Below are 57,671 nucleotides of genomic sequence, written 5' to 3'. Positions count from 1 at the left end.
TGCGCGAGGTGACGTCGGAGCTCAGGTGGGTGGCGATGTACTCGTTGAGGTCGCGCTTGAACTCGTTGGTGCTGCCGCTGCCCTCGCGCAGCACGGTGTTCAAAGCGTCGGAGGTGGGCACCTCCACGACCTCGGCACCGAGCTGTTCGAACTGCGCCTTGGTCTCGGCCCAGAGGCGCGCCGTGGTCGGGTCGGTCGGGATCATCGACGCGACGTACCCGATGCGGGCGCCATCGAGCGCGTTGGTGGCGAGCAGCTGCGTGTACGAGGCCGGCACGAGTCCCTGCTGCCGCGAGGTGGCGGCATCCGCTTCGTCGATGCCGACGACCGCGTCCAGCGCCACCGCCGCGTCGAGGACGCTGCGGGTCATGGGGCCGCCGGTGTCCTGGCTGAGCGCGAGCGGAACGATGCCGTCGCGGCTGGCCAGCCCCACCGTCGGACGCACGCCGACGAGCTGGTTGTATGAGGAGGGCACGCGGATCGATCCGCCGGTGTCGGTGCCGAAGCCGATGCCGGCCAGGTTCGCCGAGATCGCGGCGCCCGTGCCGCCGCTGGAACCGCCCGCAGTGCGCGTCGTGGCGTAGGGGCTTGCCACGTAGGTGCGCTCGCCGGCCGGCTGGAACGACGAGAACTGCGATTCGAAACCGAACGCGAACTCGTCGAGGCTTGCCTTGGCCAGGATGACGGCGCCAGCGTCGCGGAGACCCGCGACCATGAATGCGTCGGTGGCGGTCTGGTTGTCGTCCCAGCATCCGCAGCCGGCGGTGGTGACCATGTCGACCGTGTTGTAGTTGTCCTTCACCGCGACCGGCACACCCAGCAGCATGCTCGTCATGCCGTCGGCGGCGCGCACCGCGTCGGCCGCGGCCGCAGCCTCGAGCGCCGTGGCTTCGCCGACCGTGATGATCGAGTTGAGTGGGCGTCCGTCGGCGGCGGGGTCGATCTTGACGTCGTCATATGCCGCGATGCGGTCGATATAGGTCTGGGTGATCTCGACCGAGGTCGTGACCCCGGCGTTCATGGCAGCCTGCATGTCGAGCACCGAGGCCTCGACGAGCTCGAACGGGCCGTCGTCGTAGATCATCCGCTGCGCGAGGTCGGCGAGGTCCGCGACCGTGATGGTGCCGTCGGCGTTCGTATCGATGACGGCGACCTCAGCCCAGCCCTCCGCGCCGCTCGTGAGTCCGAGGGCGGATGCCGCGACGTCGAGGTCGGCGGTGGTCACCTGGCTGTCGTCGGTGAGGTCGAGCTCCGTGAAGTACGGCGCCAGCAGCGGCGCCGTACTCGGGGCGACGGCGGATGCCGGCAGGCTCACGCCCATGGCGCCGACGGTGCCCAGCACGGCGGCGGTGGCGAGCACTCCGCGTGTGCGCTTGGTGTTCATGTTTCCCTTCCGATGGTTGACCCCCCGGTCGTTGGCTTTCCGGTCGTCGAGCGAGGGCGCTGTGCGCCCGAGACGAAACGCCACACCCGCAGTCACAGCGCGACCTCCCCACGGCGACGCCGCACCATCAGCACCACGCCGAGCGCGAGCAGGGCGATGCCCGCGGCGCCCGCGACGATCCACATCACGATGTCGCCACCGGTGCCCGCCAGCGACCCTGCCGCGCTGTCGGCGGGGTCGGATGCCGCGCCATCGGCTGCGCCCGCGCCCGCGGCCGGCATCCCGGCGCTCGGGGTGCCTGGAGAGCCCGGAGTGCCCGGAGCGCCCGGAGCGGGGGTGGGAGTGGGCGTCACCGGTGCCGCGGCGATCTCGACCGTCGCGGTCACGGGCTGCGGCAGCGACTGCGCCGCGCTCGCCGAGTCGAGGAAAGTGGCGGCGTCGAGGCTGATCGTCGCCGCGCCCGAGGTGAGGGCGGTGAACGAGAAGGTGACGAGGTCGTGCGGTCCGGTCAGCCCGGGCGAGGTGCCGAGGCGTGTGCTCGTGAACGTGACGGTGCCGGGCGATTCGGTGGCCGCGCCGTATCCGCCGGTGGGATAGGTTTCGCTGCCCGGGGCGAAGGCCAGCAGGGCGGGGTCGTACCCGAGCGTGAGGTCGTAGGCGAAGAGGTCGGCACCGGCGTCGGCGGCGACCGTCACGGTGACGGTGTCGCCCGCGGTGGCCGCCCCGGGGGTGGTGACGGTGACGCCGGTGGCCGCGTGGGCGGCGGGAGCCACGGCGAGCGAGCCGCCGAAGACCGCGAGGGCCGCGGTCAGTAGCGCGAGCGCTCGGGTTCGTGCGCGACGTGGTCGCGCGGGGAGGGTGGTTTCAGGCATGCGAAAGCAGGTCCTTCCTCGGTGGAGGACTGCCGACGCACGCACGCGGCGCTTGTCGCGCCGGCGCGTCCCTAGGGGGTTGTCAGGACTCTTTCAGTGCCAGATTTCGCGGTCGTTTCCGCGTGTTTCGCCGGGTTGTCGTCCCGCGGTCGTTGAGCGAGCGAAGCGTGACGAAACGCCCGTCCCTACGGCCGACCCATGCCGCGGTACTCCCACCCGGCGGCGCGCCAGGCGGTGGCGTCGAGGCAGTTGCGGCCGTCGATGATCACGCGGCCGGTGACGAGCGATGCGGCGTGCTCGGGAGACAGCTGGCGACGGTATTCGTCCCATTCGGTGACGACGATGACAGCGTCGGCGCCACGGAGGGCTTCGTCGCGGTCTTCGACGTAGTTCAGCTGCGGGTGCCGGTTGCGGGCGTTGTCGATGGCTTCGGGGTCGGTGACGGTGACCCAGGCGCCCAGACCGTGCAGGCGCACGGCGACGTCGAGGGCGGGGGAGTCGCGGATGTCGTCGGAGTGGGGTTTGAACGCCGCCCCCAGCACGGTGACGTTCTTCTTGAACACCGACCCGCCGAGGGATTGCACGACGAGGTCGACGGCGCGGTCGCGGCGGCGCATGTTGATCGCGTCCATCTCACGCAGGAACGTGACGGATTCGCCGCGGCCGAGTTCTTCGGCGCGGGCGGCGAACGCGCGGATGTCTTTGGGGAGGCACCCGCCGCCGAATCCGATGCCGGCGCCGAGGAAGCGGCGGCCGATGCGGGCGTCGTGGCCGATGGCGTCGGCGAGGGTGGTGACGTCGGCGCCGGTGACTTCGGCGATCTCGGCCATCGCGTTGATGAAGCTGATCTTGGTGGCCAGGAACGCGTTGGCGGCGACCTTGACGAGCTCGGCGGTGGCGTAGTCGGTGACGATGAACGGGGTGCCCTTGGTCACCGACGGGTGGTACACCTCCCGCAGCAGATCCGCGGCGCGTTCCCCGTCGGGACCTGCGGGGACGCCGGCGACGAGCCGGTCGGGGTCGATGGTGTCCTTCACCGCGAACCCTTCGCGCAGGAACTCCGGGTTCCACACCAGCGTCGCCCCCGTCGGCGTGACACGCTCCGCGAGGGTCGCGGCGGTGCCCACCGGGACGGTGGACTTGCCGGCGACGATGTCGCCGGGGGAGAGGTGGGGGATCAGGGCGTCGACGGCGGCGTTGACGTAGGTGAGGTCGGCGGCGTATCCGTCCTTCTGCTGCGGGGTGCCGACACCGATGAAGTGCACGGTCGCGCCGTGGGCCTGGGCCATGTCGGTGGTGAACCGCAACCGCCCCGACACGATCCCCTCGGTCAGCAGCGCCTGCAGCTCCGGCTCGAAGAACGGCGCCTCGCCGGCAGACAGCGATTCGATCTTGCGCGCGTCGACATCGACCCCGACCACCTCATGGCCGATCGACACCATCGCCGCGGCGTGGACCGCACCGAGGTAACCGCAGCCGATGACAGACAGACGCATGGGGCTCCTCAGTACGGGTGCGGTGGTAGCGAGGGGGTGCCGGATGCTGCCCTCTCGACACTCCTTTCCTACCAGAGTGGCGCTCAACTGACCGACCAGACGAAACCCGAGACTGTGATTCCACCACCAAGTCGAGTGACGGCGCTGGAGGGCGTCGATCGGAGTTGGGGTTCGTCGTCATATTGACTCGTTGAACCGCGGAGCGTTACGCCGAAAAGGCAAGCGAGCGGCTAAGCGGAATCTTTCTGCTCGCCGAAATGCTCGATGGAACGATAATCTGACTCGCTCCAATATGCTTGCTGATCATGGCGACCACGGACCCCGCACCCGGGCTAACTGACTGGGGTGACGTGGTCCCGCGCACACGTCGGTCCTCGATCTTCGGCCGCGGGTGCGGCGAGGCAAAGTCCGCGCATGGCGCATTGGCAGCGCGTGCTGGGTCGAGGCGATCGTGATCAACCGGCACTCGTTGTGGACCGGCGCGGCTGCCGTGGTATTGGTGTTCGGCGTGGTCATGCTCTCGTTAGAGAACATGCTGTTCGGTCTGCTAATTGTTGGCGTCGTCTGGCTCATCATCCCGGCGCGACCCGAGGCGACTCCTAAGTGGATCACGATCTTGCTCGCGGCGATCATCTTCGGCAGCCTCCTGCCGACATCCGTTTCCGTGCTGTTCCAGGGGCTTGCTCTGCTGGTCGGATACCTGGCCTGGCTAGCTGCCCCCGCGGCTGAGCGCCGCGCGCCCGGCGTCGTCCTCTGGGCCACGCTCGCCGTGGGGTATTGGGCGCTCTTGATTTTCCACGCGAATGTGCCATCGCTTGACACAGGGCTCCTCGGCTTCCGGAAGACCGTGTTCTGTCTCGCTGGTTTGGTGCTCGGTGTCGCCGTGGCGCGCCAGTACATCCGGTCCGTGGAGCGCACCCTTATCGGCCTTCTCTGCGTGGCCGTGGCGGTATCTATCGCACTGTTCCTATACTTCCCGGGGCTGGAGAGCTCGCTGGTTGAGCGCAACGCGGATGGATACACCGCCCTGCTCGGCGGGGTCAGTCGCTTGCAGGGCATCTTCGCAGGGCCGTTCCACGCGGCAGTCGCGGGGCTCGTACTCGTGGTTTGGGGAATCGCACGCTTCAGCTCGCAACGCGCCTTTGCCGCCATTACGATCGCCGTTGGCGGCGCCGCCGTGTACCTCTCCCTTGTTCGCACCGCGTACGTCGCGCTCGCCGTCGCGGTGGGGCTCATGGTCCTGGCATCGCCCACCGCGGGCAAGGCAGTGCGGCGCGCTACCGGCATCGGACTCGCTGCGATTATTGGTGTCGTCGCTTTGTCGTCTGTAAGCCGCGAAGCCCTGGCGATCGTGGGGTCGATCGCGGAGTTTGGTTCCGATACCCGCTTCCTCGGGCGTTTCCCCGGCTACGCAGAAGGCCTGGCACTGTTCGCCCAGTCGCCCATTTTTGGATGGGGCGCAGGTTCAGCAGGCGACACTCTCGGGCCAGCGTTCATAACCGGCGAGCACGTGACCTCACACAACGTGATCCTGAAGATCGCAGTCGAGGGAGGGCTGATCGGCCTGGTGCTTTGGGTGACCCTGATCATCGCCATTGTCCGTCGGCTGCCGCGCGGGAGTCAGTACACTCCCGCCGCTATCGGCATGCTGGGGGTTTCCCTGGGGATGGGGCTCACGGGATCTTCGATTGAGACCCTGCCGCCGAGCCTCCTAATCTTCATGTACGTGGGGCTAGCGCTAGATCCGCGGCGCGGAGCCGCGGGATCTGAGAAGCTGAAGAGCGTAACGAGAGGTGCAGCAGCGCAACAGATCTGACGAGTCTGCCTGCTACGGTTACTCTCCGTGACCGGAACGCAAAACCTGAACACCGAGACCGAAAAAGCGTCGCATCGGGGAAATGGTCGAATCACGTTTCTCGATGCGATCCGTGGACTTGCGTCATTCATCGTCGTAATTGGTCACTCGATCGAGGCGGCCCACTTTTCCGATGGCGGTGGGCAACTGGTGGTGAACCTTGGCCGCATCGGCATCATCGCCTTCTTCCTCGTAAGCGGTTACGTTGTCGCATTTAGTCTTTCGCGTCAAACCATTACAGTTTTCTGGACTCGGCGTTTCTTTCGCCTCTTCCCGGTCTACTGGGTCTGCGTGATCGGCTACATGCTCGTCAATTTCCCCATATGGGACGAGCGTTACACGATTACCTTCGTCAACGTTATTTTCAATTTGTTGATGATCCAGGGATTCGTTGGCGTGGCCTCATTCTTGTGGCCGACCTGGACGCTGGGAAACGAGCTTGTGTTTTACGGACAGCAGTCGCTTACGAAAGCCTGGATCAAGCCCAAGCTTTCGGTGCACCTGGGCTGGCTATGGCTGGTGTTGTTCGCAGTCCTCGCTATTATGACCCGGCTGACTCCGTACGATTTCTCGGCAATCGCTCCGCTGGTGATCTTCACCGCTTCGGTTGGGATGGCTGTCTACCTCAGGGATACGACGGGTAGCAGAGCGTGGATCCCGTACACAGTTGCTTTCATCGTCGTAGTCCCGGCTCTCGGCTGGGTCTTGCAGGGCGATCCCGAAGCGTTCCCCTCGAGCGTCTGGACCGCGGGGAACTTCAATATCTCGTACTTGCTCGGCGGGGCGTTGTTCCTAGCTTTTTATCTGATGCGTAATCTTCGGATGCCGAAGTTGCTCCTTTGGCTGGGGGACATCAGTTATGAGTTGTACCTGGCGCATGCCATCGTGCTCCTCGCCCTCGCCCGGTTGGGGGTTTCGGGATGGGGCATCGTGCTCCTCGGAGTCCCCCTTTCCATCGCAGCCGGTTACCTCGTTCACCGGTTCGTTGGAAAGCCTGCGCAGAACCTAGGCATTAGGATCACGAAGCGACGGCGCGCTAACGCGTCGTCCCGATCGGTCAGTACGCATTAGTGGCGATCTGGTCGCCTGGCCGCAAGCGTGACAACATCACCCAGGCTGAATAGTCGTTGGTGTGCCGGTCGGCGTCAAAGCACGCGAGAGGCCGCACTCAGGGCGGGTGAATGGCTAGCTACCGCAATCCGTCCGCGTCGGCTCGTGCGGTGATGTGGCGACGCCGCGCTTTGATACACGCCGCGACTGGCGCGCTGTGCTGTGTCGGTGGCTAACGAGTTGGAGCGGCTGCGTGGCTGATCGCATCTCGCGCGGTGGCGGACTCTCGTTGCTACTGCCGCCATGTGCATGGAAGGCAGACGCTTTCGTGGTGCGATTGGAAAGGCGGGGGAGTAATCGGGCGCAGGGATAGCCGGTCATGTGCTTGCGTCTCAGTGTGCGCGCTTTGTTTCACGGAGATACCCAATCAGCTGCGCCGCCAGTACTACCAGCTCCGCGGTGAGAATCGCGATGAAGCCGCCGAGAGCTCCACCCCATACGCCCAACACCGCCACCAAAGGCACGCCGACCACTAGCCCCACGACGGAACTGGACAGCAGTGTTCTCTGTGCTCCGACAGTAACGAGGCCGATTCCGCCTACCGCGCGCGAGGTTACGACTATGGCGATCAGCGAGCCGAGGAGTGCCGCCTCTGTGGGGTTCACCGTGGCTGTCCCGCTGAAGACGAAACCTGTCGCGGCGGGCAGCACGGCCCCGGAACCGATGCCGACGGTCACGCCGACGCCGATGTTCACGAAGATTGCGCGGTTAGCACGTTTGAGTCGCTCGTCACGGGTCGCAGCTTTCCCGACCCATCCCTGAAACCCGTTCGGGATCGCTGCCAGCCCGGAGAGGATCATGCGGGACACTCGATCTCCCGCCGCGAATACGCCGAGCTGGTACACGCCAGTGACCGAAGCGAGGATGAGGACGGGTAGGGACATGTAGCCCGCGCTCAGCCCACGTGCAAGAGCCGCGCGGAACTGCGCGCCAATCGCTGCGCTTATTCGTCTGCTCGAGAACCCCATCAGGTGGCTGATCCGTACGCGCTCTGTAAGTAGACCAGCGATCACCGACACGATAGAGGGCGTCACGAAAGCGACGACGCCATACGTCCACAGCGGCGATCCCGCCAGGAGGAGTAGCGCCGCCGCACAGACCAGCGCCACTCGCGGAACACCGTCGAGCAGGACCGCGCGCCAAGGTCGCCCGGTGCCGATGAAGTACCAGACTTGAGACATCCCGATCATCGAGCTACCCAGTGCGACCGTAGCAGCGGACCAGGGGTCAGCAGGCGATAGAAGGAACGCGACAGCACCGGCAACCGGGCCGATCACCGCCAGGGATCGCAAACGTGTTAATAGTGCGAGGGACAGGATCCGCAGGCGAGCATTGCCACGCGCCCGTGCCACGCGCATTGGACCGTTCCAAGCCCAACCCAGTTCGATGAAGGCCGCCCCGATCATTCCCGTGGCCTGACCGACGGCAACGGATGACCATCCCTCAGAGCCGTAGACCGATGTCAGGGCGGGCAATCCTATGAGGGGCGTAACCGCGGCGAACGCGGGTATGGCCACAAAACCCAGAAATCTGAGAAGGCGCATCGCTGGGTTACTCTCTCGGCTGGCCAGCGCGCGGTATTACCCGTCTCGCGGTGGGGCGGCGCGGGTTTTCGCCCCTCCCGGTTCGCTCGAAGACGTCTTCTAGGTACGTCGCGACGGCAGTCCGCACAACATCGGTCGTGAATGTCTCTTCGGCGAGGGACCGCATGGCCGTTGCGTGTTGTTGAAGTATCCCGCTCGCGGTCGCGGCTCGGAGCGTGTCGCCAAGGGTCGCCCAGTCCTCGAGCCATATCGCGCGATGATCGAAGTATTCCCGCATGACCGGGGTCGGCGTCCCGACAATGGTCTTTCCGAACATGGCGGCGTCGATGGCTTTTGCTGGCAGCTGCGCGCACGCGCCGCGACTCGCTGGGTCCATCGGGACCAGGGCAACGGAGATCATGCTGTAGGCAGTGCCCAACGGTGTAGCTGGGTCAAGTTCGCGCCAACGCTCGGCGAGATCGGGGGGCACAGTGAGGCCTGGTTGACGGAAGGTCACAAACCGCAGTGTCGGGTCCGCGCGGAGGGCACGAAGGATCTCGGGGAGCCCCTTGTGTGACCGCATTGTCCCGAGGAACCCCACTGTAATCGTGTCGCCAGCGACAATGCGGTCTGGCAGTACGTTGGCCTGCGGCAGTTCGCGGGCGTGAGGAACGCGGAGATACCGGTCGGAAAAACCGAATCGGCTCGCCAACAGGTCGCTCGAGAATGTGTGGCCCCCCGCGGAATTGAGGAGTGCCCGTTGGGATCGCCGAAGCCTGCCTGGCGATCCCTCGCGGCCCGGATGCAGTTTCGCCCGGTTCATAAGCGATTGCTGCCTAAACTCTTCCGCCAGGGACACATCGTCGTCATCAAAATCGGCGATGACGCGCACCGAAGCGGGGAGATTGCGCACTAGAGAAGCTGCCCAAGGGAACCCTTTGGAGACCCAAAAAGCAATCTTCTCGCCGCGGTCGGCCCGCTGCGCAAGTTCTCGGGTAGCAGTCCTGACTTGAGCGCGGGACTTTCCATGTACCGTGACCCCATTGATCGGGACTGTCCACGGTCGGCGCGTCTTCGGGCCCCACACTTCCACCGCATCGGCAGGCGCAATAGTGGCCAGGGTGGTGGCTCGTCCTAGCGCGTTTGATCGCAGAGAGGCCGCGAGGACGACGATGAGGTCTGCTGGGCTCTCACGCCGCATTGGCTGGCACTCGCAGGGCGCGGAGAATGGTGTCTGCCTTATGGCTCCACGTCATTTCGTCAGGTAAGTTCTCTGCGACCCTCGGCAGTCGGTCGGCACCCGCACCGGCTGCGCGAAGCCAAGACTCGTGCTCCGATGCCGGGATGACAGCGACGTTCGTGAGTCCTCTATCCGCTACTCCGCCGATGGGAGTTGTCAGCACGGGCAGGCCAGCGGCACGGTACTCGTACGTCTTGATGACATCGCCGCCGACTTCTCCTGCGCCGAGGCGATGAGGCACCCAGCCCAGATCAAACGTCTCCAGCAGTCCCGGAACAGCGTCATAGTGCACGTCGCCTAATAGATCCACATTGGGGAGGGCCTCGAGTGGCGCCTTGTATTCACGATCAAGTACCGGACCTGCGAACACGAAGCGCCAACGAGGGAAAGCAGTGGCCACTTGCACGACCAACTCTAGGTCCAGACGCTTGCCGATTTTGCCCACGTAGCCAACGGTCAGTGGGCCCTGCGCGTGGCTACGGGTCGTAAACCGTTCCGGGTCGGTTCCGTTCAGCAGCAATGTCGCGTCCGAGCGCCCGTACCGATGAGCGAGATCGAGGGTACCCTCCGAGTTCGCAAACACAAGGTCGACACGATCGAAGGCCGCTCGGTAGGCCATGTCGACCTCACGCCGCACCTTCGCGAAGGCAAAGTGGATAGTCCAATCATCGAGAAGATCCAGGGCGGTTCTGCGGTTACTCGGCGGGGCTGGCAGTTGCCGCTGAACGAAGAAAGGATTCCAGGTGATTACGGGGGCATCGCCGAAAGCCTTGATGGGGGGATAGGAACGCGCAGATCGTGCCCACCACTGGCGACGATTGACCGGATTGGGTATACGCCACGAGCGAGAGTCGACCGGCCGTGTGTTCTCCGCGATCCGCGAGCCGTCATATCTGGGTGTGAAACCCACCGGCTCGGGGCGTGACACAACTGCCACCGGGCCGTGGCCCTGGAGCAACTTTCCGAACCACTCGATTAGGTGGCCGTCGCGGGTTCGATAACCTTCGTTGACCAGTTTTGCCTGACCGTGCATCGGCGCGGCTACTAGCGAGTATATGGAATTATCCCTCATGACTGGCTCGCGGTCTGGCGCGCGCGGGTGTTGAGCAGAGCCCACAGGGCGCTCTCGTACCCCGCGCAGATGTCCGCCCACGAATATTGGTTGCGAGCGCGAGCAACGTTCCGATCAGCCGCTGCTTCTTGGCGCTCGGAGTCTCGTAGCATGGCTTCGATGGCCAGCTCGATGGACCTCGCTTGCGGTTCGCAAAGCTGCGTGGGATCGTTCAACACTTCTCGGTTGTATACGGTATCCCGCGCAACGATCGGTGCGCCGGACGCCATGGCCTGCACGAGGGCGGGGTTGGTTCCACCTACCGAATGACCGTGGAAATACACGCCGGCGTTCTGCCAGAGCGCCTCAAGCAGTGCGTCGTCGCGGACGTGCCCGAGCCACCTCACGCCAGCGTACTCGTCGCCCAATGCCCGGGCGCGATCATCGAACTCTCCGCCGTAGCCGCTAGAACCGACTATGACGACTGGTGCGAACCGTTGGATCTGCGGCACGGCCTCGAAGAACTGGGCAATCGTGTTCTCCGGTACAAATCGTGCAACCACGAGAACGTAACTTCTTCGCTTGAGGCCCATCGGAGATGGGCGAGGTGCACTTGTGTCACCGCCGTAGGGGAGAAATACGCCATCTCGCCCGAACTCCGCGCGCCACCGTGCCCCAATCGCCTCGGCGTCAAACACAAGCTTGTCCGCGTGCTTAGCAGTCAGGTGTGCGCCCAGCTTGAACGCTCGTTTCGCCAGAACGTTCCATTTTTCGCGGTCCCATTCGATCCCATCGACGTTTACGAGCGTGGGAATGCCTGCTCGGTCGAGCCGCTTCAGCCAATACCCGTTCGCAACATTCATGACGAGGGCTACATCGACTGCCCGGCGCACTGCATCGCGGGTCGCAGTGTATCCATAGCTCAGTGTGGACAGGGACTTCGACTCGATGCCGCGCGTTTGTACCGAAGTCACCCTGGGGTCGCGGTTAGCGTCTTCGGGTGACGTCGCGCCGGGTCGACCGTAGACGACTACGTCCCAGCCGGACTCGGCGAGATGGGGCGCGAGCCGCCGGACGGCCGTTTCGAACCCTCCGTAGTAACTCGGGTACCCCCGTGTTCCGATTATCGCAACTGAAGGCATCGGGTGCTCCGTTTTCTTGAGAATGGGTGGGCGCGGGAAACCCCGTGGACCGGACGCCAAGGCGGCTGATCTGTGCTCGCGGCTATTACCGATTCCGGGGTCGGGAAGTTGGCGCTGAGCGCGAACTTTCGGCGCGGCGATCGGTTTGCGGGAGGTATGCGAATCATAAAGATGGGAGCCAGCCGCACTCGGCACGAGTGCGAATATTGTGGGCGCCACGCGCGTCGGCGATGCTGCTCTGCAATGTTCTCCATGCCTCAGTGGGCAGTGTGGCCGGGCGCGAAGACCGCACGGACGGTCCTGAGTAGTATTACGACGTCTGCGAAGACATTCCAATTCTCCACGTACGACAGGTCCAACCGCACGGAATCTTCCCAGGAGAGTGTTGAGCGGCCGCTGACTTGCCAGGCGCCTGTGATTCCGGGCTTTGCGAGGAAACGCCGGTGGACGTGCTCCGCGTATTTCTCCACCTCGCTCGGAAGCGGTGGGCGAGGGCCGACGAGCGACATCGAGCCGGCGACTACATTCAGCAACTGAGGTAGTTCGTCGAGACTGAAGCGCCGCATGGTACGACCCGCGCGGGTGACCCTCGGATCGTTCGTCATCTTGAAGAGCACCTCGTTGCCAACATCGCGTGATTGCACAGCAAGACTCGGCAGCAATTCCTCGGCGTTCGCGACCATCGTCCGGAACTTCAACATGGTGAACTCGCGCCCCCCAAGTCCGACGCGGGTCTGACGGAAGAGAATGGAACCTGGTGAGGACGTTTTGACCACGACCGCGAGGGCCAGCAGCAAGGGGCTCAGCATGATCAGGCCGCCGATGCTGAGGGTCAGATCCATCATCCGCTTGGCGAAGAGCTGACCGCGGCTGAAACGGGGCGTCTCGACGTGGATGAGCGGGAGGCCGGCGACAGGTCGCGTGTGGAGCCGGGGGCCAGCGATGTCCACGATGCTGGGCGCCAGCACGAGATGCTGCCGGCCGGCTTCCAGGCTCCAAGAGATCTCTTTCACCTTTGACGGCGGCAAATCGTCTGTGCTTGTGACAGCCACGGTGTCGGCGCCCGTGGCCTCCAGAGCGCCGGTGATGGTATCGACGGAGCCCATGATCGGGATGTTTGTTCCCGGAATGCTGTCCGCGACCATTCCTGTCGGTACACAGGCGCCCACCACCAAGTACCCAGCCTCGGGTGTGCGCTGGAGTTCATGCGCGATGTGAGCGACGCTCTGCTCTGAGCCCACGAGCAGCACGCGCGCGCAGTATTCGCCACGGCGACGGCGCCGGTTGATCCAGCGTCGCCAGAACCAGCGTTCCAGTACGAGGGTCACGACGCCCAGGGGAAGACTGATCAGCAGAAAGCCTCGCGCCACGTCGATGCGAAGTAGGAAGCAACAGATGGCGATGAATCCGAAAAGCCTCACGCTGGCATCAAAGACTCGGCGGTATTCCATCGTGCCGGTGCCGATCACCCGATGGTTGCGGGAGTCGATTAGCCGAAGCGCCCACATCCATGCCACGACGAGCCCCGCCGAGAACAGCCAATACGAGAACTCCGAGATGCGCGCGTCGGCTCGTATCGCAACTTCGGCGTTCCCGAGGCCGAACCAGAGAACCTGTGTGCCGAAGACGACGACAACCAGCACGACGAAATCGCTGATCACAAGGCGCTTCGAGTAAGAAGACCACCATTCGTTCGGCGACGTCACACTGTCTGGCGGCGCGGTCACACCGGCAGCGGCCTCTTCGCGGGTTTCTGAATACGTGGTCGTCATGGCTTTGTCACCCCGTGCTCGGGAAGCGGTGAGCGGCCCGTGAGAGCCGTCGTCGCACACCGGGGCTTCACACTTCTCCCCGATTTTAAGCATAGTCAAACAAAAGCGTGCTCAGAGACAGCGCCTAGACTGTGGCGGTGACCCGAGACCGAGAGACCCCCCTCATCCGCACGGGAAGATTCTGGGTTTCGACGACCATCGCCGTTGTCCTCGTCGGGATTGTCATCGGCGCGTTGATCAGCGCGAAGACGCTTGCTGACCGCGCGTTCGGTGCTCGAGATGCTTTACAGAGTGCTATTCCGTTGGCGAAGGAGGCGAAAGACGCGATTCTCGCGAGCGATCTCGACGCAGCCGGACGGACCATTGATCGTCTGCAGCAGCTCACCGCCGATGCTCGCGCGCAAGCTGACGGCGACCTCTGGCGTTTTGCCGAAACGTTGCCGTTCGCCGGCCCGAATCTGTCCACCGTGCGGACGATCGCCGTAGCGATCGACGATCTGGTCGACCGCGCTGCGAAGCCGGCCAGCAGCCTGAGTCTCGACGGACTCGCTCCGACCGGCGGTCGCATCGACACAGCCAAGCTCGCCGAAGCGGCGCTCGTGGTCGACGAAGCGGCATCCGCTCTGGCCGACGCGCGCGCCATCGTCGATGCGATCGATCGCTCGGCGCTCATCGACCAGGTGGCATCCGGCGTCGACCAGCTCGACCGCGTCGTCGCCCAGATCGAGCCGCTCATCGGCCCTGCGCAGCAGGCGCTTGCCGTCCTTCCCGGCATGCTGGGTGCCGAGGGGCCACGCAACTACCTCGTGCTCGTGCAGAACAACGCCGAATCACGGGGGACGGGAGGCAACCCGGCCGCGCTCGTGCTGCTGCACGTCGAGGACGGTGCGATCTCGATCGCACAGCAGGCCTCGAGCCAGGACTTCGACAATGGCCGGCCCGAGCCGGTGGCCGAACTCGACCCCGCGACGGTGGCCCTCTACGGCGACAAAGTGGGCCGCTACATGCAGGACGTGACGATGACGCCCGACTTCGCGGAGTCGGCGCGCATCATGGGGTCGTTTTGGGCGGAGACGTTCGGGACCCCCATCGACGGCACGGTGTCGATCGATCCCGTCGCACTCAGTTATCTCATGGCGGCGACGGGCCCGGTGGGCCTGCCCAACGGCGACGTGCTCGAACCGAGCACGGTCGTCGCGAGCCTGCTCAACGAGGTGTACTTCCGGTACCCCGACCCCCGCATGCAGGACGCGTACTTCGCGGTGGCCGCGGGCGCGATCTTCGAGTCGCTCACCTCGGTCACGCAGCCGCGCCAGCTGATCGAGCAGGCGACGCGTGCCATCGACGAGGGGCGGCTGATGTACGTGCCGACCTCGCCGACCGAGGCCGAACTCATCGCGGGCACCCGGCTGGCCGGCTCGCTGCCGGCCGACAATACCGAGACCACCATGCTCGGCTCGTACGTCAACGACGTCACCGAGGGCAAGCTCAACTACTACATGGACACCGCCGTCACCGTCGCGACGGACGTGTGCACGGTCGCTGCCGACGTGGCGCCCACGTTCACCGTGACGTCATCGCTGACCTCGACGCTGCAGCCCGATCAGGTGTCGGGCCTCGCCCGCTACATCTCTCCTGCGCGCTTCTTCCCGAAGGGCGTGATCAGTACCGACCTCGTCGTCTACGGCCCTGTGGGCGCGACGTTCGCGTCCGCATCGGTTGACGGCGTGGCTGTTACGGCGACACCGGTGGAGCACCTGGGTCGGCCGGCGGTCAAGGTCAACGTCATCAACGACCCCGCGTCGTCGCACGCGGTCACCGCGGTGTTCTCGGGAACCGCAGGCGCCGACTACGGACCGGTGCAGGTCTGGCACACCCCGATGGTGCGAGAGACGCCCGTCACGGTCGACGCGGCGGGGTGCCCGGCGGAGTAGCCGCGGGCTTCGGGGGCGACACGCGGAAGACCACGCCGTGATAGAACCCGAAGCGCGCGAGCACGACGACCACGATGCTCGCCAGGTTGACCACGTTGACCACGAGGGCGCCGGGCTCTCGATCGAGCAGCGCCGCAGCGGCATCCACACCCAGCCAGACGATCACCGCGCCCAGCGCGGTGCAGAAGGCGTTGACCGCGACGAACAAGGCGACCTCGAGCCACCGGCGTCGACGCGCCCGATGGCGGAACGTCCACTGGCGGTTGCCGAAGTACGCGTTCACGAGGGCGACCAGCGAAGCGACGATCTTGGCGCTGACGGCATCCCACCCGAAGCCGACCAGCAGCAGGTTGAACACGGCGATCTCGATGATCGTGCTGATCGCGCCGACGGTGAGAAACCGCGCGCCGAGCGCGACGAGGCGCTTCGCGCGCGGGGGGAGCGACATGATTCGACTACGCTACAGGGGTTGCCTGAGGGCAGAGACCAGCGACCAGCCCGGGGGATCGCCACGTGAGTTTCACGCACATCACCGTCGTCATGCCCGCCTACAACGAGGCGCCCGGCATCGCGGAGTTCATCAGCGAGATCCGCGATCACGTCGCGCCGCTCGCGACCCGTCTCGACATCATCGTCGCCGATGACCGCTCCACCGATGCCACGGCCGCGGCCGTAGCCGCACTCGGGGTCGAGGCGGCTCAGGTGCAGACTCAGGCGCGCAACCGCGGCCATGGCCCCACCGCGCTCGCCGCCTATCGTGCCGGACTCGATACGGCCGCCGACGTCATCGTGCACGTCGACGGCGACGGCCAGTTCGAAGGTGCCGATCTGGCGCGGGTGCTGCACGCCCTGCAGTCGAGGGGTGTCGACGTCGTGCACGGCGTGCGCCGCGGTCGCGAAGACCCGTGGTACCGGCGCGCGCTCAGCTTCGGGCTGAGGCTTGTGGTGCGCCCCTTCGCCGGCCGCAGCGTGCCCGACATCAACACCCCCCTGCGCGCCTACCGCCCCGACACGCTGCGGCGGCTGATCGACGCCCTCGGCCCCGACGCCGTGGTGCCGCACGTGCATTTCTCGCTCGCCGAGGCACGGTTCGGCATGCGGGTGGCGTATGTGCCGGTGCGCAGCCTGCCACGGCGCGGGGGCCCCGGCGGCACCATGTGGGGTGCGCAGGGCCAGCCGAAGCTGCCGCCCAAGCGGCTGCGCTCGTTCGTGCGGCAGGCGCTGAGGGAGCTGTGGCAGCTCTCGTTGCGGCGCTCCGCACCGATGCGGCAGCTGCGTACGTCGCCCGCCGACCGACCCGCACGGGTCGCCGACGCGGCGTGACGACCATGCGGCGGGTGGCCGATGCCGCGTTCTGGGTGGCGGCCGCTGTGCTCGTCGGCGCCCAGCTGCTCGTGCTGTGGCAGAGCCTCGTGGAGAACCGCCTCTGGGAGGACGAGGCCTTCAACCTGACGGTGCCGCTCAACCTGCTGGCGGGCAACGGCTACACCAGTGACGGCACCCTCTCGGGCAGCACGCTCACGCCGTTCGACCCCCGCATCTCGACCGGCCCGGTCGTGCTGCTGCCGATCGCGGCCGTGCTGGCCACGGGCGCCGATCTCGTCGTCGGCGGACGGCTGGTGCCGGCGGCCTTCTACCTGGCCCTCCTGGCCGCCCTGTGGGTGCTCGGGCGCCGTATCGGTGGGCGCTGGGCGGGACTGCTCGCCGTCACGGTGCCGCTCGCCTTCGACGCGTCAGCACCGCCGTCGGCGATCCAGGGCCCCGCCGACGTCCTCGGCGAGGTGCCGGCCGCCTCGCTCATCGCCTGGGCGCTCGTCTTCGTGCAGCGCCGGCCGTGGCTGGCAGGTCTGCTCTTCGGACTGGCCATCCAATCGAAGTACATCTCGCTGTTGGCCGCGCCCGCCCTCGTCGTCGCTCTGCTGCTGAGCCTGCCGGGCGAGTCGCTGCTGCGCCGCCTGCGCGCGGCTGTGATCGCCGGCATCCTGGCCCTCGTCCCGACGATCGTCGTCGAGCTCGCTGCGCTGATCGCCCTGGGGCCGGCGGGCTTCGTGCAGCATCTGCGCGACACTGTGCGGTTCGTGCGCACCGGTGGTCAGCCCGGCGTCGCAACGACCGTGGCCGAGAAGCTGAGCACGCTGGCTGCTTCGTGGCATCTGCCCGGTGCGCTCGCTCTCGCAACGGCGGTCGTGGTGGTGCTGCTGATCGTGACTGCTGTCGTCGTCGCGCTGCGCTCGCCGCGGTCGGCGGCGCTGGCGCTCAGCGGCGCCGAGCCGGTGCGTCGCACAGCGCCGCTGCTGGCGGGCGCCGCCGTCGGCGTGCTGACCTACGTCGGCTGGTGGGCGACCGCCGGTCACCTGCCGCTGTGGGTGCGACACCCGGCGCCCGGCCTGCTCGCCTTCGTGCCCGTGCTCTTCGCCTTCGTCGTACCCGCGATCGGGGTGCTCTGGCGTGCGGGGGAGCAGCGCCGGTCAATGAGCGCGGCCGCCGCGACGGCCACTGCGCCCGCGCTCCGTGCGCAGGCGACGAAAGGCGTGCTCGTGGTCGTCGCCGTCTTCGTCGCGGTCGTCACCACAGCTCAGGTCACCGCAGCGGCGGCGGTGGCCCTGACATCGGACGGGGCCTCGCTCGCGCAGCAGCGCAGGATCGCAGGTCAGATGGCCGCGGCGGATGCCGATTGGATCGCCACGCAGTGGGGCGGCGCCGTGAGCCTTGTCGTACTGTCGGGAGCGCACGTCGCCCTCACCGACGCTCCGCCGGCGAACATCGCCGGCTACCCCGTGCTCAGTCAGGATGCTGCGGCGTGCGAGGTGCCGCTCGCCAGCGCCCCGCCGTTCGTCGTCTGCGCCCCCTGACGGCGACGCCGGCACCCCTTGGCGGGGACGCCGGCGTCAGAGGCCCTCGGGTGTTCTGGTCGGCCGTCAGGCGTTCTGGCCGGCCGTGGCCTTCGCCGCAGCCCGGCGGCGCGCACGCCGCTCCTTGGACTGCGCCCGGGTGAGTTCCACGGGAGCCTGCTCGTGGTGGTGGGTCGAGCCGTAGGTGTACGAGCCGTAGCCGTAGCTGTCGGGGCCCTTCGTCGGCAGCATGGTGACGACGACGCCCAGCAGGTTGCCTCCGGCCGTCTCGAGCGTGCGGATGGCGCCGGAAAGATCCTGCTTCTTGGTCTTTCCCGACGCGGCAGCGACGATCACACCGCGGGTCTTCTTGCTCAGCACGGCGGCGTCGGTGACCAGCAGCAGCGGCGGCGCGTCGATGAGCACGTAGTCGAAGTGCTCGGTCAGTGAGGCGAGCACGTGGTCCATCGACGAGGAACCCAGCAGCTCGCTCGGGTTCGGCGGCACCGGACCGCTCGTGAGGACGAACAGCTGGTTCGGGCCCCACTTCTGCAGGGCATCGGCCAGCTGTACGCGGCCGATGAGCACGTCGGTGAGGCCCACGCCGCCCTCGAGTCCCATGTAGTCCGCGACGCGGGGGAGACGCAGGTCGCCGTCGAGCAGCGCGACGCGCGCGCCGGTCTCGGCGAGGGCGATCGCGAGGTTCGCGGTGGTGGTCGACTTGCCCTCGCTGGGGCCGGCGCTGGACACGACGAAGCTGCGCGGGCCGTCTTCGACGTCGAGGAACTGCAGGTTCGTCCGCAGGCTGCGGAACGACTCGGCGCGAGGGCTGCGCGGGTCGGCGTGCACGATGAGGGGCCGCTTGGTGGCTTCGGGGTCAAACGCGATGCCGCCGAGCAGGGGCTTGTCGGTGAGCGCCTCGATGTCGTGCAGCGTGTGGATGCGGGTGTCGAGCACCGTGCGCAGCACCGCCAGTCCCACACCGGCGGCAAGGCCCAGCAGGGCGCCGAGGGCGATGAGCAGCGGGATGTTCGGGCTGGCGGGAGCGGCGGGCGCCGTCGCAGGCTGTGTGATCGTGATCTGCACGGGGCTGACGGCATCGACGGCCTGCGGCTTCTCGAGCGTCGTCTGCACGGCCTGCGCGAAGCTCGCGGCCGTGGCGTCGGCGATGGCAGCGGCCAGCTCGGGGTCTTCGTCGGTGACGGTGACGTCGATCAGCACGGTGTTGAGGGGCGTGCTGGCCGAGATCTGTGCGGCGAGCTGGCCGGGCGTGACATCGAGGTCGAGCTCCTCGATCACCGGGTCGAGCACGAGCGCCGTCGGGATCACATCGACGTAGCTGGCTACCATCTGGCGGGCGAACGTCGTGCCCTGCACGAGGTCGCCCGTTGCGGCGCCCTCGGTGCGCACCGACACATACAGCTGCGTGGATGCCTCGTACTTCGGGGTCTGCACGAAGGCATACCCCGCGCCGCCGGCGAGGCCTGCGATGAGAAGCACGAGAAGCAGGATCCAGTTCTTGTGCAGGATGCGCAGGTAGTCGCGAAGTTCCACGCGGGGGTCTCCCAAGGGGTGAGATGGTCGGGTTCGGTCATTCTTCCACAGCGCCGCAGACCGCCCAGGACACGCCCGGCCGGCCTGATGTCACTGGGCCGCGTAGGCGTACGTGCCGTACGCGGTCTTGTCGGCGCCGGCCGTCGGCACCATCGTGACGACGGTGCCGAGCACTTTCGAGCCGACGGCCTCGACGTTCTTCACGGCGTTGGCCAGCCGCGGCTTGGTCGTCGACCCCGCCGCGGCGACGACGATCGCGCCGTTGGTGAAACGCGAGACGACGGCGGCATCCGTCACGAGAAGCGTCGGCGGAGCATCGATGATGATCACGTCGAACGCCCCTTTCAGCTGGCGCATGAGCGTGGCCATCGCCGGCGAGCCGAGCAGCTCGGCCGGGTTCGGCGGCACGGTCCCCGCCGGCAGCAGAAAGAGCGTGCCACGCCCCCACCGCTGGATGACATCGGATGCCGCGACCCGGCCCACCAGCACATCGGCGAGCCCCAGACCCCCCTCGATGCCGAAGTAATCGGCCACCTTGGGCTTGCGCAGGTCGCCGTCGAGCAGCGCGACGCGGACGCCGGTCTCGGCGAACGCGATGGCGAGGTTGGCCGAAGTGGTCGACTTGCCCTCGCTGGGCCCGGCGCTGGTGATGACATAGGCCGCGGGGCCGTCTCCGAGCGCGAGGAACTGCACGTTGGTGCGCAGCGCCCGGTACGCCTCGGCGCGCGGGTCGCGCGCGGCCGCGGCGACCACCAGGGGGCGCGTCTTGGCCTGGGGATCCAGGGCGATGCCGCCCAGGGTGGGAGCGCCGGTGATCTCCTCCACGTCCTTGACCGTGCGGATGCGGGTGTCCAGCACCTCGCGCAGCACGGCGATGCCCACGCCTGCCGCGAGCCCCAGCAGGCCGCCGAGCGCGAGAGACAGGCGCATGTTGGGCGCGGACGGGGTGAGCGGCACCTGCGCCGGCTGCAGCGTCTCGATGCGCACGGGGGAGGGTCGATCGCCCGTGGGGGCCTCGAGCTGCTGGGCGACCACGGTGGTGAAGCTCTCGCCGATGGCATTGGCGATGCGCGCCGCCTGCTCGGGGCTCGCATCGGTGACGGTGACGTCGATGACGACGGTGTTGAGCGCGGCAGACGCGCTCACCCGGTGAGCGAGATCTTCGGCCGATTCGCTGAGGTTCAATTGCGCGATCACCGGATCGAGCACGATGGCGCTGGGAATGACGCTCACGTATGTCGTCACAGCCTGTCGCGCGAAATTCGTGCCCTGTGTCATTTCCGACGTGGTGCCGGCATTGCTGCCGACGGCGACGTAAAGCTGCGTCGACGCCGTATAGCGCGCCGGCGTCGTCAAAGCGACCAGCGCACCGGCGGAAACGCCGATGAGTGCGAGCGAAATGATGAGCACGAGATTGCGGCGCAGGATGCGCACATAGTCGTGAAGGTCCATGACGCTCCTGCCTCGGGGGTGATATATCCTGCGCGAGGTATCCTTTCACGAATTGTCTTGTCGCTTTTCGCCTTTTCGGCTGACCGCAGCCCTCGTTTCCGCAAGGACCCTATGAGCACTCTCGCTGGACTGTTCGACGACGATCGGGCCACCCGCGACGAATTCGCGCGCGCAGCGCGTGAGGTGCCGAGCGATGCCGGCCTGGCCGAGATGCTCGGCGGCGAGCGTGGTGGGACCGGCGGGCGTCGGCGCGACGCTCAGGTGCCCGTCGACGACACTCCGCGACTGATCCGCCTCGTGCAGAGCGCGGCGGCGGATGCGGCACCCGTGGTGCTTTCGGGCGGCGGTACGAAGACGAAGAAGACCACGCGCGGTCACAAGCGCCCCGACTGGCTGAGCGTGATCGTCGCGGTGATCGCTGTCGCGGTCGTCTCGGCGACGGCGGTCTTCGGTGGCATCCAGCTCGCATCGGCGAGCCCTGCCGCCGATGCACTGCAGGCGCTCGCCGCAGACGAAGCCGCGCTGGTGAACGCCCAGCAGAGCCTGGCGGCGTCGGCGACGCGCATCGAGGCCGACATCGCCACCGCTCGGGAGGATGCCGCACGCCTCGAGCCGGCGCTCGTCGCTGTGGAGGGATACTCCGACGAGCCCGCGCGGACCGCGGCGATGCAGGCGCTCGCCGACTATCGGGCCGGGCTCGACGCTCTCGCGATCCCCGAGCTGCCCGCCCCCTACGCTCGGCCCGCCATCGACGAGGAGTCGCTGGCCGACGTGGGAGCGGCGATCGACGACGTTCAGGCCCTGACGGCGGAGCTGGCGGAGCCGAGCGGGCGGATGCATGCCCTGCGGGTCAGCGTCACCGACCTGCGCGACCGGTTCGCCGCGCAGGTGGCCGCCTTCGGCGCCACCTTCCCGGCGTGGGCCGAGACGGTCAACGCTGAGAACGACCAGGCCGACCAGAGCTTCCGGGACGCGCTGACGGCTGCGGCCGGTGCGGTGCCGACGGGTCAGGCCGGAGGCCTGCTGGGCATCGAGGCGATGCTCGTGCTGCCGCCGCTGGTCGAGGCGCTGCGAGAAGACAACCAGCGCGTGCTCGACGAGATCGCGGCGGAAGAAGCGGCCGAGGAAGAGGCCAGGGGCTCCGGAGGGTCCGGTGGCTCCGGTGGCTCCGGGGGAGGCTCGGGCGGCTTCCAGGATCCGGGAGTGCCGCCGACCGAGCCCGGCGCGCCGACCGACCCTGGCGTGCCGCCGGTGGTGCCGCCGACGGAGCCACCGGTGCTCCCGCCGGTGATCGACCCTCCCGTGACCGACCCGCCCGGTGACGGCAGCGTCGGGTAGTCGCGCAGCCGGTTAGGGCGGGCGCGCGGGGCGCGCGCGACTGCGGCCGGGAGCGCGTCAGCGCCGGGCGTGCGTCAGGCGGCGGGCACGGCCAGGCGGACGACGCGCACGACCTCGTCGATGGCCGGCACGAGCTGCGAGCCCGACAGTTCGTAGGTGTTCCACGAGCGGCGGTACGGGTCGATGACGTCGTCGTCGGCCGGGTCCGCGGGCGGCAGTGAGATGCCTCGGTGCGCGGCGACGGATGCCACTGCCGCACGCAGCCGCGCCGAGGGCTCGGCACCCGCGGCGTCGGCGGCCGCGAGGATCTCGGCATCCGGGGTGTCCTTCGCCAGCCGCGCGAACTCGCGGAGGGTGAAGGTGGAGCGCAGGCGCGCGGGCGCCAGTTCGACGATGGACCGGCGGTGCTCGCGTGCCATCGCCAGGATCAGGTCGGGTGTGGCGAGCATGCGCGCGTTGAGCAGCTGGGAGCGGTGCTCGGCCGACAGGTCTGCCGGCACCCCGTGCTGCGCCGCGAGTCGCTGGGCCTCGGCGGGCATCTCAACGCCGCCCATGTCGTAGGTGCCGCCGCTGGTGACGCTGCCGGGCAGCCCGGCGAGCCGTGTGCGCAGCAGCTGTTCGGCCAGCGGTGAGCGGCAGATGTTGCCGGTGCAGACGGTGATGATCTCGAACACGGACGACCTTTCGGTTCGGGTACGGACGCCGTGCCACTGTATCGGTGCCTCCCTCCGCGCTCGCGAGTGAGTATTCGTGGTGCCGAGTGAGTATTCGCAGTGTCGAGTGAGTATCCGAAGTGTCGAGTCCCGGCGGATGCCGCGTGCACCGGGCGCCCGTGGAGCTGCGTCGCCGCCGCGAGCCGGGCTCGGACCCCGTGCGGGCCCGTGCCGACTCGAATATGTATCCGATTTGGGGCTCCAGGTTCGGCGGCGGATTATTCCCGTCGTTCGAGGGGTGAGTTATCCGCAGCGCGAAACAATGTTCTATGGTCCGCGACACTTTCGGAGTATCATCTGTCGTATGAGCGAGCCACTCCAGAGCCTCATCGCAGCGGTCTCCGCTGTGGCGGAGGCGTGGCCGGCGGGCGCGATCGAGGGGACGACAGGCTCATCCCTCGTCGCCCTGAACGATGAGCTCGGCAAGGTGCGCAGGCTCACCGACGGGCTCCACGCGCAGGTGGCGGCCGAGATCGCCCGGCAGTCGCGCCCCGAGCTCGGGCCCGACGGATTGGCCAAGTCGCAGGGCTACCGCAATCCCACGGCTCTCATCGCGGCCACGACGGGGTCGACCAACGGTGAGGCGGCTCGGCTGGTGCAGGTGGGTGAAGCGACCGCACCCCGGCTGCTGCTCACGGGTGAGCGGGCGCCCGCGCGGCATCCGCACGTGGCATCCGGGGTCGAGGCGGGGAGCATCGGCTCGGCGGCCGCCTCCGCGATCATCAGCATGCTCGACAAGGTGGTCATGCGTGCGGGGCGCGAGGCGACGGATGCCGCAGAGCGGATGCTGGTAGAGCAGGCCCCAGGGCTCACCAGCGATCAGCTGGCGAAGGTCATCGCGCGGGCCGAAGCCTGGCTCGACCCCGACGGCGTCGAGCCGCGCGAAGAAGAGCTGCGTTCGCAGCGCTACCTGCACATCCGGGAGGAGCGCAACGGCATGACGTCGCTGTCGGCGTTGCTCGACCCCGAGCATGCGGCCCCCGTTCGGGCGGCGATCGAGGCACTCGTCACGGCGGACCTCCGCGCACCGCGAAGCGCCGACGCGCCCGACGCAGACCCGGCCCGCCGCTCGATCCCGCAGCTGCAGGCCGACGCGCTCGCGCGGCTGTGCGCCCACGCCCTGGGGTGCGACCGCACCGATCTGCCGCTCGAGGGAGCGACCGTGGTGGTGCGGGTGTCGCTCGATGACCTCGAGAACGGCACGGGCAATGGTGTCATCGACGGCATGACCCAGCCCGTCTCGATCGGCACGGTGCGGCGCATGGCCGCCGGCGGAGCGGTGATCCCCTGCGTGCTGGGCGGCAAGAGCGAGATCCTCGACTGGGGGCGCAAGAAGCGGCTCTTCACCAAAGCGCAGAAGCTGGCGCTCATCGAGCGCGACGGGGGATGCGCCGGGTGCGGCGCCCCGCCAGGACTGACCCGGGTGCACCACCTGCGATGGTGGCTGCGAGACGGTGGCCCTACCGACCTGGCGAACGGTGTTCTGCTCTGCGACTCCTGCCACCATCGGGTGCACGACAACGGCTACGAGGTGCGCATCGACGGAGTGGGCGCCATGGCAGAGGTGTGGTTCATCCCACCACCGTGGATCGATCCGGCTCGAACGCCGAGGCGCGGAGCGCGCAAGCGGTTCGACTTCGTCCCGGCGTGAGCTGCGCACACATGAGCGCGCACACGAAGAAAGCGACCGCGCCCGGTGAAGGGGACGGTCGCTTTCTTGTATGTATGTGTGGGCCTACTTGTCGGTGAAGGCGTCCTTGACCTCATCGGCGGCCTGCTTGCCCTTGCCCTTGGCCTGGTCGACGTGGCCTTCGGTCTCCATCGACTTGTCACCGGTCGCCTTGCCGATGCCCTCCTTGGCCTGGCCCTTGAGCTCTTCGGCCTTGTGCTTCATGTCGTCTCCAACACCCATGGGGATCTCCTTCTCTTGGGGTCCACGGCCGCGTCAGCGGTCAGTGGGGGTTGTGGTGTCGGCACCGTCTTCGGGTGCCGCTCCGGTGGGCGACTCTGGTTCGAGCCGCACCTCTTCGCGGGCAACGGGAACGGTCACCGTCACCTGCTCCGTCACGACGTACCGCCGCAGCCGCAGACCGCCGTCGGCCACCGGCGCAGGAGCGACGGTGCCGCCCGCCGCATCCGCGTCGCCCGTCGGTGCCGACGCCGATGTGGTCGTGTCGACCCGGTCGGTCGACTCGTCGCGGGGATCGGCGTGGTCGTGGTCGTGGTCCTGCTCGCGCCCGTTCTGGTGCTCGTGCTCGTGCGAATGCTGGTGGTCGCGGTCGTGCTGGTGCTCATGCTCGTGCTTGCGCCCGTCGCCGTCGCCGGCAGTGTCCGGCGCGTCACGGAGGGCGTAATAGGCGTACAGCTCCTCCTCCTGGCGGTGAGTGAGCTCCGCGTCCGAGTCGAAGCGGGGCGCGTGCTTGACGGCATCCTTCCCATAGGGAATGCGCAGTTCGCCGTCGATCTCTTCGGCCTGCTCCAGCGGCACGAACGACTCCGACGAGCCGAACAGCCCCGTCTTCACCGTCACCCAGTTGGGGTTGCCGGTGGCGGGATCGACGAACGCCTGCCCGACGGTGCCGACCTTGTGGCCGTCTTCGTCGACGACGTGGCGTCCGATGAGACTTGCGATGTCATGAGAGCTGATCACTGTCACTTCTCCTGTCGGCCGAGGCCGACGCTGTCGACCTTGCGGTGGTAGCGCATGCCCGCCGCGCCTCCGAGCAGTGCGCCGATGAGCGCGACGATCGCGGATCCGATGGCAGTGAGAATGCCGGTGAGGGTCGCCGACTCGGCATCCACCGGAATGGCCGGGATGCCCTGCAGGCTGCCGAACATCTCCCACTGGCTGCCGGCGACGGCGGTGACGATGGCGACGATGATGGCGATGACGACGGCCCAGATCCAGACGGCGAGGCCCTGCTTGACGCCGCTGAACCGCGCCATGCGGCCGGCGACGTATCCGCCGGCGAAGTACGAGATGAGCAGGATCAGTCCGAGGATGATCGCACCGATCACACCCGCAGTGGTGGCGTCGTCGGCGACGGCATCCGCCACCTCGTCGGTGGTCGCGCCGGATCCCGCGCCGACGGCGAGGCCGATGCCGGTCGCGAGGGCGGTCAGCAGCACGGCGGTGCCCATTGCCGTCAGCCAGCCGAAGAAGGCGGACCCGAACTTGAACCCGCCGAAGCGGTCCTTCTCGCGCGCGAGCACGTCGCGCTGCAGAGTGTGGGTGCGATCCACCGGCACGGCGGCGCCGGTGGAGCCGGCGTCGTAGACCGGCGCGCCCGGCTCCCGGGGGTCTGAAGAAGTCATGGCCTAGAAGCTAATCGGCAGGGCTTCGGACGGCGAGGGGGTTGCAACGGTCGGATGCCGCGCGTAATCTCGCCCGCTCGCACAGGGTGCCCCCGCGGTCCCGTGCCCCGCTCAGCAGGGGGAGCGGGCCCCGACATGCTAAGCTGTCTCTTTGGTGCAGGCCGCCTGCTGGCCGGCACCGCGAACGTGAGCCCTCCACTGGCGTGTTCGACCGTCTTCGACGGATTCGAACCACCCCGGAGTGGGATTCACGAACTCCTCCGTTCGACACAAGAAAGCAGCACTATCGTGACGCGCACTTACACCCCCAAGGCTGGCGAGATCCAGCGCGAGTGGCTGGTCATCGACGCAACCGACGTCGTTCTCGGCCGCCTCGCCTCGCACGCCGCCGCGCTCCTGCGTGGCAAGCACAAGCCCACCTTCGTCAACCACATGGACTCGGGTGACTTCGTCATCATCGTCAACGCCGACAAGGTCGCGCTGACGGGCCAGAAGCTGCAGAAGAAGCGGGCCTACCGCCACTCGGGCTACCCGGGCGGCCTCAAGTCCGTCGCCTACGAGGAGCTGCTCGAGAAGAACCCCGAGCGCGCCGTCGAGAAGGCAGTGCGCGGCATGCTGCCCAAGAACAGCATCGGTCGCCAGCAGCTGTCGAAGCTGAAGGTCTACCGCGGTGCCGAGCACCCGCACTCGGCGCAGCAGCCCAAGACGTACACCCTCGACCAGGTCGCCCAGTAAGCGCCCCCTCAGATTTAAGGACAAAAACTGATGGCGAACATCGAAGAGACCCCGCAGAACTACTCCACTGAGACGCCCGCCGAAGAGGCGCAGGCCAGCGCACCGCGCCCCGTGCTGTCGGTCCCCGGCGCAGCGGTCGGCCGTCGCAAGCAGGCCATCGCCCGCGTGCGACTGGTCCCCGGCTCGGGCACCATCACGGTCAACGGCCGCACGCTCGAGGACTACTTCCCGAACAAGCTGCACCAGCAGCTGATCAACGACCCGTTCACGGTGCTGAACCTCGCCGGTGGCTACGACGTCATCGCGCGCATCTCCGGCGGTGGCCCCTCGGGCCAGGCCGGCGCCCTGCGCCTCGGCATCGCTCGGTCGCTGAACCAGATCGACGAAGAGAACAACCGTCCGACCCTGAAGAAGGCCGGCTTCCTTTCGCGCGACGCTCGCGTCAAGGAGCGCAAGAAGGCCGGTCTCAAGAAGGCCCGCAAGGCGCCTCAGTACTCGAAGCGCTGATCCGAACGCACATGGCGCTGTTCGGTACGGATGGTGTGCGGGGGCTGGCCAACGGCTCCCTCACCGCCGACCTCGCGCTCTCCCTGGCCCAGGCGACTGCTGTCGTCCTGGGCCAGGGGCGTATCGCGGCGGCTCGGCGCAAGGCGGGCAAGCGGCTCACCGCCGTCGTCGCCCGCGATCCCCGGATTTCGGGCGAGTTCCTGTCGGCCGCCGTCTCGGCGGGCCTGGCCTCGTCCGGTGTCGATGTGCTCGACGCCGGCGTGCTGCCGACCCCGGCGGCGGCGTTCCTCGTCGCCGACCGCGACGCCGACTTCGGCGTGATGGTCTCGGCGTCGCACAACCCCGCGCCCGACAACGGCATCAAGATCTTCGCCCGGGGCGGCTCGAAGCTGCCCGACGAGGTGGAGGCGCGCATCGAGGCGGCCATGGGCGGCCCGAAGCTGCAGCCCACCGGCGGCGCCGTCGGGCGCATCACCCGCTTCGCCGACGCCGAGGACCGCTACGTCGTGCACCTGCTCGGCTCGCTTCCGTATCGCCTCGATGGCCTGCACGTCGTGCTGGACTGCGCCCACGGCGCGGCATCCGGTGTGTCGCCTGAGACCTTCCGCGATGCCGGTGCGCGCGTCACCGTGATCGGTGCGGACCCCGACGGCATCAACATCAACGAGGGTGTCGGCTCGACGCACCTGGACGTGCTCGCCGGTGAAGTGGTGCGCGTAGGGGCCGACCTCGGCATCGCGCACGACGGCGACGCCGATCGCTGCCTCGCCGTCGACGCCGCCGGCAACATCGTCGACGGCGACCAGATCATGGCGATCCTCGCGCTGTCGATGCAGCGCCGCGGGCGTCTGAAGGACGACACGCTCGTCGCGACCGTGATGAGCAACCTCGGCCTGCACCGGGCGATGGCCGACCACGGCATCCGCGTCGAACAGACCGGCGTCGGTGACCGGTACGTGCTGGAGCGCATGGCGGCGGGCGGGTTCTCGCTCGGCGGCGAGCAGTCCGGTCACGTCATCATGAGCGAGTACGCCACGACCGGCGACGGCCTGCTGACGGGGCTGCACCTGGCCGCCGAGGTGGCACGCACCGGGCGCACCCTGGCCGAGCTGGCATCGGTGATGACGGCGTACCCGCAGGTGCTCATCAACGTCACCGGCGTCGACCGCACACGGGTGAACGACGACGAGGGTGTGCAGACGGCAGTCGCGAAGGCGGCGGCATCGCTGGGGCTCTCGGGCCGCGTGCTGCTGCGGCCTTCGGGCACCGAGCAGCTGGTGCGGGTGATGGTGGAGGCCGAGACGGCCGACAGCGCCGCATCCGTGGCCGAGGCTCTCGCAGATGTCGTGCGTGACCGGCTCGCCCTTCCCGTCTGACGCGCGGCGACGTCATATCGCGCGCGCCGGTTTGAGCGCGACGTCGTGGATGCGATAGAACAGGGGAGCACGGCAGCGGAGCCGCGCTGACGTTGCATCCCCCCACGCGACGTCGCCACTTCTTCGCCGCCGTCTTGGTCCGCGCTCGTGCACGAGCGGTCGGGGCCGCGAGAGGGCCGCGTCACTGGGGGGCGGTCCTCTCCGCCCCTCGCCGAGCGTCAGGAGCCGGGGGCGCTCCAGGACAGCGACTCGATGTAGCGCAGCAGCACGCCTTCGCGCAGGGCCCAGGGGCTCACCTCGAGCTCCTCGACGTCGAGCGCCTTCATCGCCTGGTGCATCACCACCGCAGCCGCGACGATCTGGAACGACCGGTCCGCCGTGATCCCCGGTAGCGCCTCGCGTGCCTCGGCCGGCATCCGCGCCATGCGCGGGATCCACGCCTTCAGCGCCGCGCGCGGCAGCACCATGCGCTCGATCCCCGACCACCCCGGCACCGGGTACCCCGCGAGCTTCGCCAGCGACCGGATCGCCTTCGACGACCCCACCACGTGATCGGGTCGCGGCATTCCCGAGAACATCTCCGCGACCGGCGCCAGCGTCTTGCGCGCATGCTTGCGCAGCCGCTCGACCTCGTCGTCGCCGGGCGGGTCGTTCGGCAGGTACTTCACCGTCATGCGCCCGGCCCCGAGCGGAACGGATGCCGCGGCATCCGGAAGCTCGTCTGCCCCCGCCGCCAGCTCGAGTGACCCGCCGCCGATGTCGAACAGCAGGATCTGGCCGGCCGACCAGCCGAACCACCGCCGCACCGCGAGGAACGTGAACCGCGCCTCGGTCTCGCCGCCGAGCACCTGCAGCTCCTGCCCGAGCACCTCCTCGAGACGCGCGATGACCGCCTTGCCGTTCTTCGCCTCGCGCACCGCGCTCGTCGCCGTCGCGAGCAGCTCTGCGACGTTCTCTCGCGCCACCGTCTCGCGGGCCTCGGTCACGGCCGCCACCAGAGCGGCCACGCCCTCGTCGCTGATCGAGCCGTCGGGCTCGAGATAGCGCATCAGCCGCAGCACCGTGCGCTGGCTGGTCGTCGCGTGAGGCCTGCCGCCGGGGATCACGTCGGCGATCAGCAGGTGGACGGTGTTCGAACCGATGTCGAGGACTCCCAGGCGCACGGGGTCAGCGTAGCGGGGCGGATGCCACGGCGGCGACGCCCCGGACGATGCGACGATCCCGCGGCGCGGCACCGATACGATGGGCGCGATGGCCGAGACCCCTGCCGCCGGCGCGGCCGCAACCGACCCCGAGCCCCTTGCCCGCGAGCTCTACCGGGAGATCGACCGCGCCGATTGGGCGCGGTCGGCACGCGGCATGGCGAACCCGCTCACCGAGACCGAGGTCGTGCAGCTGCGCGGCATCGGCGACCGGCTCGACCTCGACGAGGTGCGCGAGGTGTACCTGCCCCTCAGTCGCCTGCTGTCGCTGTATGCCGAGAACACCAAGCGGCTCGGCGCCGAAGAGAGCGCGTTCCTCGGGGACAGCGACACGACGACGCCGTTCGTCGTGGGGGTGGCGGGCTCCGTCGCCGTCGGAAAGTCCACCATCGCCCGCCTGCTGCGTGAGCTCATGGCGCGCTGGCCGGGAACCCCGCGGGTGGAGCTGGTCACCACCGACGGGTTCCTCTACCCCAACGCCGAGCTCGAGCGCCGCGGCATCATGCACCGCAAGGGCTTTCCGGAGTCGTACGACCGCCGCGCCCTCGTCTCCTTCCTCACCGAGGTCAAGAGCGGCGCGGCCGAGGTGCGCGCCCCCTTCTACTCGCACATGCGCTACGACATCATCCCCGACGCGCACGTGACGGTGCGCCGGCCCGACGTGGTGATCGTCGAGGGCCTGAACGTGCTGCAGCCCCCGCCGTCGCCCCACGACGTCGCCGTCAGCGACCTGTTCGACTTCTCCATCTACATCGACGCCGACGCCGAGCACATCACCCAGTGGTTCATCGACCGGTTCCTGGCGCTGCGCCGCGCTGCGTTCAGCAACCCGAACTCGTTCTTCAACCGGTTCGCGCAGGTGGACGACGATGAGGCCGTCGAGCTCGCCCTGGGATTCTGGAACGACATCAATCTTCCGAACCTGCGCGAGAACGTCGAGCCCACGCGCCACCGCGCGACCCTGGTGCTGCAGAAGGGCGCCGACCACGCCGTGGAGCGCGTGCTGCTGCGCAAGCTCTGACGGGGGGACAACGCGGCGGATGCCGCTACGGCAGCAGCCGCAGCGAATCGCCGTCCTCGACATAGCGCTCGCCGGATTCCGGGCAGACCCACTGATCGCCCTCGGCCACCAACGGTCGTCCGACGCGCCCCACCCAGCCGATGCGCTTGGCCGGCACTCCCGCGACGAGCGCGTGCGCGGGGACGTCCTTGGTCACCACGGCACCGGCGGCCACCAGCGCCCATGCGCCGATCGTCACCGGCGCGATGCACACCGCGCGGGCGCCGATCGAGGCTCCGCGATCGACGGTGACGCCCACGGCATGCCAGTCGTCGGCGCTCTTGAGCGAACCGTCGGGGTTCGCCGCGCGGGGGAACTCGTCGTTCGTGAAGACCACGGCGGGGCCGATGAACACGCCGTCGCCGATGACGGCAGGCTCGTACACGAGGGCGTAGTTCTGCACCTTGCAGGCATCGCCGAGCACGACTCCGGTTCCGATGTACGCGCCGCGGCCGATGTTGCAGTCCGCCCCGAGCCGCGCGCCGCTGCGCACCTGCGCCAGGTGCCACACCCGCGTGCGGGCGCCGAGCTCGACGCCGTCGTCGACGTCGGCGGAGGGATGAACGACAGGCGCGTCGGCGGGGGTGCCGGTGGGAGACATGGTGGTTCCTCTCGGGGGGACGAGACAGTGCGCCGCGATGCGGGCCCCTCCAACGTACGTCCCGCGCGCCGCGGCGGCCCGCACGACAGGGAGCACAGGCGAAACCCGTTGCTCGGATGCCTGTTGTCGCTACACTGCCCGCGAGGAGCTTCGGCTTCTCCCGCACCGGGGGGTGGGGACCCGACGCCGCAGGATGGCCTGCGGCGCGCCGACAAGGCGTGCACCGGCTTGCTGCCGGCACGTGACGGGGGAAGACCATGGGGAGTCTGACGCAGCGGGAGGCCGAGGGCGCTCGCGAAGACAGGTGGACGGCGACGCCGTGGCGGAGCGCTCCGCCGGACGGCGGCGTGATCGACCGGCCGCGGTGCGGCGCCAGGAAGACGCATCAGCCGACGCATCGGCGGACGGCGACGGGGATGCGGCCGGGGGATGCCGGCCGGAGCGATCACCTCGCCGCGCCGCCCACAGGCGCGGTGATCATCCCCGCGCACGACGAAGCCGCGGTGATCGGACGCGCGCTGCGCTCGCTGGCCCCGCTGGCCGCCTTCGACGGCGTCGAGGTGATCGTCGCCTGCAACGGATGCCGTGACGACACCGCCGACATCGCCCGTCGGTTCCCGGGCGTCCGCGTCGTCGAGCTCGACACGGCATCCAAGACCGACGCCCTGAACCTCGCCGACAGCGTGGCGACGGCGTGGCCGCGACTGTACCTCGACGCCGACGTCGAGCTTCACCCCCAGGCGGCGCTGGCGGTCTTCGCCGAGCTCGGGCGGCCCGGCGTGCTCGCGGCCAGGCCGCCGCACGTGTACGACGTCCGTGGCGCCACCGCACCGGTGCGGGCGTACTACCGGGCGCGGGCCCGCATTCCCGGACAGCGGCGACGGCAGTGGGGCGCGGGCGCGTACGGCACGAACGAGGCGGGTCATCGTCGCTTCGACCGGTTCGCCGCGGTCATCGCCGAGGACTCCTGGTTCGACGGGCACTTCGCGTACGACGAGAAGCGGGTCGTCGACGCCTCCCCGACCGTGGTGCACACCCCGCGCGACGTGAGGACGCTCCTGGGCGTGCTCGCCCGGCAGCGGCGCGGCTACGTCGACCTGCAGATCGCCTCGGGGGCGGCACACCGCTCCCGCGCGCTGCTCTCGTCGGTGCGGGGCCCGCGAAGCGCCATCGACGCCGCCTGGTACATCGCGCTCACGCTCGCCTCGCGTGTGCGTCTGCGTGTGCGTGTGCGCCCGCCGACTGCAGACTCGACAGGGGCGCGCTGGGAACGCGACGCCTCGAGCCGCGTGAGCGGAACACCCCGATGATCCCGCGGCGCACGCCTCAGCACGGGGAGGCGGGCTATGACTGCGTGGTCGTGGGAGCAGGGCCGATCGGACTTTCCCTCGCACTGGCCGCCGCCGAGAAGGACAGCCGTGTGCTCCTCCTCGACGCGGGCAACCTGCGCTCCGGCAAGCGGGACATCCCGTTCGACGCGGCGTTCCGCACCGAGATCGCCGATCCGGTGCGCCACGCGGACGCCGCGCTGACCACCCGGCGGGGGTGGGGCGGCACCTCGTGGCTCTGGGGTGGCCGGTGCGTCGCCCTGGAGCCGAACGACTTCGAACCGCGCGACTACGTCCCGCTCAGCGACTGGCCGATCCGGTTCGACGATGTGGCGCCGTGGCTCGAGCAGACCGCGCGCTACATCGACTGCGGCTCGGCGGTGTTCCGCTCCTCGCGCCCCGACTGGGACGGGCTGTCGGAATTCACGATGTCCAACCTCGAACGGTGGGCCCGCCAGCCGCGGCTCGCCCGTGGCCTCGGATCCCGGGTCATCGCGCACCCCCGCGTCACCGTGCTGCTGGACTGCAGGCTGGTCGACATCGACATGGCCGACGACGGCTCGGTCGCGGGCCTCGTGGCGGAGCGTCGCGGTGAGCGCCTCACCCTGCACGGGAAGTCGTACGTGCTGGCGATGGGGGGCCTGGAGGTCACGCGCGCGCTGCTGGACGTGCAGTCCCGGCATCCCCATCTCTTCGGCGGGGCGGGCGGACCGCTCGGCCGGTACTACATGGGCCATGCCACGGGGACCATCGCCGACATCGTGCTGACGAATGCCGCGCGGGCTAGGGACCTCGATTTCGAGCGCGACGAGCACGACACCTACATCCGTCGCCGCTTCACCCTGGCGCCCGAGGCGCAACGGCGCCACCGCGTGCTCAACACCAGCTTCTACATCGACAACCCCCCGTTCCACGACCACTCGCACCGGCATCCGACCCTGTCGGCGGTCTTCCTCGGCATCGCCATCGCGCCCCTCGGGCGCATCCTGCTGGCGGAGGGGATACGCCTGCGCCATGTCGGTCCGCGGCCCTACCGGGTCGGCCCGCACGTGCGGAACATCCTGCGCAGGCCCTGGCAGGCAGCCGTCGATCTGCTCGACATCCTGCTGCGTCGCTACGCCTCGCGGGTGCGCAAGCCCGGCTTCATCCTGCACAACGCCGGCGGCCGCTATTCGCTGCACTACCACGCGGAACAGCTGCCCAACCCGGACAGCCGCGTCGTGCTCGCCAAGGGCGACGACGGCACGCCGGTGCTGCGTGTGGACTACCGCTACCTCGAAGCCGACGTCGACTCGGTGCTGCGCTGCCATGAGCTGCTCGACGCGGAGCTGCGGGCTGCGGGCCTCGGACGGCTGGAGTACCGCGCAGCCGACGAGGACGGCGCACGCGCCCTCGCCTGGGAGCAGGCGACCGACGGTTTCCACAGCATCGGGACGACGCGGATGAGCGCCGACCCCGAGCAGGGGGTCGTGGACGGCGACTGTCGCGTGCACGGGGTGCCGAACCTGTACATCGCGTCGACCAGTCTGCTGCCCACCTCGTCCGAGGCGAACCCCACCTTCTTCGCCACCGGGCTGGCGGTGCGCCTGGCGCACCACCTGTCCGAGCGGTCGGGGCGGGGCGCGCCGGCGCCGGTGACCTCGGACTGAGCCGCGAGGGCCCTTCGTCCCCGGGCCGGCGATCGAGCCTGGTGTCCGGCCGCCGCTTGCCTATACACTGCAGGCGGGGACACCGGTCGTGTCTGCGCCAGGGGTGGTGCGGACACCTGCACGAGCGAGGCACGCTCGCGAGTTGCGCCGGCTATGGCTGCGTCGCGGCATGGGCGTACGGCCGTTTGGGGAACATGCATGGGGATATCAGGGGGAGCCGTCGACGCGTCGACGGTCCAGGCTCGCACGCGTCGCAGGCGCGCGGCGGCGGCGCTCGCGTGCGCAGGGGACCGCAGCATCCACGGGTTCGCCCCCGGTGCCGGCGTGTACGCCGGCGCGCCCGCGGGAACGAACAACGGGGGGAACCGTGTCTGAACGGTTGAACGTCGCCGTCGTCGGCGCCGGGTATTGGGGGCCGAACCTCGCGCGCAACTTCCGCGCCGGATCGGATTGGGAACTGGTCGCGATCTGCGACCTCGACATCGAACGCGCGCGTTCCGTCTCGGACAGCGTGGGCGGCGTGCCGATCACGTCGGACCTCGACGCCCTGCTGAGCGACCCGCAGGTCGACGCGATCGCCATCGCGACGCCGGCCCGCACCCACCACGCGATCGTGCTGGCGGCGCTCGAGGCGGGCAAGCACGTGATGGTGGAAAAGCCCCTCGCCGACACCCGGGAGCGCGGCGTCGAGATGGTGCGGCTGGCCGAGCAGCGGGGCCTCGTGCTCATGGCCGACCACACCTACTGCTACACCCCGGCGGTGCTGAAGATCCGCGAGCTCATCGCCGACGGCGCACTGGGCGACATCCTGTTCGTCGACAGCGTGCGCATCAACCTGGGTCTCATCCAGCCCGACGTCGACGTGTTCTGGGACCTCGCCCCGCACGATCTGTCGATCATGGACTTCGTGCTTCCCGGCGGGCTCACGGCGACCTCGGTATCGGCCCACGGCTCCGACCCGCTGCAGACGGGCAAGTCCTGCGTCGGGTACCTCGCCATGCCGCTGGAGTGCGGCGCGATGGCGCACGTGCACGTCAACTGGCTGAGCCCGACGAAGATCCGCCAGATGGTCATCGGGGGAACCAAGCGCACCCTCGTCTGGGACGACCTCAACCCACAGCAGCGGCTGAGCGTCTACGATCGCGGGGTCGACATCGACAACCTGTCGAAGGTGACCTCCGCCGACACCCGGGCCGCGAACATCTCGTACCGGCTCGGCGACACCTGGGCCCCGGCGCTTCCCGAGCGCGAAGCCCTGGGCGGCGTGGTGTCGGAGTTCGCCGCCGCCATCCGCGAAGGACGCCCGGCCCGCACGAGCGGCGCCGCGGGCCTGCGCGTGCTGTCGGTGCTCGACGCTGCCGCATCCAGCCTTGCGGCCGCCGGTGCTCCGCGCCCGGTCGCGGCCGACCTCGAGGAGGTGGCGGCATGACCCGCCTGGAAGATTCCCGCATTCTGGTCACCGGCGGCGCCGGCACGATCGGCTCCACGCTGGTGGACGAGCTGCTCGCCGCAGGAGCCGCCCACATCGACGTGCTCGACAACCTGGTGCGCGGGCGCCTCGCGAACCTCGACGACGCGCTCGCCACGGGGCGGGTGTCGCTCATCGAGGGCGACATCCGCGACGCGGGGCTCGTCGACGAGCTCACCGCCGGCAAGGACGTGGTCTTCCACCAGGCCGCGATCCGCATCACCCAGTGCGCCGAAGAGCCCCGGCTCGCGCTCGAGGTACTCGTCGACGGCACGTTCAACGTCGTCGAGGCGGCCGCGCGTCACCGCGTCGGCAAGCTCGTCGCGGCATCCAGCGCGTCGGTCTACGGCATGGCGGAGACCTTCCCCACCGGCGAGCGGCACCACCACGAGAACAACGACACCCTGTACGGCGCCGCGAAGACGTTCAACGAAGGACTGGTGCGCAGCTTCCGTGCCATGTCGGGGCTGGACTACGTGCTCCTGCGCTACTTCAACGTCTACGGACCGCGGATGGATGTGCACGGCCTCTACACCGAGGTGCTGGTGCGGTGGATGGAGCGCATCGCCGACGGCCGGCCGCCGCTGATCTTCGGCGACGGTGCGCAGACGATGGACTTCGTCTGCGTTCCCGACATCGCCCGCGCGAACGTGCTGGCGGCCCGCAGCGACATCGTCGAGGGCACCTACAACATCGCCAGCGGCCAGGAGACGAGCCTGCTGCAGCTGGCCGAGGCGCTGCTGCGCGTCATGGATGCCGAGCACCTGGGTGTCGAGCACGGGCCCGACCGCGCCGTGAACGGTGTCGTCCGGCGGCTGGCCGACACGACGGCCGCCCGGCGCGACCTCGAGTTCGAGGCGACCGTCGGCATCGAGGAGGGCCTGCGGCGCCTCGTCGAGTGGTGGGCGCCGCTGCGTGAAGAGATCTCGACCGGACGGACGGTGCAGACGCGATGAGCGAGCGGATCAATGTGATGGTGCCCTGGCTCGGCCAGGAGGAGGCTGAGGCGGTGGCGGAGGTCATCGCCAGCGGCTGGGTCGCCCAGGGACCGCGGGTGGCGCAGTTCGAGATGGAGTTCGCCGAGGCCATGGACGCCCGCTACGCCGTCGCGACGACGAGCTGCACGACCGCCCTGCACCTGGCCCTCATCGTCGCCGGCATCGGCCCGGGCGACGACGTCGTGGTGCCGTCGCTGTCGTTCATCGCGACGACCAACGCGGTGCGGTACGTCGGAGCGCATCCGGTGTTCGCGGACGTCGACCCGATCACCGGCAACGTCACCGGTGAGACGCTGCGCATGGCGATCACGTCGGCCACGAAGGCGGTCATCGTGGTCGACCAGGGCGGTGTGCCGGTTGACCTCGACGACGTGCGCGAGGCCACCGATCCGCTCGGGATCATCGTGATCGAGGATGCCGCGTGCGGCGCCGGATCCACGTACAAGGGGCGGCCGGTGGGCGCCGGGGCCGAGATCGCGGCCTGGTCATTCCACCCGCGCAAGCTCCTCACCACGGGCGAGGGCGGCATGCTCACCACGCGGCGAGGGGACTGGGCCAAGCGCGCCCGGCACCTGCGCGAACACGCGATGAGCGTGTCGGCCGCCGACCGTCACGGCTCCGTGCTGCCCCCGGCCGAGGAGTACAGCGAGGTCGGCTACAACTACCGCATGACCGACCTGCAGGCCGCCGTCGGACTCGTGCAGCTGCGGCGTCTGCCGCGCATCGTGAAGCGCCGCCGGGAGCTCGCGGCGGGCTACCGCGCCGCGATCCGTGGGATCCCGGGCCTGCGCCCGGTGGCGGACCCCGCATACGGGACCGGCAATGTGCAGTCGTTCTGGGTTGAGGTGCTCGAGGACTACCCGGTCGACCGCGACGGTCTGCTCACTGCCCTCGCCGAGGCGGACATCTCGGCCCGGCGAGGCATCATGGCCTCGCACCGGCAGCCTCCCTATCGGCACCTGGTGCCCGCGAACGGGCTGCCGGCGACCGACCGGCTCACCGACAGCACGCTCATCCTGCCGCTCTACCACACGCTGAGCGCCGACGATCAGGCCCGCATCATCTCGGTGCTGCGCGCACCCGTCGGGGTGCCGGCATGATCGCCGGGGTGCTGCTGATCGGTGCCGGTGGGCTGGCCCGCGAGGTGCTGGCAGCGGGGATCGCGGGGGTCGCCGGCATCCTCGACGACGACCGTTCGCTCCTGGGCACCGAGGTCGGTGGTGTGCCGGTCATCGGGGCCGTCGACGCGGCGGTCCACCGGGAGGAGCGACTGCTCGTGTGCATCGGCCCCGGCGCCGCGCGTCGGCGCGTGGTGCGGCGCCTCTCCGATGCGGGGGTGGCGCACCACCGCTTCGCGACGTTCGCCGCGCCGTCCGCGCGGATCGGCGCGACCAGCGTCGTCGGTGCGGGATCGATCCTGCTCGACGGCGTGGTCGTCACGGCCGACGCCGTCATCGGCCGACACGTCGTCGTCATGCCGAACTGCGTCATCACCCACGACGACGTCCTCGACGACGGTGCGACGCTGGCCGCGGGGGTCGCCCTCGGCGGAGGCGTGCGGGTCGGTGAGGGGGCCTACATCGGGATGAACGCCTCGATCCGTCAGGGCGTCGCCATCGGGGCAGACGCCACCGTGGGGATGGGAGCCGTCGTGCTCGCCGACGTCCCTGCGACCGAGACCTGGGCAGGTGTGCCCGCACGACCTCTGGGAGTCCCCGCATGACCGCCACGCTCACCGAATCGGTGCCGTTCCTCGACCTCGCCGCGCAGCAGGCGGAGATCGTCGACGAGGTGATGCCCGTCTGGCAGGCGCAGCTCGAATCCGCGTCATTCGTCGGCGGGCCCGAGGTCGCGGCGTTCGAGCGGGAGTACGCCGATTACATCGGCGTGCGACACGTCGTCGGGGTATCCAACGGCACGGACGCGCTCGAGCTGGCATACCGCGCCGTCGGCATCCAGCCCGGCGATGAGATCATCATGCCGGCCAACACGTTCATCGCCACGGCAGAGGCGGCATCGCGCATCGGCGCGGTGCCAGTGTTCGTCGACGTCGACGACGAGTATCTGCTCATCGACCCGGACGCCGTCGAGGCGGCGATCACGTCACGCACCCGGGCGATCGCACCGGTCCACCTGTTCGGGCAGACCGCGCCCATGGGCCTCATTACGGCCCTCGCCCGGCGCCACGGCCTGGCGGTCGTCGAGGATGCCGCGCAGTCGCAGGGCGCGTCGGGTCCGTCCGGACGCGCCGGTGCGCTCGGCCACGTCGCGGCGACGAGCTTCTACCCGGGCAAGAACCTGGGCGCCGCCGGTGATGCCGGCGCGGTGATGACCGACGATGACAGCATCGCCGCGCTCGTGCGCACCCTCGGTGCCCACGGCAGCTCGGTCAAGTACGTGCACGACCACATCGGGGTCAACGCCCGACTGGATGCCGTGCAGGCCAGCGTGCTGCGGGCGAAGCTGCGCCGGCTCGAGGACTGGAACGCCGCCCGGCGCGCGGCCGCCGAACGGTACGCCGGCCTGCTGGGCGGGCTCGACGGGATCCGCCTCCCCGAGGGGCGGCCGGGCAACGCCGACGTCTGGCACCTGTACGTCGTGCGCGTAGATGACCGTGACCGTGTCATGGCGGACCTGGGCGCGGCGGGCATCGGCACCGCCATCCACTACCCGACGCCGGTGCACCTGACCGAGGCGTACGCGCATCTGGGCGGACGCAGGGGCCAGCTCCCGGTGGCTGAGGCCGCGGCCGACCGCATCCTCTCGTTGCCGATGTTCCCTCATCTGACCGCGCAGCAGCAGGAGCGGGTCACCGCAGTATTGCGGTTCTCGGCAACAGGCTAGTGATCGACACAAGGATGGACTCCGTTGGAGGCGCCGACCGCGTGGCTCAGCACCTTCGGGTGCTGGTTTGTCCGCACGAGCTGATCGTTGGAGGTAGTCAGATCAACGCCATCGATCTGGCCGCACGGATGCGCGATCGAGGCCACACTGTGCGGATCTACGCACCGCCTGGACCGCTCGTCCAAAGGATCGAAGGACACGGGCTGCCCTATCGCGCAGCGCCCCCGCATAAAGCGCGGGCACTGCGCGTACGTGCCTTGTTCGCACTTGCACGAGAGATTCACCGATTCGCGCCTGACATCGTGCACACCTACGAGTCGTCGCCGGCGATCGCATCAGCTGCGGTCTCATCGATCTCAACGCACCGCTCTGTGGCGACCATGCTCTCGATGGACGTGCCGGACTTCATCCCCGAGAATGTGCCGCTCCTCGTGGGGACGACGGCGCTCTTACACGCGCAATCGGCGCGATCCGGACCCGTGCAGCTCCTGGAGCCGCCAGTCGACACCGACTACGACAGCCCGAGGGATGCGGCGGCGGCGCGCGCGGACCTGAACATCGCACCCGACCAATTCGTGGTGGGAGTCGTCGGCCGGCTCTCAAAGGAGCACGAGAAGGCGCGCGGAGTGATCCGTGCGATCCAACGGCTCGATCAGAGCGACCTGTCATCGGCGGTCACCCTGGTCGTCGCGGGGACCGGTGATGAAGAGGCCGAGGTGAGAGAAGCGGCCGCTTCGACGCGGAATCCAATGCTCACCGTGCGAGTAGAGGGAAACGTTGACGACCCACGGCCGATATATGCGGCCGCCGATGTGATCTTCGGCATGGGTGGCTCGGCGCTACGGGCGATGTCCCATGCACGGCCACTCATCGTTCAGGGAGCGGATGGCTTCTGGGAGACGCTGACGCCTCGTTCGGTCGATCGGTTCCTGATGCAGGGGTTCTTCGGAAACGGCCCCTCGGGCGCTGCGCCGTTCGAGCAACTCGTGGCTGAGCTGATGCGGGACCAGCACCAGCGAGAAGTGCTTGGCCGTTTCGGTCGCGAACTCGTGTTGACCCGGTTCGCGATCGACCAAGCCGCCCGCATGCTCGAGGCGACATATTTCGAAGAGCTGCGAACTCCCCGAAGTCGCCGGGAACAGGCGTTCGCGGTGTCGTATGCGCTCGCGCGATACGCGCGTTTCCGCGTCGCCGTAAGGCTGCCGCTGCTTCGCCGCCTCTACCGATGGGCGAGTGGTCGTCGTGGCTGACGCCACCCAGGTCGGATCGCTAGCCGCCCGTGGCGCGGTCTGGAGCGGTCTGGGATCGATCACGTTGCGACTGAGCGGCCTCGCCGTAGGAATCATCCTCGCTCGCATCCTGACCCCTGAGCAGTTCGGCGTGTACGCGATCGCGCTGACGGTACAGGCGATCCTCATAACGGTTGCCGACCTTGGGTTGTCGGCGGACCTCATCCGATCAGAGGACCCGGATCGGATCGCTCCGACTGTCGCCTCTCTAGGGTTGTTTAGCGGGAGCGTCCTCACCGTTGCGGCCCTGCTGGCGAGCGGGGGATTGGCGGAAGTGCTCGGCAGTCCGCAAGCGGCACCGGCGATCGCCGTGCTCTCGTTCACACTGGTGCTGGGGGGCGCGACTGTTGTGCCGTACGCGATGTTGCAGCGACGGTTTCAGCAGCGCGAGTTGTTCCTTATCGCCGGCGTAGATTTTATTGTGTCGACGACAATCACGCTTGCGCTCGTGTTTGCCGGCTTCGGCGTGCTCGGGCTGGCGATCGGACGCGTCGCAGCGCAGGTCGTCTCCGCAGTGCTGCAGTTCCTCCTGGCGAAGGTGAAGCCCCGTTTCGCGATCGATCGTTCTGTCATCCGACCCGTGCTCGCTTTCGGTGTGCCCATCGCGGCCGCCAACTTGCTGTCGTGGACGGTCTTGAACGCTGACAACATCATTCTCGCGCGTGCGGCGGGCGTCACAGCACTCGGCTACTACGTCCTGGCTTTCAACATCTCGAGCTGGCCGATGAGCGCCCTGTCGCAGATGGTGCGCTCCATTGCGCTTCCCTACTTCGCTCGGGCAGGCAGGGACAGCAATGCCTTGGATACGGTGACGGCGCTGGCATGGGCCCTTGCCCTACCAGCTGGGGGAGTGCTGGCCGTCCTCAGCGCGCCGGTAATCGGAATTGTGTACGGCGAGAAGTGGCTGCCTGCCGCGCCGGTGCTCGCAGCACTCGGCGTCTACGGCAGCCTGCGTGTCGTGTTCGACGTTTTTGCCGGGTTTCTCTACGCACGCGGCCGGTCGCGACCTGTCCTGTGGATCCAGATCGTGTGGCTGGTCGTACTCGTCGTGGCCGTGTACGTGGCAGTCAGCGCGTGGGGGATCATCGGCGCGGCGTGGGCGCACGTGCTGGTCGCGGTGGTCGTGATCCTGCCCGGGTATCTCCTTGCGTTGCGGGGGAGCGGAGTCGCCGTCGCGCCGCTGTTGCGGGCGGCGTTGTGGCCGACCGCGGCGGCGTGCCCGGCGATCGCTGCCGCCTACATCCTCAGCCTGCTTCTCCCGTCGCCGCTGGGAGCGCTTCTCATCGGGGGTAGCGCCGCAGTCGCCATTTACGCACTGTGCGCGGGGCCGTGGTTGTGCCGCATCTGGCGGCGCACGCGGACGACTGCCGCTACCGGGTGATCAGGATCGCCTGTCGCGGGTGAACACCCCGTGTCGGTGCCACCGGGCGTACTCCGCTCGGGCGCGCAAGCGCCGACTCGCAGCGCGCGCCACCTGCCACGGGGCGGGGCGGCGTGGGCCTCGGGCGATGAGTCGGGCGGCCTCAGCAGCGTGCGGCAACGGTTTGCCGCCTACGGGAGCTCCTTCGGCGAAGGCCAGCAGGCGGGCTTGGAGTTCCTTGTCCACCCTTCCGCGGTCGTACTGATGCACGACCGCGCGCAACGACTCGTCGGCCAGCGCACGCTGCGCGGCGGCTCGCAGACGTTCGGTGTCCGCCATGCGTGGTTCAGTCCACTCGAACAGCGTCGTAAACGCGTCACGCCGATCTTGTAGGTCACCGAACCCCGGCGTCAATGACTGGGACAGGCTGAGTCCGTGCTCACGATGCCACGCCTGATCGGCGCCCTCGATATAGGCGACATCGGACACACTAGCGATCCGCAGCCACATCTCCATGTCGTGCGTGTGTGGGAGGTCGCGTTGGCCGCCCACGCGGTCCACGACCGCTCGACGCATCAGCACCTCTGGCGAGGTGATGACGTTGACGCCGGTGCGGCACCGCTGCTCCAGCCAGTAACGCCCGGGCCAGATCACCCACCGAGTGACCGCCAGTCGTGGGCGCGGCAGTTCGTCCCCGGTGAAGTGCAGCGGATGACCGTACACCAGCCCGACGGAGGGAAACGCCTCGGCGACGGCGGCAGCGCGGCCGAGCGATCCCGGGGTGAGCAGGTCGTCGGCATCGAGGCGCACGATGAAGTCACCACGGGCGAGCGCGAGCCCGTCGTTGAACGTCCGCACCGGACCCTGGTTACGGTCGTGGCGGATGAGTCGTACGCGAGGGTCGCGGGCAACGATCGCGGCGACGACTTCGGCGCTGTCATCGCTTGAGTAATCGTCGACGACAATGATGTCCACCGACACCGCCGTCTGCGTGCGGGCGCTATCAATCGCATCGGTGATAAAGGCGGCGTAGTTGTAGCAGGGGATGACCACGCTCACCTTCGGGGTGCGAGTCGGTTCGAGAGGCGCGGCGCGGAGGATTCGCCGAACGCCGCCGGGGTCAGCGAGCATGTGTGTCCGCCAGCGTCTGGGTGAGAAGTTTGGCGAACTCCGCACCGGTGGCGTCCCAGCTCTTCGTGCGGACGCTCTCGGCGATGGCTGCTGATTCATCGCTCACTCGTGCCCGTTGGATCGCTGTCGTCAATGCGGCAGCAAGTGCGTGTGGTGTGGGTGGCGCCCATCCCACATGCGGCCCGGGGAGGTCGGCACGGGCCAACAGCGAGTCGTTCACGATCGGGATGACACCGGCCAGGCGCATCTCCTCGGCGACGAGGGAGATGTTCGTGAATGACAGGGCCAGTCCGGTGACCACGGAGTTGTAGAGCTCGTTTAGCTGGTCCGGCGCGAGGTTGCCATGTGCGGTCACCGGCACGCCCAGGTCGCGGGGTGCGTCACCGTATACGTGGATCGGCTCGTCGGGATTCATCCGATGGAATTCGCGGAGCGCCAACATCGCCAGCATGTACCCGCGCCGGTCATTATGGCGTTTGGCGTAGAAGACGATGCCGCGCCGTGCTCGGGGCGGCGCGATCCGGTGGTAAATGTCGCGGTCACAGCCGAACGGGATGCGGTCGCTCGACACGCCCAGTTCGCGCTCAAGACTGTCGCCAACCATCTGGCCGAGTGCGATGGGGCGCAATCCCAGGCGGTAGCTGTCCTCAGCGAGGGAGTATTCGCTGCCGCGCGGGTAGAAGTAAGGCTCGTAGTCCTGAATGAAGTAGAGGGAGGGTTGGCCGGTGAGTCCGCGTCGCGCCGCGACATGAGCCGTAGGCCACGACGAGGCGATCACCGCATCGAACCCGGCGAGATCCGCGGTCAGCGACTCGACATCGCACTGCAACCACGGCCAGGCCGACCGGACGACGTCTATCCTGCCGGCCACGTCGCCGCCGTAGCGGTCGTATAGGACGAGCGTGTTGTCGTATCCGGCTGAGCGGCACGCTTCCATCATGCGGAACATCGTCGTGTGCCCGCCTGAGCCCGCTCCAGGCGGGAACGCCAGCCAGGCAACCCGGGGACGCGATGCTCCCGACGGATGCCACGGAGTTCCCGCGTCACGCGGTGCTGCGGAGTCGGCCACGTCCTCCGGCAGAAGCGGGAACGACAGCGCCGCGATGTCGACCCGGGCCGCGAGCCGACTCACCGCGTGCTGTGCCACCTCGCGCGGCGATTTGCCCGCAGCCTTTCGCGCGGTCCGCAGAATTCGACCGAGCGCGCTCGTGTTCCCCATGCACACATCCCCAGACCTGCGGGATGGCGGCGAAAGCCGCACCCCACGTTCCCCCGTCGGCCGCACAACGTCGCCTACCGCCGTTTGCCCGTGGCGAAGGCGCCCCTACGCATGGCGACCGTTGAGGGGACTTTACCCGACGGGGTTTGTGAAGGAAACAGGGAATCGTGGCGCGCGCCGAGCAATCTCCGCCGGGCTGTGCGAAAGCAGATACGCGAAACCACGCGTCGTGGGACGATACAGCGAACGTGGCCGCCCAGAGGAAATCGGGGACGATGCACAAGACCTTCGAGATCGTTACTCCCAGCTACGCGCGCGATTTCGAGCTGTGCCGTGAGCTGGTGCGCAGCCGGCTCGCATACGGGCCAGCGGGAGTGACGCACACGATCGTCGTGCCGCCCAGCGACCTCCATCGGTTCGCGGCGCTGGGTGACAGCGGAGCAACGATCGTGAGCACCAGGTCCATGCTGCCCCGCAACTTCGTCGGCTTGCCAGGTCTGAACATGTGGTTGAACCTGAGGCATCCGTTTCCTCCCGTGCGGGGCTGGATCGCACAGCAGATCATCAAGCTGGCGAGCGTGGCGCGTAGCGACGCCGATGCGGTGCTCGTGGTGGACTCCGACATCGAGTTCGTTCGGCCGTTCTCGCTGCAGTCCTTTCTCGTGGAGGATCGCGCCCCGCTTTATCGGCTCCCTGGTGCAGTGACTCCGTCGATGGCGCGGCACATCCTCTGGGATGACGTCGCGCATCGGATGCTGGGATTGGCGGGGAGAGCGGATGCGAGGCGTCCCGACTACATCTCGTGGCCCAGCTTGTGGGAACCCTCCGTCGTGCGCGCGCTACTGGAGCGAGTCGCGGCAGTAGCGGGTGTCGACTGGATGACCGCGATCTCGCGGGAGGTGCATTTTTCGGAGATGGTGCTTTACGGCGTTTTCCGCGAGCGGGTACGTGCGCGAGAAGAGGGCCTCGTCCTGGTGGAAGACATGCACTGCCTGAGCGTCTCGGACGAGACGACGCTCGGCGAGGACGAACTCTCGGCCCTGCTCGGCCGTCTCCACCCCACCGACATCGCGGTCATGGTGTCGGCGAAGTCCGGCACGGAGATGGCAGCCCGGAGGGCGGCGATCGACCGGATCGCCCCGCGGTCGAGCGAACGCGACGACTAGGCGCGAGGTCCGCGTGAGCGGCGATTCTGGGCCGGCCTCGCGGCGACCGGCTTGTGAGGCGAGAGGACGTCGACGGACGTCGTGGCGGGCTTCGGCATGGCGCTGTCGTCGACGGCGTCAGAGCATTCGGGTTCGCGCCCGGCGCCCCGTCTACGTGGCAGCCCGCCCGCTCTGAGCCGCCGAACCTCCGTCCATTTCCCGAGAGAGACCGCGCCGAAGAGGAAGGCGACGCCGACGACGCCGACGACGATCACTGCACGTAGCCTGCTCGAGATCTTCTCGGTCGGCGTGCTGACGTCGGATACGACCAAAGCGGTGAAGAGGTACCGCTCGTCCGCTCCGTTGACGGTCTGAACCTCATGCAGATACGAGCGGAGCAGCGTCCCCAGTTCCTCGGCGGCGGTCATGGCCTGCTCAGGTGAGTCGCCCGACGCTGCGATGGAGATCGCAAGGCCGCCGCCCATGGATCCGGGCGTCACCGCGTACTCGCCCGTCAGCCCCGAGGATGCGAGGCGCTCGGCCGTCTCCTGGGAGTTCAGCCTGGTGATGAGCACGTTGGCGATGAGGTTGGGGTCCGACGAACGCAGGTAGGGATTGTCTGCATTGAGTTCCAGAAGCGAAGGGTCGGCGTCGATCTGCTTCTCGGTTGGCGTCTGGGGATTGGCGAGCGCATAAGCCTGTCCCGACTCGTACACGCGGGGACCCTCGAGATAGACGAATGCCGCCGCGGCGATAGCGAGGATGAGTGCAGGCAGCGCGTACCACTTCTGTTGCCAGATCGTGCGGATGACGGCGAGAGGGTCCATAGGCTTTGCTACTCCGTGCTCAAGGGGGATCCGGCGGACAGGGACAGTGAACGGTTCTCGCTCCGTGTCATCTGCCAGACGCCGCCGGCCAGCCCGACGAGCAGCGGGTAGCAGAGGGCGAATACAGGAAACGAGAGCGAGTCGAAGGTGACCGAACATACGGCGGCGGCAGCCAGCCCGGCGCCGCAGGCCGCAGCAAGGCTCTTCAGCGGCCCGCTGCTCGCGCGCCGCGCGGCGTCGACGGCAGTGAGTGCAGGAAACCAGAGATAGATGACGATGCAGGCCAGTCCGATCAGCCCGAGGCTGACGGCGGAATTCAGATACTGGTTATCGAGGATCTCGAGCGCGCCGCGCGCGGTGTAGTTGCCGGGTCCGACGCCGAACAGCGGGCGAGCATCGAGCATCCGCATGACGCGCGGATAGTTGTTCGTGCGGGTGGCGATGGAGGGATCCGACTCGTCGGCGAGCAGCGTCGCACTGAGCGTGGCGACGAACCCCGGAATAGTGAGGAAGAGCAGAACCACGGCAATCGGCAGCGTCACGAGAACACCGCGGCGCGCCCTCGGAGGCATGAACGGCACGAAGACAGCCAATGCGACGGCGGCGCCCAGTATCCCCGAACGCGAGACTGTGGCAGCGACGGCGAACACGAGCAGCGAGGTCTGCAGCCAGTGGAACCACGGCCTGCCGCGCGGGTCGTACATCGCCCGCCAGATGGAGAGCGGGGTCAGCATCGCGCTGACGACCGCGAATTCGATCGAGTGAAACGTACTGCCCGCCACGCGCATGAGGTTGCCGCGGGCCTGGATCGCCGTGTCTCCGCCGTTGTAGGTGAATCCGGGCATGCCCATTTGGATCCACGCCATGGGGTTCACATGGAGAACGAACTGAACGAGGCCGACGACGCAGCAGAAGAATGCGCCGCCGAGCAGCCAGCGGAGAAGCTGAAGTGCGTCCGCCATGGTGCGGACGGAGTCGCCGGCAACGAGGATCAGCCCGAGGCTCGCCGCTACGAGGATGAGCCAACGGTCGGCGGCGGCGAGTCCTGTGGCCGTGCTGGCTCCTGACCAGCCCCCGTACAGGGCGACGTACGAGATGGAGATGCCGACCAGGAGGAAGAATCCGGCGAGCCTGCCCGGGTGCCTCGCCTCGAGCGGATGGTGGAGGCCCCAGGCCCACGAGCAGAGCCAGAACACGAGGAGAAGGCAGCTCAGGATCATGGGGACGGTTCCGGCCGCGCCGAGGACGTCGATCACCATGCTCGATGGGAAGAAGAACAGGGAGAAGGCCGTGAAGCGCAGGAGGAGAGGGACGTCGCCGGCGGGACCGACGGCGGGATTGAAAGCGGAACGCGATGGCGCGCTGGCCGGCGCCGATGAGCGGGAGGCCCGGGCTTTCGCAACGTCGCGCGTCATGGCGTGGAATCTGTTGGGTCCGACAAGGTGAGTCGGACGTGCTGGAGAAGGGTGTTGGCGCCATTCCTGCTGTCGAAACGCCCGATGACGTGGGCGCGCCCCGCAACCGAGAGAGCTGCGGCAGATTGCGGGTCGCGGGCCAGCGCGTGGAGTGCGTTCGCCAGCGCCTGGACGTCGGGGTGGACGAGCAGGCCGGTCCCTTCGGCCACCAGCTCCCGCACACCGCCCCCGTCGCCGACGACGACGGGAACGGACATCGCCATCGCCTCCATGATCGCGACGCCGAGCGGTTCGCCATGGCTCGCGAGAGCGAAGACATGTGCTCTCGTCAGGCGATCTCGAACGGTCGCCTCATCGACGGCGCCGAGGAGTTCGACGTGATCGTCGAGATCCAACTGCGTGATCAGCGCCTCGAGCCCTCGCCGATATCCATTGCCGCCCTGCTCGTCCTCGCCGGCGATGACGAGCCTTGCGGGGATCTTCATCTCATGCAATCGCTTGATCGCGGTGATCAAGGCGTCATGTCCCTTTGCAGGGTTCAATCGACCGCAGCTGAAGATCTCGAAGGTTCCCTCTCCTGCCCACGGCGTGTACATCCGTCCCCGTTGCATGTCCGACACGCGGACTCCCATGGGGGCTACAGCCAGCCGTTCCGGAAGCGCGGAACCGAGCGTCTCGCGAGTTGCGAGGGTGAGCGTCTCGGTGATGATCAGTCCGAAGGCGGCATGCGACCATTTCTCGACTTGTCGTGGCCCGTAGTCGCTGAGCGGCCCGTGCAGAGTCAGGCTGTACGTCAGGCTGAAGAGCAGACGTGCGGCGAGTGCGACGTCGGCGGAACCTGCACAGGAGTGCACATGCACGTGGCTCCATCCGCCGCGACGAGCGTGCGCAGCTAGGACGGCGGCCGCGGCGATTGTGCGCACTGTGGCGACCGGCGAGCGGGGGGGCGGCGCGAGCGCGCGCAGCGCAGCGCTGAACCGGGACGACAGGACGGAACGGGAGAGTAGCGCGAGGGCGCTGAGACACTCCGACAAGCCCGGGGCCGCCAGGTAGGCCGTTCGTGCCCGGGCCTCGGTGCCCCAGGCGTGGGACGCGATCGCGCTGACCGGTGGTCGCGTCGACAGTAGAGTGACTTCCGCGCCGGCGAGTTCCAACTCCTGCACTTCGCGCCAGAAGAACGCATGAGTCTGGCCGGGAAACTCCGGCACAAGATAACCCAGCTTCACGTCCACCCCCAGAGAACGTGAGATCGAGACTCCCCCCGGAGTCCCGCCCCACCTCGAACAATACGGCTAACTCAGACTTATGCGATAGGTGTGGTGTGAGTACTCAGCTTCGAAGTGGTCGCTGAAGAGCCCGTCAGAAACCCGAATCTGTCGATTCTCGCCGACGACCTCGATCGTCCCCGTGACCCCGGGTGGCAGGACGAATGTCCGTTCACCCGTTCCGCCGTCGGTCATCGCGAAGATGTAGGCCGACCCGCCGTGTGCTTTCAGGGCTGTGTCCAAGGCACTGCCGAACGCCCACTCATAGCTCGGGGAGTTGATCACGGGGGCGAGATCAGCCACGTCCGCGTTGATGGCCGCTACGCCGTCGCGAAGCGCGGTGGAGCACTCGACCAGTGAGTAGTTGCCGCACGCGCCGTCGTTGTTGTGCTGGAAGTAGGCGATTCCTGCTGCGCCGTGGATGATCGCATTCCAGACGGCGCCCTCGATCTGCGCGACGGAGATCGTGCGAGCTCCTTCCTCGGTCAGATAGGGGCGGGCGGACTCGACGAATGCCCAGTTCGGCTTCGAGGCGATGGGCGACATGAATGACTCCATGCGATCCTGCTGCCATCCGTAGGCAGACGCGGACGCTGGGTTCCGATCGCTCGGCCAGCTGGGGGTTCCACGCAGGAGGGACTGAACGTGTGGGCTCGTATAGGCGTACTTGTCGACGCTTGTGACATCCATCAACGCGACATGATCGTCCATGGTGGTCGGTGACCAGTAGGTGCCAAGCGCGCCATTGCCGAAGTTCGCCTGGAGGAACCTGCCGTCGCCCTTCGCCCGGAGTCCTTCGACATAGGCGCGCTGGATGGCGAGACCGCCCAGCTCGCCGAGAGGGCTGTCGCATCCACTCAGCCCCATGTCGCACTCGTCGGAGACGTGCCATCCGACCACCCGCGAGTCCGTACCCACCTCTTGACTGGACCATTCGGCCTGGGCGATGACCGATATACCGTTTTCCGTCACGTCGGATATCGGTGATCCGTCGTGCTCCGCGCCCAGATAGGTGTTCACGCCGACGGCGGCCAGAGCCGCGGCATGTGCTGGCTTGCCGAAGAAGACCGCGATGGGGAAGAAGGATTCCTCATCCCACCCCGAGGCGTTCGCCTGGGGGAACGCGCTGTAGTACTGCGGACCGCCCCACCAGGCCTCGCGCGGCAGGTCCAGCAACGAGTCATCCGGTGCCGGCGGGGCGACCGGCGGCAGGGAAGGCGTGCTGGTCGGCACGAAGAGGACGTCGACATAATAGACGGAGTTCTCGTGGTTCTCCGTGGGGAAGCCACCCGGGCCGTACGCGTAGACGCCGGCTCCCGCGGGCAGCGAGAGGTAATGGCTATCGAATCCGCGGTCGAAGAAGTGCTCCGCGGCGGCATAGCGGCCATGTGGGGCGAAATAGGAGACGACGTAGTCTTCTCCGGGCGTCACCTGGACGGGGGACGACAGTTGAGCCTGCTGCCAGCCTTCCGTGGACGTCTCACCGAAGTCGACCCGGGCCAACGCGTAGCCGTCCGCATCCCAGAGTGTTCCGCGATGCGGTCCGGAGTTGCCGGGAGTCTTGAAGAAACGGATGCCGGTGATCGCCCCCTCGACCCTCGGGGAGAATCGCATGCCCAGTTCGACGGATCCGGTGTCCGGATCCTCCGCTTCGGTCGATGGGGTCTCCTCCAGCGCAGACGTGCCCGTTGGCGCTGCGGGGGAGGGCGGTGCCGGGTCGGGGACCTGTTCGTCCGTGCCCGCGTGCGCCGAGGCGACGAAGGTCACATCGACGAAGTAGTTCGCAGAGCGATAGGACGACGCAGGAAAGCCCCCGGCGTCATACGTATAGACGCCGGCGCCCTGCGGCAGGCGGATGCCGTCGACCGTGCGAGGTTGCACGAAGTACTCGGTGTCCGCCGAGTACGCGCCGGAAGTGGCGGTGTAAGAGACGACATACTCCTGCCCCGCGATCAGGGACACAGGAGCGGTCAGCGACGCTGACTGCCAGCCCTCGCGCGCTGCGGGGGCGAAGGCCACCCGGGCGAGGAGGGTTCCCTCGGATGACCAGAGCGACCCCGTGTGCGGACCCTCGTTGGCTGTGGTCTTGTAGAAGCGGATCGCCACGGCTGTTACCGAATCGGTCGGGGAGAACCGCATCCCGAGTTCGACCGGTCGTGTGTCCGCTGCTACGGGGATCGCGGGTTCGGCGGTGTCGGCGAGGATGGAGCGCGGTCGGACTTCCACTGCGGCCGCAGGCGCAAGTTCGGCAGGCCGTTCCGGGCTTTCCTGGCTTTCCGAGTGGCCGACCGCAGAGACCTCGGTCGGCTGGCCAGGCTCCGAGGTGCCGTCGAGACTGGCGCCGGAAGAGGACATGAGGCCGAAGGTCATGGCCACCGCCGCCGTTAGCGAGGCGGCACCACGGGCCGCACGCCCGAGCCGTGCTGCGCTCGCGCGGGACGACGATGTCATATTCATAGGGGAACCCCCGTCGCGGGGACTGCGTCGCACGGATCCGTGCGAGTGAAAGTAGTTTAAGCGTGCGCCCGTCGCCCTCGGAGCCGGTGAGACACTTCTCATCCCCCCGGAAGTCCCACCCCTTCCGAAGGCGTTTCCCCGCCGCTGCGTCGCGAGTCGTCACGCTCCCACCGCGTGACACCGACCGACTGGCTGGCGCGACGGCGACCGAGGCCGGTCAGGATGATGAAGACGGCCGCATCGGTCAGACTGCGTGGGCCTCTGATCGTTCGCAGCACCGATGCCAGGGTGTGCGGTCCGGCATCGTGGCCGAGGGCGGACACGCCGCGCCTGCTGCGGGTGAGGACAGCGAGGAGAGCCCCGGTCGTGAGCGGCGTCCTCACGCGCACCGGAGGGCTCAGGGGGATGGCCTTCTCTCCCGACGTGAAAAGGGCATCGACATAGAAGTCATCGGCGGTCACGTTCGGAAGGCAGCCCACGCGGTCGATGCCGGCTCCCGTCAGCGCGTAGATGCCGGCCCCCCAGAGTGCGCCGGACAGCGCGGGAATGCGCGACCGTGCGCGGTAGTAGGCGCGCACCAGAGATCCGGAGTCGAGAGTGTCGTAGTGGAAAGGCGGTCTCCCGGCGTAGACGCCTGGTCTCTGCAATGCACGCAGCAGGCCGGGTATCGCTGCCGAGGGGAGATCGATGTCCGCGTCGAGTACGATCCGCGGTGCTGCAGCTGCCGTTCTCGCGCCTTCGTTGATGGCGGCGGTCTTGGATGCCACGTCGAGGGTGGTCACCCGGACCCCGGGTACGGAGCCCGCTCGGAGTGCGGTGTCGTCGCTGCACCCATTGCAGATGACGTGGATATCGAGCGAGCCTGCGATGGAAACGTCGGCGAGACCGCGCAGCGTGCGTTCGATGACCGCCGATTCGTTGTGAGCCGGCACGATGACGGACGCGACGGGCACGCCTGCCGTGCCCTGCCAGTTGCCGCGGGGCAGTGCCTGCCAGCTCCGCTCATCGCGGAGGGTGTGATAGACGGCGCGGTGTGCATCCGACTTCCCACTCCGCAGCGCAGCCCCCAGCATGACCACCCGACGGTACGCCTCGGCGCGGTACGGCGCGTGTTTGCGCATGTACCGCACGCGGTTGACGTCGAGCAGGGCATCGAGGGCCGCCGACGCGCCTGACCTGCCCTGGCTGTGGACGACGACCGCGGTCGGGTCGAAGACGACCGCATGCCCCGCGTCGCGCATCCGACGGCAGAAGTCGGTCTCCTCGGAGTAGAGGAAGAACTGCTCATCCCACTCTCCGACGGTCCTGGCCGCCGATGCGCGGACCAGGAACGCCGCTCCGGTCGCCCAGTCGACGTCGCGGCGGCGCGTGTAGGCATCCGTTCGCCTGATCCACTCCGTGAGCACTGTCGGCCTGCCGGGCCAGATGCGCCCCAGGACGGCGTCGCAGAAGGCGCGCAGAACGCGGGGCTCGTTGAACAGCGAGGGTGCGACGCGCCCGTCATCGCCGATGATCCGCGGCGCGACGATGCCCGCATCCGGACGCTCTCGCATCACATCGAGCAGGGACCGCACGGCGCCGGGCCGCACACGGAGATCGGGATTCAGGATCAGGAGATGCTCGACGGCGCCGGCGTACAGGGCAGCGATATTGATGCCGCCGGCGTAGCCGAGGTTCCCCCCGGTGCTCACTGTGACGACATCATCGTGTCGGGCCAGGACGGACATCGTGGCATCCGACGAGCAGTTGTCCGCCACCACCACACGCATAGGGGTGGAGGCGGCCTCGGTGCGCAGCGACTCCAGGAGGCTGTCCACCTCTTGTGCGTTGTTGTAGGTCACGATGAGCACGGCGAGCTGCGCCTCGCCTTCGGCGGGGACGAAGCGCTCGCTGTAGTTGTCGGCGGCCATCAGCGGCGGCCTGCGGCGGTCGTCATGGGACGGCGCTCGCGGGCGCGTGCCAGGAGGACACCATGGGGCGCACGGTTCGTCGTCGATGGGTGGGGGTGGCCCTGGCCGCGTACCTCGTCCGAGCGGCCGTGATTCTCCTGGCGCCTGTCTCGTGTGGGGCGATCGTCCACACGCTGGGCGATTGGCTCCACGGCGGCATCGGAGCGAGCTGGTTCGGATACGGCTGGATCGAATTCTCCGCGAACATCCTCCTCTTCGCGCCGCTGGGCTTCCTCACGACGCTGTGGCTTCGTCGCCCGTTGTGGGGCGCTGCCGCCGCTGTGGCGTTGTCTGCCGCGGCGGAGCTGGCGCAGCTCGTGCTTCCCTCGCGGACGGCCAGCGTTCGCGACATCCTCGCGAACGCTGCGGGGGCGGTGATCGGTGCGGCAGTGGCGTGGCTTTGGCACCTGCGCGCGCATCGCCGACCTTCACGAGAGTGACCGCCGCCGCGGTGCTGCGCACCGCGGCGGCGGTCGATGAGTGTCCGTCCGATCTCATCGAGACCGGACGGACACTCATCGCGTGGACGGCCCATGCCCTCTGGGGGAGGAGTCCGACCGACGCACGGCCACATAGGCCGGTGGTCCCTCGATGAGGTACCGGTGCGCCAGTCGTCTTGGCTCAAGCATGAGCCGCCACATCCATTCCATCCCGGTCGCCGAGACCCAGCGCGGTGCGCGTGAGACCCGGCCACCGAGGAAGTCGACAACGGCCCCGAAGGCCAGGAGCACGCCGGCTCCGGTCAGGGCGCCGTACTCCGCGATCCACCGTTCCTGACGGGGCTTGCCGAGGCAGACCAGCAGGACGTCGACACCGGCGGAGGCCGCCTCCGCGGCCAGGCCTTCGCATGCACCGCGATCCGACAGCGTCTCGCGTGTCGGTGACCAGTGACCTCCGAACTGCAGCGTCGGCCAGTCGCGGGCCAGGCTCTCCCGCAGGGCGGGCGCGGCTGCGGGCGAGCCGCCGAGCACCCCGAGACAGAGGTGCGCGGCCGCGGAGTCGTCGATGACGCCGCTCGCGAGGTCGCTCCCCGCGAGGCGCGGATACCGCACGCCGGTCATGCGCCACGCCTGGTGTGCGATCGGCAGTCCATCGATCAGGTTCAGCCACTGCAAACCCGGACTCGGCACGTCGTAGGAGCCGTCCAGCGTGTGATGGATGTGGTCGATGTTGACCGAGCTGACGCCGAGGGGAGCATCTTTGAGTCGCGCCGCGTCGATGATGATGCTGCGGGCCTGCCGCTCGTCGACCAGGTGCACGGGGACGCCGGCCACCGTGGCCGTCGGCACGTCCGTCATGACGGGGCCGAGCCCGCGCGCAGCGGAGATCTCGTTGCCGGGATCGCGTCGTTCTGGGGGCGTGGCGGGCGGGGTGCCCGTCGACGGCATGTCAGTACGCCCCTTTCGGACGCACCATCGCCGATGCGGTGCGCAGGATGATGCGCACGTCGGTCGCGACCGACCAGTTCTCGACATAGTGCAGGTCCAGGCGCACGCTCTGGTCCCACGTGAGGTCGCTGCGACCGCTCACCTGCCAGAGTCCGGTGATGCCGGGCTGCACGTAGAGGCGACGGAAGACCGTGCCGTCGTAGTCCTGCACCTCACGGGGCAACGGCGGCCGCGGCCCCACGACGCTCATCTCGCCCATGAGCACGTTCCAGAACTGCGGCAGCTCGTCGAGCGAATACCGCCGCAGCAGGGTGCCGACGCGCGTGACCCGGGGGTCGTGCCGGAGCTTGAACATCGGCCCCGCGCCCTCGTTGCCTGCCTCCAGATGCGCCAGCTCCGCCTCGGCGGTGGTGCGCATGGTGCGGAACTTGAGGATGTCGAATTCGCGCCCGTCGCGCCCGATCCGCCGCTGCCGGAAGAGCACACCCCCTGGAGTGTCCGTGGTGATCAGCAGGGCGATGATCGGCGTGATCAACGCGATCGGGATGAGCGCGACGAGCGCGACGACCACGTCGAGGACGCGCTTGGTGCGCATGCTCGAACGGTCGAAGCGGGCCAGGCTGACGTGGGTGAGCGCGAGACCATCGGTGCGCTCGAACCCGATGCGCGAGCGTGCCACGTCGGTCAGCCGGGTGGCGAGCACCAGATCGGTGGCCGCACCCTCCAGGCTCCAGCTGAGCCGGCGCACGAAGTCGGGGTCGTCCGTGCCGCCGGCGACGATCACCGTGTCGACGCACAACTCGCGCGCGATCCGGGCCGCCTCTCCCGGTGCGCCGAGCACGGGGTAGGCCCGGTCATCGACGAGGACCTCGGTCACGCCCTCGTCGCCCAGAACGATGCCCACGACGTTGTGCCGCAGTCGACCGTCATGGCTCAGTGAGCGGATGGTGTGCTCGATGCTCACGTGGTCGCCCACGATGAGGGCGCGCGGCGCCATCGCCGGGCCCAGCCGGCCGTGGGAGCGCCAGATCTGCCGACCCGCCCGGGCGGCCACGAGGGCGGCCACGCCGATCGGCAGGGTGACCGCGACATGCGGGGACAGCACCGGCCACCCGGTCGTGCCGGCGATCAGCGCGAGCGCGGCGAGGCCGATCGCCGCCGCGTGGATCACGGGGAGCAGCTCCAATCGCTGGCCGCTGCCGTGCCGGTATGCCGCGCGCCGCAGCGCGAGAAGCGCGATGGCCCACGTCGCCGCCACCACGACGCCCGCCGCCACGATCTGCGTGGGGGACGATGCGGCCGGGTCTCCCGCCGCCGCGCCCAACTCCGTGGCGACGGTCGCTGCGGACGCCGCGACGATCACCGCGGCATCCACCGTCCCCATCCACGCCCGTCGCCTGCGCAACCATGCCAGCCGCTGCTCCAAGAGCGGCTGAACACGAGGGGCGTGGACGCTCGCCTCGGTCTCGAAAGGCAGCGCCGCGACGCTCATCGCGGAATTCCGACGTCGAGTCGTGCGTGATGTGATGGCCCGAACGCGCGGCAGCGCGCGGTCGGGCAGGACCGTCTCCCCATGAACGTTTCCCCGGTGTCCCCAAAAGGCGGGTCGAAACCCGCGTCCCCAAGCTCGGGCCGAAACCCGTACTTCCCCAAAGAGACGCCGCTTCTGTCGCAGTCCGACTCCCCATCGGACTGAAGCGGGATGCCGACCCCTCGGCAACCCGCCGCCCCCTTTCGGTGGCCGGCGTCGGTTGAGTATCGCACAGGCCTGCGGGCAGGGGAACCCTCAATCGTCGGAGTCCCCCACAAACACGTTGTGGCGGGGGCGTCTGCCGCCCCCGGCCCCACGCCCCCCCCCGGGGCCCCCGGGCCCAAA

Annotated in this window: 48 protein-coding genes (1 of these 48 running past the window's edge); 22 read left to right on the top strand and 26 right to left on the bottom strand. The window is 68.5% G+C overall.

The annotated features are described in order from the left end of the window. The 3 genes from NQ160_RS00270 to NQ160_RS00260 form a co-directional block, all read right to left on the bottom strand. Nucleotides 1-1,384, bottom strand: partial view of an amidase family protein gene (locus tag NQ160_RS00270; RefSeq protein ID WP_257513219.1) — the 5' portion only. It extends 437 nt beyond the left edge of the window; 1,384 of the gene's 1,821 nt are visible here — the first part of the coding sequence; the start codon lies at nucleotides 1,382-1,384; its stop codon lies beyond the left edge, outside the window. A gap of 92 nt (nucleotides 1,385-1,476) precedes the next feature. Then, nucleotides 1,477-2,256, bottom strand: coding sequence for a cohesin domain-containing protein (locus NQ160_RS00265; protein WP_257513218.1), 780 nt, complete (start codon nucleotides 2,254-2,256; stop codon nucleotides 1,477-1,479). Nucleotides 2,257-2,441: 185 nt separating this feature from the next. Continuing rightward, nucleotides 2,442-3,752, bottom strand: a complete 1,311-nt coding sequence (locus NQ160_RS00260) for a UDP-glucose dehydrogenase family protein (protein ID WP_257513217.1) — start codon at nucleotides 3,750-3,752, stop codon at nucleotides 2,442-2,444. 451 nt (nucleotides 3,753-4,203) lie between these two features. Between NQ160_RS00260 and NQ160_RS00255 the strand changes: the two genes are divergently transcribed. Beyond that, the gene (locus NQ160_RS00255; protein ID WP_257513216.1) at nucleotides 4,204-5,568 is read left to right on the top strand and encodes an O-antigen ligase family protein; all 1,365 of its coding nucleotides are present in this window, start codon (nucleotides 4,204-4,206) and stop codon (nucleotides 5,566-5,568) included. A gap of 27 nt (nucleotides 5,569-5,595) precedes the next feature. Further along, the gene (locus tag NQ160_RS00250; protein WP_257513215.1) at nucleotides 5,596-6,678 is read left to right on the top strand and encodes an acyltransferase family protein; all 1,083 of its coding nucleotides are present in this window, start codon (nucleotides 5,596-5,598) and stop codon (nucleotides 6,676-6,678) included. Between the two features lie 371 nt (nucleotides 6,679-7,049). Here NQ160_RS00250 and NQ160_RS00245 read toward each other — a convergent pair whose 3' ends face one another. The 5 genes from NQ160_RS00245 to NQ160_RS00225 form a co-directional block, all read right to left on the bottom strand. Beyond that, nucleotides 7,050-8,261, bottom strand: coding sequence for a hypothetical protein (locus NQ160_RS00245; RefSeq protein WP_257513214.1), 1,212 nt, complete (start codon nucleotides 8,259-8,261; stop codon nucleotides 7,050-7,052). A gap of 7 nt (nucleotides 8,262-8,268) precedes the next feature. Then, nucleotides 8,269-9,132 carry a hypothetical protein gene (locus NQ160_RS00240; RefSeq protein WP_257513213.1) on the bottom strand — a complete coding sequence of 288 codons (864 nt, stop codon included), beginning with the start codon at nucleotides 9,130-9,132 and terminating at the stop codon, nucleotides 8,269-8,271. A 298-nt stretch (nucleotides 9,133-9,430) separates the two neighbouring features. Continuing rightward, complete coding sequence (locus NQ160_RS00235) at nucleotides 9,431-10,513, bottom strand: glycosyltransferase (protein WP_257513212.1); 1,083 nt, start codon at nucleotides 10,511-10,513, stop codon at nucleotides 9,431-9,433. A gap of 35 nt (nucleotides 10,514-10,548) precedes the next feature. After that, nucleotides 10,549-11,673, bottom strand: coding sequence for a glycosyltransferase (locus tag NQ160_RS00230; RefSeq protein WP_257513211.1), 1,125 nt, complete (start codon nucleotides 11,671-11,673; stop codon nucleotides 10,549-10,551). A gap of 257 nt (nucleotides 11,674-11,930) precedes the next feature. After that, nucleotides 11,931-13,445, bottom strand: coding sequence for a sugar transferase (locus tag NQ160_RS00225; RefSeq protein ID WP_257513210.1), 1,515 nt, complete (start codon nucleotides 13,443-13,445; stop codon nucleotides 11,931-11,933). Nucleotides 13,446-13,747: 302 nt separating this feature from the next. On the opposite strand from NQ160_RS00225, the gene NQ160_RS00220 reads away from it, so the two are divergent. Beyond that, the gene (locus tag NQ160_RS00220) at nucleotides 13,748-15,379 is read left to right on the top strand and encodes a DUF4012 domain-containing protein (RefSeq protein ID WP_257513209.1); all 1,632 of its coding nucleotides are present in this window, start codon (nucleotides 13,748-13,750) and stop codon (nucleotides 15,377-15,379) included. On the opposite strand, the gene NQ160_RS00215 is transcribed toward NQ160_RS00220, so the two are convergent. After that, complete coding sequence (locus tag NQ160_RS00215; protein ID WP_257513208.1) at nucleotides 15,345-15,827, bottom strand: GtrA family protein; 483 nt, start codon at nucleotides 15,825-15,827, stop codon at nucleotides 15,345-15,347. The genes NQ160_RS00220 and NQ160_RS00215 overlap by 35 nt on opposite strands. 65 nt (nucleotides 15,828-15,892) lie before the next feature. Here NQ160_RS00215 and NQ160_RS00210 point away from each other — a divergent pair, with 65 nt between their 5' ends. Together NQ160_RS00210 and NQ160_RS00205 are read left to right on the top strand one after the other, a co-directional pair. Beyond that, nucleotides 15,893-16,702, top strand: a complete 810-nt coding sequence (locus NQ160_RS00210; protein WP_257513207.1) for a glycosyltransferase family 2 protein — start codon at nucleotides 15,893-15,895, stop codon at nucleotides 16,700-16,702. Between the two features lie 5 nt (nucleotides 16,703-16,707). After that, on the top strand, nucleotides 16,708-18,231 hold the full coding sequence (locus tag NQ160_RS00205) for a glycosyltransferase family 39 protein (RefSeq protein ID WP_257513246.1): 1,524 nt from the start codon (nucleotides 16,708-16,710) through the stop codon (nucleotides 18,229-18,231). A 66-nt stretch (nucleotides 18,232-18,297) separates the two neighbouring features. Here NQ160_RS00205 and NQ160_RS00200 read toward each other — a convergent pair whose 3' ends face one another. Next, a complete protein-coding gene (locus NQ160_RS00200) occupies nucleotides 18,298-19,764 on the bottom strand; it encodes a polysaccharide biosynthesis tyrosine autokinase (RefSeq protein WP_257513206.1) in 1,467 nt (488 codons plus the stop codon). A gap of 90 nt (nucleotides 19,765-19,854) precedes the next feature. Beyond that, entirely contained in the window at nucleotides 19,855-21,216 is a 1,362-nt protein-coding gene (locus NQ160_RS00195) for a polysaccharide biosynthesis tyrosine autokinase (RefSeq protein ID WP_257513205.1), read from the bottom strand. A 111-nt stretch (nucleotides 21,217-21,327) separates the two neighbouring features. Between NQ160_RS00195 and NQ160_RS00190 the strand changes: the two genes are divergently transcribed. Next, on the top strand, nucleotides 21,328-22,554 hold the full coding sequence (locus NQ160_RS00190; protein ID WP_257513204.1) for a hypothetical protein: 1,227 nt from the start codon (nucleotides 21,328-21,330) through the stop codon (nucleotides 22,552-22,554). Nucleotides 22,555-22,628: 74 nt separating this feature from the next. On the opposite strand, the gene NQ160_RS00185 is transcribed toward NQ160_RS00190, so the two are convergent. Further along, nucleotides 22,629-23,228: an arsenate reductase/protein-tyrosine-phosphatase family protein gene (locus tag NQ160_RS00185; protein WP_257513203.1), complete on the bottom strand. Its 600-nt coding sequence runs from the start codon at nucleotides 23,226-23,228 to the stop codon at nucleotides 22,629-22,631. A gap of 343 nt (nucleotides 23,229-23,571) precedes the next feature. On the opposite strand from NQ160_RS00185, the gene NQ160_RS00180 reads away from it, so the two are divergent. Then, entirely contained in the window at nucleotides 23,572-24,918 is a 1,347-nt protein-coding gene (locus NQ160_RS00180) for an HNH endonuclease (protein ID WP_257513202.1), read from the top strand. 84 nt (nucleotides 24,919-25,002) lie between these two features. On the opposite strand, the gene NQ160_RS00175 is transcribed toward NQ160_RS00180, so the two are convergent. The 3 genes from NQ160_RS00175 to NQ160_RS00165 are packed head-to-tail and all read right to left on the bottom strand — an operon-like array spanning nucleotide 25,003 to nucleotide 26,582. Beyond that, nucleotides 25,003-25,179: a CsbD family protein gene (locus NQ160_RS00175; RefSeq protein WP_257513201.1), complete on the bottom strand. Its 177-nt coding sequence runs from the start codon at nucleotides 25,177-25,179 to the stop codon at nucleotides 25,003-25,005. A 33-nt stretch (nucleotides 25,180-25,212) separates the two neighbouring features. Then, nucleotides 25,213-25,917 (bottom strand): PRC-barrel domain-containing protein, encoded by a 705-nt coding sequence (locus tag NQ160_RS24800; RefSeq protein WP_257513200.1) that lies wholly within the window; start codon nucleotides 25,915-25,917, stop codon nucleotides 25,213-25,215. A 2-nt stretch (nucleotides 25,918-25,919) separates the two neighbouring features. Next, a complete protein-coding gene (locus NQ160_RS00165; RefSeq protein ID WP_257513199.1) occupies nucleotides 25,920-26,582 on the bottom strand; it encodes a hypothetical protein in 663 nt (220 codons plus the stop codon). A gap of 288 nt (nucleotides 26,583-26,870) precedes the next feature. Between NQ160_RS00165 and rplM the strand changes: the two genes are divergently transcribed. From rplM to glmM, 3 genes are read left to right on the top strand one after another with little or no spacing between them, the layout of a single operon-like run. Continuing rightward, the gene (rplM, locus tag NQ160_RS00160) at nucleotides 26,871-27,317 is read left to right on the top strand and encodes a 50S ribosomal protein L13 (RefSeq protein ID WP_257494842.1); all 447 of its coding nucleotides are present in this window, start codon (nucleotides 26,871-26,873) and stop codon (nucleotides 27,315-27,317) included. Between the two features lie 30 nt (nucleotides 27,318-27,347). After that, nucleotides 27,348-27,824, top strand: a complete 477-nt coding sequence (rpsI, locus tag NQ160_RS00155; RefSeq protein WP_257513198.1) for a 30S ribosomal protein S9 — start codon at nucleotides 27,348-27,350, stop codon at nucleotides 27,822-27,824. Nucleotides 27,825-27,835: 11 nt separating this feature from the next. Next, nucleotides 27,836-29,200, top strand: a complete 1,365-nt coding sequence (glmM, locus tag NQ160_RS00150; protein ID WP_257513197.1) for a phosphoglucosamine mutase — start codon at nucleotides 27,836-27,838, stop codon at nucleotides 29,198-29,200. 218 nt (nucleotides 29,201-29,418) lie between these two features. Here the strand turns inward: glmM and NQ160_RS00145 are convergent, their stop codons facing one another. After that, the gene (locus tag NQ160_RS00145; RefSeq protein WP_257513196.1) at nucleotides 29,419-30,363 is read right to left on the bottom strand and encodes a Ppx/GppA phosphatase family protein; all 945 of its coding nucleotides are present in this window, start codon (nucleotides 30,361-30,363) and stop codon (nucleotides 29,419-29,421) included. A gap of 88 nt (nucleotides 30,364-30,451) precedes the next feature. On the opposite strand from NQ160_RS00145, the gene coaA reads away from it, so the two are divergent. Further along, the gene (gene coaA, locus NQ160_RS00140) at nucleotides 30,452-31,423 is read left to right on the top strand and encodes a type I pantothenate kinase (protein WP_257513195.1); all 972 of its coding nucleotides are present in this window, start codon (nucleotides 30,452-30,454) and stop codon (nucleotides 31,421-31,423) included. A 25-nt stretch (nucleotides 31,424-31,448) separates the two neighbouring features. Here coaA and NQ160_RS00135 read toward each other — a convergent pair whose 3' ends face one another. After that, nucleotides 31,449-32,063: an acyltransferase gene (locus tag NQ160_RS00135; RefSeq protein WP_257513194.1), complete on the bottom strand. Its 615-nt coding sequence runs from the start codon at nucleotides 32,061-32,063 to the stop codon at nucleotides 31,449-31,451. Nucleotides 32,064-32,536: 473 nt separating this feature from the next. On the opposite strand from NQ160_RS00135, the gene NQ160_RS00130 reads away from it, so the two are divergent. The 9 genes from NQ160_RS00130 (at nucleotide 32,537) to NQ160_RS24795 (ending at nucleotide 43,020) form a co-directional block, all read left to right on the top strand. Then, nucleotides 32,537-33,373: a glycosyltransferase gene (locus NQ160_RS00130; protein WP_374113615.1), complete on the top strand. Its 837-nt coding sequence runs from the start codon at nucleotides 32,537-32,539 to the stop codon at nucleotides 33,371-33,373. A gap of 110 nt (nucleotides 33,374-33,483) precedes the next feature. Then, nucleotides 33,484-35,040: a GMC family oxidoreductase gene (locus NQ160_RS00125; RefSeq protein ID WP_257513192.1), complete on the top strand. Its 1,557-nt coding sequence runs from the start codon at nucleotides 33,484-33,486 to the stop codon at nucleotides 35,038-35,040. A 367-nt stretch (nucleotides 35,041-35,407) separates the two neighbouring features. Then, the gene (locus NQ160_RS00120; RefSeq protein ID WP_257513191.1) at nucleotides 35,408-36,469 is read left to right on the top strand and encodes a Gfo/Idh/MocA family protein; all 1,062 of its coding nucleotides are present in this window, start codon (nucleotides 35,408-35,410) and stop codon (nucleotides 36,467-36,469) included. Continuing rightward, nucleotides 36,466-37,464 carry an NAD-dependent epimerase/dehydratase family protein gene (locus tag NQ160_RS00115; RefSeq protein WP_257513190.1) on the top strand — a complete coding sequence of 333 codons (999 nt, stop codon included), beginning with the start codon at nucleotides 36,466-36,468 and terminating at the stop codon, nucleotides 37,462-37,464. Before NQ160_RS00120 ends, NQ160_RS00115 begins: the two co-directional genes overlap by 4 nt. Next, nucleotides 37,461-38,606, top strand: coding sequence for a DegT/DnrJ/EryC1/StrS family aminotransferase (locus tag NQ160_RS00110; protein ID WP_257513189.1), 1,146 nt, complete (start codon nucleotides 37,461-37,463; stop codon nucleotides 38,604-38,606). Before NQ160_RS00115 ends, NQ160_RS00110 begins: the two co-directional genes overlap by 4 nt. Then, complete coding sequence (locus tag NQ160_RS00105) at nucleotides 38,603-39,229, top strand: NeuD/PglB/VioB family sugar acetyltransferase (RefSeq protein ID WP_257513188.1); 627 nt, start codon at nucleotides 38,603-38,605, stop codon at nucleotides 39,227-39,229. Before NQ160_RS00110 ends, NQ160_RS00105 begins: the two co-directional genes overlap by 4 nt. Continuing rightward, a complete protein-coding gene (locus NQ160_RS00100; protein WP_257513187.1) occupies nucleotides 39,226-40,350 on the top strand; it encodes a DegT/DnrJ/EryC1/StrS family aminotransferase in 1,125 nt (374 codons plus the stop codon). The genes NQ160_RS00105 and NQ160_RS00100 overlap by 4 nt, the downstream gene beginning before the upstream one ends. A gap of 14 nt (nucleotides 40,351-40,364) precedes the next feature. Beyond that, nucleotides 40,365-41,600 carry a glycosyltransferase family 4 protein gene (locus NQ160_RS00095; RefSeq protein ID WP_257513186.1) on the top strand — a complete coding sequence of 412 codons (1,236 nt, stop codon included), beginning with the start codon at nucleotides 40,365-40,367 and terminating at the stop codon, nucleotides 41,598-41,600. Beyond that, on the top strand, nucleotides 41,593-43,020 hold the full coding sequence (locus NQ160_RS24795; protein WP_257513185.1) for an oligosaccharide flippase family protein: 1,428 nt from the start codon (nucleotides 41,593-41,595) through the stop codon (nucleotides 43,018-43,020). Before NQ160_RS00095 ends, NQ160_RS24795 begins: the two co-directional genes overlap by 8 nt. On the opposite strand, the gene NQ160_RS00085 is transcribed toward NQ160_RS24795, so the two are convergent. Together NQ160_RS00085 and NQ160_RS00080 are read right to left on the bottom strand one after the other, a co-directional pair. Beyond that, nucleotides 43,021-44,058 carry a glycosyltransferase family 2 protein gene (locus NQ160_RS00085; protein WP_257513184.1) on the bottom strand — a complete coding sequence of 346 codons (1,038 nt, stop codon included), beginning with the start codon at nucleotides 44,056-44,058 and terminating at the stop codon, nucleotides 43,021-43,023. A gap of 61 nt (nucleotides 44,059-44,119) precedes the next feature. Continuing rightward, nucleotides 44,120-45,349 (bottom strand): glycosyltransferase family 1 protein, encoded by a 1,230-nt coding sequence (locus NQ160_RS00080; RefSeq protein ID WP_257513183.1) that lies wholly within the window; start codon nucleotides 45,347-45,349, stop codon nucleotides 44,120-44,122. A 248-nt stretch (nucleotides 45,350-45,597) separates the two neighbouring features. On the opposite strand from NQ160_RS00080, the gene NQ160_RS00075 reads away from it, so the two are divergent. Continuing rightward, nucleotides 45,598-46,515: a DUF6492 family protein gene (locus tag NQ160_RS00075; RefSeq protein WP_257513182.1), complete on the top strand. Its 918-nt coding sequence runs from the start codon at nucleotides 45,598-45,600 to the stop codon at nucleotides 46,513-46,515. On the opposite strand, the gene NQ160_RS00070 is transcribed toward NQ160_RS00075, so the two are convergent. From NQ160_RS00070 to NQ160_RS00050, 5 genes are all read right to left on the bottom strand, one after another. Then, nucleotides 46,512-47,321: a chain-length determining protein gene (locus tag NQ160_RS00070; protein WP_257513181.1), complete on the bottom strand. Its 810-nt coding sequence runs from the start codon at nucleotides 47,319-47,321 to the stop codon at nucleotides 46,512-46,514. The genes NQ160_RS00075 and NQ160_RS00070 overlap by 4 nt on opposite strands. Nucleotides 47,322-47,329: 8 nt before the next feature. After that, a complete protein-coding gene (locus NQ160_RS00065; RefSeq protein ID WP_257513180.1) occupies nucleotides 47,330-48,736 on the bottom strand; it encodes an O-antigen ligase family protein in 1,407 nt (468 codons plus the stop codon). Further along, nucleotides 48,733-49,968 carry an exopolysaccharide biosynthesis GT4 family glycosyltransferase EpsE gene (epsE, locus tag NQ160_RS00060; RefSeq protein ID WP_257513179.1) on the bottom strand — a complete coding sequence of 412 codons (1,236 nt, stop codon included), beginning with the start codon at nucleotides 49,966-49,968 and terminating at the stop codon, nucleotides 48,733-48,735. The genes NQ160_RS00065 and epsE overlap by 4 nt, the downstream gene beginning before the upstream one ends. Nucleotides 49,969-50,028: 60 nt before the next feature. Further along, entirely contained in the window at nucleotides 50,029-52,371 is a 2,343-nt protein-coding gene (locus NQ160_RS00055; protein ID WP_257513178.1) for a DUF4082 domain-containing protein, read from the bottom strand. Between the two features lie 185 nt (nucleotides 52,372-52,556). Beyond that, nucleotides 52,557-54,368, bottom strand: a complete 1,812-nt coding sequence (locus NQ160_RS00050; RefSeq protein WP_257513177.1) for a glycosyltransferase family 2 protein — start codon at nucleotides 54,366-54,368, stop codon at nucleotides 52,557-52,559. A 62-nt stretch (nucleotides 54,369-54,430) separates the two neighbouring features. Between NQ160_RS00050 and NQ160_RS00045 the strand changes: the two genes are divergently transcribed. After that, nucleotides 54,431-54,847, top strand: a complete 417-nt coding sequence (locus NQ160_RS00045) for a VanZ family protein (protein ID WP_257513176.1) — start codon at nucleotides 54,431-54,433, stop codon at nucleotides 54,845-54,847. Nucleotides 54,848-54,922: 75 nt separating this feature from the next. On the opposite strand, the gene NQ160_RS00040 is transcribed toward NQ160_RS00045, so the two are convergent. Continuing rightward, entirely contained in the window at nucleotides 54,923-55,795 is an 873-nt protein-coding gene (locus NQ160_RS00040) for a WecB/TagA/CpsF family glycosyltransferase (protein WP_257513175.1), read from the bottom strand. Nucleotide 55,796: 1 nt separating this feature from the next. Next, entirely contained in the window at nucleotides 55,797-57,287 is a 1,491-nt protein-coding gene (locus tag NQ160_RS00035; protein ID WP_257513174.1) for a sugar transferase, read from the bottom strand. Nucleotides 57,288-57,671: the final 384 nt, after the last annotated feature.

This window comes from Microbacterium sp. zg.Y909 (genome assembly GCF_024626565.1).
This window is presented reverse-complemented; position numbering and strand designations above follow the sequence as displayed.

What these genes read in the sequence shown, in the direction of transcription:
- NQ160_RS00265 (WP_257513218.1), bottom strand. Translation starts at nt 2,256, where the DNA reads ATGCCTGAAACCACCCTCCCCGCGCGACCACGTCGCGCACGAACCCGA.
- NQ160_RS00260 (WP_257513217.1), bottom strand. Translation starts at nt 3,752, where the DNA reads ATGCGTCTGTCTGTCATCGGCTGCGGTTACCTCGGTGCGGTCCACGCC.
- NQ160_RS00245 (WP_257513214.1), bottom strand. Translation starts at nt 8,261, where the DNA reads ATGCGCCTTCTCAGATTTCTGGGTTTTGTGGCCATACCCGCGTTCGCC.
- NQ160_RS00235 (WP_257513212.1), bottom strand. Translation starts at nt 10,513, where the DNA reads ATGCACGGTCAGGCAAAACTGGTCAACGAAGGTTATCGAACCCGCGAC.
- NQ160_RS00230 (WP_257513211.1), bottom strand. Translation starts at nt 11,673, where the DNA reads ATGCCTTCAGTTGCGATAATCGGAACACGGGGGTACCCGAGTTACTAC.
- NQ160_RS00225 (WP_257513210.1), bottom strand. Translation starts at nt 13,445, where the DNA reads ATGACGACCACGTATTCAGAAACCCGCGAAGAGGCCGCTGCCGGTGTG.
- NQ160_RS00215 (WP_257513208.1), bottom strand. Translation starts at nt 15,827, where the DNA reads ATGTCGCTCCCCCCGCGCGCGAAGCGCCTCGTCGCGCTCGGCGCGCGG.
- NQ160_RS00205 (WP_257513246.1), top strand. Translation starts at nt 16,708, where the DNA reads ATGCGGCGGGTGGCCGATGCCGCGTTCTGGGTGGCGGCCGCTGTGCTC.
- NQ160_RS00195 (WP_257513205.1), bottom strand. Translation starts at nt 21,216, where the DNA reads ATGGACCTTCACGACTATGTGCGCATCCTGCGCCGCAATCTCGTGCTC.
- NQ160_RS00190 (WP_257513204.1), top strand. Translation starts at nt 21,328, where the DNA reads ATGAGCACTCTCGCTGGACTGTTCGACGACGATCGGGCCACCCGCGAC.
- NQ160_RS00180 (WP_257513202.1), top strand. Translation starts at nt 23,572, where the DNA reads ATGAGCGAGCCACTCCAGAGCCTCATCGCAGCGGTCTCCGCTGTGGCG.
- NQ160_RS00175 (WP_257513201.1), bottom strand. Translation starts at nt 25,179, where the DNA reads ATGGGTGTTGGAGACGACATGAAGCACAAGGCCGAAGAGCTCAAGGGC.
- NQ160_RS00165 (WP_257513199.1), bottom strand. Translation starts at nt 26,582, where the DNA reads ATGACTTCTTCAGACCCCCGGGAGCCGGGCGCGCCGGTCTACGACGCC.
- rpsI (WP_257513198.1), top strand. Translation starts at nt 27,348, where the DNA reads ATGGCGAACATCGAAGAGACCCCGCAGAACTACTCCACTGAGACGCCC.
- glmM (WP_257513197.1), top strand. Translation starts at nt 27,836, where the DNA reads ATGGCGCTGTTCGGTACGGATGGTGTGCGGGGGCTGGCCAACGGCTCC.
- coaA (WP_257513195.1), top strand. Translation starts at nt 30,452, where the DNA reads ATGGCCGAGACCCCTGCCGCCGGCGCGGCCGCAACCGACCCCGAGCCC.
- NQ160_RS00135 (WP_257513194.1), bottom strand. Translation starts at nt 32,063, where the DNA reads ATGTCTCCCACCGGCACCCCCGCCGACGCGCCTGTCGTTCATCCCTCC.
- NQ160_RS00115 (WP_257513190.1), top strand. Translation starts at nt 36,466, where the DNA reads ATGACCCGCCTGGAAGATTCCCGCATTCTGGTCACCGGCGGCGCCGGC.
- NQ160_RS00110 (WP_257513189.1), top strand. Translation starts at nt 37,461, where the DNA reads ATGAGCGAGCGGATCAATGTGATGGTGCCCTGGCTCGGCCAGGAGGAG.
- NQ160_RS00105 (WP_257513188.1), top strand. Translation starts at nt 38,603, where the DNA reads ATGATCGCCGGGGTGCTGCTGATCGGTGCCGGTGGGCTGGCCCGCGAG.
- NQ160_RS00100 (WP_257513187.1), top strand. Translation starts at nt 39,226, where the DNA reads ATGACCGCCACGCTCACCGAATCGGTGCCGTTCCTCGACCTCGCCGCG.
- NQ160_RS00095 (WP_257513186.1), top strand. Translation starts at nt 40,365, where the DNA reads ATGGACTCCGTTGGAGGCGCCGACCGCGTGGCTCAGCACCTTCGGGTG.
- NQ160_RS00080 (WP_257513183.1), bottom strand. Translation starts at nt 45,349, where the DNA reads ATGGGGAACACGAGCGCGCTCGGTCGAATTCTGCGGACCGCGCGAAAG.
- NQ160_RS00070 (WP_257513181.1), bottom strand. Translation starts at nt 47,321, where the DNA reads ATGGACCCTCTCGCCGTCATCCGCACGATCTGGCAACAGAAGTGGTAC.
- NQ160_RS00065 (WP_257513180.1), bottom strand. Translation starts at nt 48,736, where the DNA reads ATGACGCGCGACGTTGCGAAAGCCCGGGCCTCCCGCTCATCGGCGCCG.
- NQ160_RS00055 (WP_257513178.1), bottom strand. Translation starts at nt 52,371, where the DNA reads ATGACCTTCGGCCTCATGTCCTCTTCCGGCGCCAGTCTCGACGGCACC.
- NQ160_RS00050 (WP_257513177.1), bottom strand. Translation starts at nt 54,368, where the DNA reads ATGGCCGCCGACAACTACAGCGAGCGCTTCGTCCCCGCCGAAGGCGAG.
- NQ160_RS00045 (WP_257513176.1), top strand. Translation starts at nt 54,431, where the DNA reads ATGGGGCGCACGGTTCGTCGTCGATGGGTGGGGGTGGCCCTGGCCGCG.
- NQ160_RS00040 (WP_257513175.1), bottom strand. Translation starts at nt 55,795, where the DNA reads ATGCCGTCGACGGGCACCCCGCCCGCCACGCCCCCAGAACGACGCGAT.
- NQ160_RS00035 (WP_257513174.1), bottom strand. Translation starts at nt 57,287, where the DNA reads ATGAGCGTCGCGGCGCTGCCTTTCGAGACCGAGGCGAGCGTCCACGCC.